The following is a 48,164-nucleotide window of genomic DNA, read 5'->3' as shown; positions in this document are numbered from 1 at the left end:
AGCCGTCCGATGGCGGCGGCGGTATCGCCCATTCGGTTGGAGAAGCCCCATTCGTTGTCGTACCAGGAGAGGATGCGGCACAGCCGGCCCTCCATCACCTTGGTCTGGTCCATGTGAAAGACCGAGGACCGGGGGTCGTGGTTGAAGTCGGAGGACACGTTCGCCTCCTCCGTGAAGCCGAGGATGCCTGTCAGACGCCCCTCCGCCGCCTTGCGGATCGCCGCGTTGATCTCCTCCACCGTCGTGTCCCGCGCAGCCTCGAACACCAGGTCCACCACCGAGACGTTCGGCGTCGGAACCCGGATCGCAACCCCGTCCAGCTTCCCCTTCAGCTCCGGCAGCACAAGGCCCACCGCCTTCGCCGCCCCCGTCGAGGTCGGGATCATCGACAGCGCCGCGGCCCGCGCCCGGTAAAGGTCCTTGTGCATCGTATCCAGCGTCGGCTGATCCCCGGTATAGCTGTGGATCGTCGTCATGAAGCCCCGCGTGATGCCGACCGCGTCGTTCAGGACCTGCGCCACCGGGCTCAGGCAGTTCGTCGTGCACGAGCCGTTCGAGATCACCAGATCCTCCGGCCGGAGCACCTTGTCGTTCACCCCGAACACGATCGTCTTGTCCGCCCCCGCAGAGGGCGCCGACACCAGAACCCGCTTCGAGCCGTTCTCCAGATGGATCGCCGCCTTGTCCCGGTCGGTGAACAGCCCCGTGCATTCCAGCGCGACATCCACCCCCTGCCACGGCAGCTCAGCAGGGTTGCGCAGCGCCGTCACCTCGATCGGGCCCCGGCCGACGTCGATCGTCGAACCCTTCACCCGCACCTCGCCCGGAAACCGGCCGTGCACGCTGTCGAACCGAAGCAGATGCGCGTTCGTCTCAACCGGGCCAAGATCGTTGATCGCCACAATCTCGACATCTTTCCGGCCAGACTCCACTATCGCCCGCAATATGTTCCGCCCGATCCGGCCAAATCCGTTGATCGCTACCGTCGTCGTCATGCGCCTCTCCCCGATAGACCAAGCATGGTTAGCGCTAACATATCGGAAAGGCGGGCAGGAGTCATCCACCCTCCGCGCGCCTTTCCTGCCATACGCGGCTTGCGAAGCGGCCCGCCATCGGCCAGAACCGCTGGCAACAGGAGCGAGCAAGCGAGAGACCCCGTGCTGTCCGATATCGACATCGCCCGAGCGGCGGAAAAGCTGCCCCCCGCAGAGATCGGCGCGCGGATCGGCATCCCGCCGGAGGCGCTGATCCCCTACGGCCGCGACAAGGCCAAGCTGGATCCCGCCTATCTGAAGACCCTGGACGGCAGGCCGGAGGGGCGGCTGATCCTCGTCACCGCCGTCAACCCCACCCCCGCGGGCGAGGGCAAGACGACGACTACCGTCGGCCTGGGCGACGGGTTGCAGCGCATCGGCGAGAAGGCGGCGATCTGCCTGCGCGAGGCAAGCCTCGGTCCCTCCTTCGGCATGAAGGGCGGGGCGGCGGGCGGCGGCTATGCACAGGTGATCCCGATGGAGGACATGAACCTCCATTTCACCGGGGATTTCCATGCCATCGGAGCGGCGCACAACCTGCTGTCTGCGATGATCGACAACCACATCTACTGGGGCAACGCGCTGGGGATCGACCAGCGGCGCGTGGCATGGAAGCGTGTGGTGGACATGAACGACCGCGCGCTGCGCGAGGTGGTCCTGGGCCTTGGCGGTGCGCCGAATGGTTATCCGCGCGAAGGGGGCTTCGACATCACCGTGGCGTCCGAGGTGATGGCCTGCCTCTGTCTGGCGGAGGACTTGGCGGATCTGGAGGAGCGGCTTGCCCGTATCGTCATCGGCTTCCGCAGTGACAGGTCGCCGGTCTATTGCCGCGACCTGAAGGCCGACGGCGCGATGGCGGTGCTGCTCAAGGATGCGATGCAGCCCAACCTTGTCCAGACGCTAGAACATACGCCGGCCTTCGTGCATGGCGGGCCGTTCGCGAATATCGCGCATGGCTGCAACTCCGTCGCCGCGACGCGGGCGGCGCTCCGTCTCGCCGATTTCGTGGTGACGGAGGCCGGTTTCGGGGCCGATCTCGGGGCGGAGAAGTTCTTCGACATCAAGTGCCGCTCGGCGGGGCTGAAGCCGGATGCGGTAGTGATCGTGGCCACGGTCAGGGCCATCAAGTTCCACGGCGGCGTGGCGCGCGAGGATCTGGGGCGGGAAGATGTGGAGGCCGTGCGCCGTGGCGCGGCCAACCTCGTGCGGCATATCGAGAACGTGCGGAAGTTCGGCGTGCCTGCGGTGGTCGCCATCAATCATTTCTCCTCCGACACGCCGCAGGAGACGCAGGCGCTGATCGAGGCGGCGGGGCAAGCGGGGGCGGAGGCCTATCCCTGCACCCACTGGGCCGATGGCTCGGCAGGGCTTCTGCCGCTCGCCCGCCGGGTGGCGGAGATCGCGCGGTCCGGCGAGGCGCGGTTCAGGCCGCTCTACCCTGCCGACCTGCCGCTGGAGGAGAAGATCGCCACCGTGGCCCGCCAGATCTACGGCGCCGCCGACGTGAACCTGCCCGAGCAGGCCCGCAGCCAGCTCCGCCGCTGGGAGGAGGAGGGCTATGGCCACCTGCCGGTCTGCATGGCCAAGACGCAGTATTCCTTCTCCGCCGACCCCGCGCTCCGCGGCGCGCCGACCGGTTTCACCCTGCCGGTGACGGAAGTGCGGCTGTCGGCGGGGGCGGGTTTCATCGTCGTCCTTTGCGGCGAGATCCGCACGATGCCCGGGCTGCCGCGCCACCCTGCCGCCGAAACCATCCGGCTGGATGGCAAGGGCAACATTCAGGGGCTGTTCTGAAGCCGCTTTCGGCACCGGGCCCGATTGCAAGGCGGTATTCCAGCGGCTAAGAGGCGCCATCGCCCACAGCGCGGGAGACCGCCTTGAAACAGCCACAGGACTGCCGGTCGATGGTCGAACTCCGGTCCGCCATCGACACGCTGGACCGTGAGATCGTAGCCCTTCTGGTGCGCCGCGCGACCTATATCGACCGTGCCGCGCAGCTGAAACCGGCGGAAGGCCTGCCCGCCCGTATCGAGGCGCGGGTGGAGGAGGTCGTGGCCAATGTGCGCCGCGCGGGCACGGAGCTCGGTCTGGACCCCGACCTGACGGAGGCGCTCTGGCGGCGTCTCATCGACTGGTCCATCGCGCGCGAGGAGCAGGTGCTCGGCCCATCGGCCAATGCCTCGGCTAACCCACCGACCCGCCCATTGGCCAGCCCATCGGAAGGACAGACGGAATGACGGCAAAGATCATCGACGGCAAGGTTTTCGCCGCCGGCATCCGGGAACGTGTGGCGGTGGAGGCCGCGCGGATCAGGGCGGAGGCGGATATCATCCCCGGTCTCGCCGTGGTTCTGGTGGGAGAGGATCCGGCCAGTCAGGTCTATGTGAAGAACAAGGGTGTCCAGACCCGTGCCGCGGGGATGGAGAGCTTCGAGTATCGCCTGCCGTCCGAAACGCCGGAGGCCGAGCTTCTCGCCCTCATCGACCGGCTGAACGCCGATCCCGCGGTGCATGGCATTCTCGTCCAGCTTCCCTTGCCGCGCCATATGGACGAGGCGCGGGTTATCAACGCCCTCGACCCGGCGAAGGATGTGGACGGGTTTCACGTCATCAACGTGGGGCGTCTCGCCACCGGGCAGAAGGCGATGGTCCCCTGCACGCCGCTCGGCTGCCTGATGCTGCTCCGCGACCAGCTGGGCGATCTGGCGGGGCGCAGGGCGGTGGTCGTCGGGCGCTCCAACATCGTCGGCAAGCCGATGGCGCAGCTTCTGCTGCGGGAAAGCTGCACGGTCACCGTTGCCCACAGCCGGACGCACGACCTTCCCGCGCTCTGCCGCGAGGCGGAGATCCTCGTGGCGGCGGTGGGCCGTCCCGGGATGATCCGGGGCGACTGGATCCGTCCGGGGGCTGTCGTCATCGATGTGGGCATCAACCGCATCGACGCGGGCGAGGGCCGGACACGGCTGGCGGGCGACGTGGCCTTTGACGAGGCGGCGGAGGTCGCGGGCGCGATCACTCCTGTGCCGGGCGGCGTCGGGCCGATGACCATTGCCTGCCTTCTGGCCAATACGCTCACGGCCTGTGCACGGGCGAACGGGCTGGCAGAGCCGGAGGGGCTGACGCTCTGAGGCCCGACGCGTAGCTTCCAATGTGTAAGGCGGTATCACAGGAGCCATCTTGATCTGGCAGGCTGCTGAAAAAGTTCAGAATCCTCATGCCTGTGCTCTGGAAATCGGCAAACCGCCCCCGGAGCGCCTCAAAACAGGTGGATTTCCGGCTGGATTTCTTCTGATTGCGAACGATTTCAGCTCCAACGCAGAGCTGGAAACCTTTCTCAGCAGCCTGCGAGGGCGCTGGCCTCGTCGGGGAGGAAGGCGACCGATGGCGGGGATCAGGCCCCCGCGGGCGGATCGACCGGGATCATCGTCCCTTGCACGATGGCGATGGTGCGGGTTCGGCCCGCCTCCTCTGCCACCACTTCGCCGCGCACGACGATGAGCCGCCGTCCGGCACGTACGACCTCCCCCGTCGCGATCAGCCGGTCGCCGATGGCGGGGGAGAGCAGGTTGATCTTCATTTCCGCCGTCATCACTTCGGTGCCCGGAGGGATGAGCGTCAGCGCCGCATAACCCGCCGCCGTATCGACCAGCGTGAAGGTGGCGCCCGCATGACCTGCGCCGTGCTGCTGGCGGGTTTCTGGCAGGAGGGGGGCGGAGATGACGCAGCGACCCTCCGCCACCTCATCCAGCGTCGCCTTCAGCGTCGCGAGCATGGATTGCCGCGCGAAACTTGCCCGAATACGGCTCTCCAGCGGCTCTGTCGCGGTGTCCATCGGTCCCTCCCTCTTTCTGTCAGACAATTGCGGGTTTTTCCCGCCGGGGGAAGCGGAAGTTCAGCCAACCGCCGCCATGGGCACGGCGCGCGCCGAAGGTCCGGTGAGCACGGCGAGCGCCCCGGGTGCCATGAGGGAGGCAAGCACCGCGCTCTTGCAGCCAAGCCCGCCGGTGTAGCTGCCGAAGGCAGGCATGATGACCCGCGTGCCGTCGATCAGGAAGCAGGGGCGGGAGACGCTGGCGCCCCCCAAGCCCAGACGGGCCTTGGGGTGATAATGGCCGGAAACCTCGCCGCTGGCTTCTTCCGCGATGTGGCGGAAGACCAGCGGCCCGACCGTCACCGCCGCCACATGCGCGCCGCCAAGCGCCACGGGACCGGGGTCGTGGTTGCCCTCCACCCAGAGCCAGCGACGCCCCGCCATCAGGCGAAGAAGGCGCAGCCGCTCCTCCTCCCCGATCTCATCCGCCGCCGCGGCATCGTCGAAACTGTCGCCAAGCGCGATCATCGTGGCGGGCCGGAGCGCATCTACCAGCGTCTCCAGACGGAACAGCGTCTCGGCCACCTCATAGGGCGGCAGAAGCTGGCCCCCCCGCCGGGCCGCGCGCCGCGCCTTGCCGAAATGCAGGTCCGACACGGTGAGCACTCCCCGCTCCGGCCACCACAGCGCACCGGAGGAGAGGGCCGTCAGCCGCGCGCCCTGAAGCTGAAACGTGAAACCGTTCATGCTCCGTTCTTGACCTGCGCATTCGGGATTCGCAAGTCGGCGATTTGCAGGCCGGCGGGTTGCAGGTCGGCTAGCCCGGCTTCCTCCAACAACCTCTCCGCCCTGTCGGCGAGCAGACGCTCCCGCCCCGCGCCGTCGATCGGGACCCGGCCATGCTCCAGCATCAGCGGCGCGGAAAGCGGGGTCACCCTGTCGAGCCGCACAAGGTCGATCCGGTCGCCCACGCGGTCCAGCATCGTCTCGATCCGGCCGAAATCGACCAACCCGCGCATCGCCTCCTCCCGCGTGGCGCGGAGCATCAGGTGATCGGGGTCATAGCGGCGGAGCGTGTCGTAGAGGATGTCGGAGGAAAAGGTTGCCTGCCGTCCCGATTTCCGCTGCCCGGGCAGGTTGCGGGTGATCAGCCCGGCGATGGTGGCGACCGCGCGGAAGGACCGTTTCATCACAGCATTGCCCTGCAGCCAGCCCTCCAGCCCCTCCCGGAGCCGTGACCGGTCGAACAGCGGGGCGGCGTCGGTCATCGGCTCCAGCCCCCAGATCAGCGTGGCATAATCGGTGGCGACGAAGCCCAGCGGGCCAAGCCCCTCCTCCTCCATCCGGCGCGTGAGCAGAAGGCCGAGCGTCTGCTGCGCATTCCGCCCCGCGAAACCGTAGATGCAATGATGGATGCGCCCGTCATGGGGGAAGCATTCGATCAGCAGCCGGTCGCGTTCCGGCAGGCGGGAGATGTCGCGTTGCAGCGCCAGCCAATCCGCGGTGTGGCGCGGAAGGCCGGGCCAGTCGCGCCGGGCGAAGATGTCGAGGATCCGGTCGGTCAGCAGGGTGGAAGTGGCGAACTTGGTGCCGTCGTACACCGCGATCTTGGGATCGGCGCCGGGGCTGCGGCTCACCTCCACCGTCAGGTCGCGCAGACCTTCGTAGCGCACCACCTGACCTCCGATCAGGAAGGTGTCGCCGGGTGTCAGCGTGGCGGCGAAGGCCTCCTCCACCTCTCCCAGCGGCTGACCCTGCCCGCGGAACCGGACGCGCAGCTTGTCGGTGTCGATGATCGTGCCGAGGTTCATGCGGATGGTCTGCGCGCTCCGCGGATCGCGAAGCTGCCACAGGCCGTCCGGCCCCTGCCGGAGCCGCTGCCAGCGGTCATAGGCCCGGAGCGCATAGCCGCCCGTCGCGGTGAAATCCAGACAGGCGTCGAAATCGCCCCGCTTCAGCATTGCATAAGGCCCGGCGGTCACCACCTCGGCGTAAAGCCGGTCCGGATCGAAGGGTCCGGCGGCGGCGGTGGCCGCGATATGCTGGCAGAGCACGTCGAGCGGGCCGGGGCCGCGCGGCTCCCCGTCCAGCGCATGATCGCGCATCGCGTCCAGCGCGGCCTGACATTCCACCACCTCGAACCGGTTCGCGGGCACCAGCAGCGCCTTGGACGGGGCATTGTAGCGGTGATTGGCCCGCCCGATCCGTTGAACGAGGCGCTTGACGTTCTTGGGCGCACCCACCTGAATGACCAGATCGACATCGCCCCAGTCGATACCGAGATCAAGGCTTCCCGTGCAGACGATGGCGCGGAGCGCGCCCGCCGTCATCGCCGCCTCCACCCGCTCCCGCGCCTCCCGTGCGAGGCTGCCATGGTGGATGGCGATGGGAAGATCATCCCCGTTCGCCAGCCAAAGATCGCGGAAGAACAGTTCCGCCTGCGCCCGCGTGTTGTGGAAGATCAGGGTGGTGCGATGGCGCTTCACCTCCTCCAGGATCGCAGGAATGGCATAGCGCCCGCCGCCGCCTGCCCAGGGCGGCGGGACTTCGGTCGCGAGCATGGCGATGTCCGGGTCCGGGCCGGGATCGGCAGCAAGGATCCGGCAGGGCGCCGGATGGCGGGCGAGAAAGCGGCCGAGCGCGGGCGGGTCCTCCACCGTCGCCGACAGGCCCACGCGCCGGAGACCGGGCGCCAGCATCTCCAGCCGTGCGAGCGACAGCATGAGCTGATCCCCGCGCTTCGAGTCCGCAAGTGCATGGATCTCATCGACGATCACCCGCTTCAGCCCGGCGAAAACCCGTGGCGCATCCTCATAGGACAGCATGAGTGCCAGACTTTCGGGTGTGGTGAGCAGGATATGGGGCGGGTCGGCGCGCTGACGCTTGCGGCGGGTCTGGCTGGTGTCGCCGGTTCTGTCGTCCACGCGGATCGGCAGCGCCATCTCCTCGATCGGACGGAGAAGGTTGCGCCGGATGTCGGCCGTCAACGCCTTGAGCGGCGAGACATAGAGCGTGTGGAGACCGGGTTTCGGCGCAGCGGCAATGTCGATGAGCGACGGCAGGAACCCCGCCAGTGTCTTGCCTCCGCCCGTCGGTGCGACGAGCAGCAGCGCCGGTTCCGCCGCATGGTCCAGCATCGCCCGCTGATGCGGATGGACAGACCAGCCACGTGCGGAGAACCAGTCGTGAAACGGGGGGGGAAGGGTGCTCATCCCCCTTATCTAGGAGCGCGCCTGCCCGGCTTCGAGTGGTCCGCGTTGTGGTTTGAGGGGCCGGCTTTCCGTTCCGCGCAGGGGACTGCTCCGCAGCGTTGCGGCTGTGCTCCCCGTCACCGGCTCACCGTCAGAAGGCCGACTGTCCCGTTCGCGCGGTGGAAGTACTGCTCCCGCGCCGTCGGGCCGACCATTCCGCTTGCGCGGCAGAAGCGCGTGCCCGGGCCCCATGCTGACTATCCCGCTTGCGAGGCGCAACCTCCCGCCTCGCCGTGCCCCGACCGCTGACGGAACGATGCAGGGAAAGGATGGAGCGACGAAGCCGCAGACTACGCAAGGCCTGACCTGTCATCCCCCGGAAGGTCAACGCAAAGGCATTGCTTGCTACAATTCCCAAGCCAGGCTCTTGATGCGCGATGGTATTCACCCAGCGATCCAGAAACGTCTCATGCAATCAGGAGCGTCGCCGGGCAACTATCCTTGCCCGCACAGCGTGCAGGGGCTCAGCCGCGGGCCGGAATATCTTGCAGCAAGCCGCGGGCATCCGTATCTCGAGGGCGTCGATAACGACCGCCGGGCGACAGTTCTCACTCGCACCCGCGCTGGGCGTCAGCCGTGCGGCGGAATATCTCGCGGCAGACTGCAGATATCCGTATTCTCATCCGCAGCATTCTGGACCGCCGCCGGACGACGGTCCCTGATCCCACTCCATGCAAGAATTCAGCAGTGGGCCGGGATATCTCGCGGCATGCCGCCGGCATCCGTATCTCGAGCGGGTCAATAACGACTGCCGGGCACCGGTTCTTACTCGCACCCGCGCGGGGCGTCAGCCGTGCGGCAGGCCGAGAGGGCATCAGTATTCTTACACGCGATCAGGAGCGCAGCCGGGCGACAGTTCTTAGTCTCACGCCGCGCGGGACTTCAGCCTCGCGGCGGAGTATCGCGCGGCAGGCCGCGAGTATGCAGGCACATAAGGACCGCCGCCGGAAGACGGTCCCTGATCTCACTCTGTACAAGGGCTCAGCCGCCGGTCGGGATATCTCGGGGCAGACCGGGTGGCATCCGCATTCTCATGCGAATGGCTCAGTCCTCGGCGAAGACGTCGGCCCATTCGGGATGGCGCTGCCGGAAAGCGATGACGAACGGGCAGGTGGGGTAGATCTTCACCCCCTCCTCCCGCGCGTCGCTCACCAGCCGTTCCACCAGTGCTTTGCCGATGCCCTCGCCCCGAAAGGCGGGGGGCACGCCGGTATGGTCCGCGATGATGAGGCGGGGCGAGGCGATGGAATAGGTCAGTTCCGCCTCCGATCCGTCCTTTTGCACCACGTAGCGGCCCTTGCTGCCCAAGACTTCTCTTTCGATTTTTGCTTCAGTCAACGATCGTAGCCTCCGTTAGGGACCGAAGCTCTGCCTCGGTCACGCCATCCGCAAGCTCCACGATCTTCAGGCCGCCCGGCACCACGTCAAGCACTCCGAGGTTGGTGACGATGCGGTCCACCACCGCCTTGCCGGTGAGCGGGAGCGTGCACTCCTTCAGAACTTTCGACTCACCCGCTTTGTTCGCGTGATCCATCACGACGACCACACGTTTCACCCCGGCGACAAGATCCATCGCCCCGCCCATGCCCTTCACCAGCTTGCCCGGGATCATCCAGTTGGCCAGATCACCCGTCTCCGACACCTCCATCGCGCCGAGGATGGCCATGGCGATCTTGCCGCCCCGGATCATGGCGAAGCTCTGCGCGCTGTCGAAGAAAGCAGTCTGCGGAAGCGCCGTCACCGTCTGCTTGCCCGCGTTGATCAGATCGGGATCCTCCTCGCCCTCATAGGGGAAGGGACCGATGCCGAGCATGCCGTTTTCCGATTGCAGCGTGACGTTCACGCCCTCGGGGATGTAGTTCGCGACCAGCGTCGGAATGCCGATGCCAAGGTTCACATACCAGCCGTCCTGCAGATCCTGCGCGGCGCGCGCGGCCATGCGGTTGCGGTCCCAGCCCTTCTTCACCTCGCCGGCCATCAGACTTCCTCCCCTGCCGCGGCGGAGGCCGGGCGCGCGCGCGTGGTGCGCTGTTCGATGCGGTTTTCGTGATGGCCCTGGATCAGCCGGTGGATATAGACGCCCGGCAGGTGGATTTCGTCCGGGTCGAGAGAGCCGACGGGCACGATCTCCTCCACCTCGCAGACGCAGATCTTGCCGCAGGTCGCGGCGGGCGGGTTGAAGTTGCGGGCGGTCTTGCGGAAAACGACATTGCCGGTCTCGTCGGCCTTCCACGCCTTGACGATGGAGAGATCGGCGACCAGACCGCGTTCGAGGATATAGGTCTCCCCGTCGAACTCCTTGTGTTCCTTGCCGTCCGCGATGATCGTGCCGACGCCGGTCCTGGTGTAGAACCCCGGAATGCCCGCCCCGCCCGCGCGCATCCGCTCGGCCAGCGTGCCCTGCGGGTTGAACTCCACCTCGATCTCGTTCGACAGGTATTGCCGCATGAATTCCGCGTTCTCGCCCACGTAGGAGGAGATCATCTTGCGGATCTGCTTGGTCTGGAGCAGCAGGCCCAGCCCGAATTCATCCACCCCGCAGTTGTTGGAGGCGATGACCAGTTCCTTGGTGCCTGCGTCCCGGATCGCAGAAATGCAGAGTTCCGGGATGCCGCAGAGGCCGAAACCGCCCGCGGCGATCAGCATTCCGTCGAACAGAAGGCCGTCGAGAGCCTCCTCAGCGCTGCCGTAGATCTTCCCCATCCGGTCCTCCCGTCCGTTTCCCTCGCGGAAGTTGTGGCAACGGGGGCAGGGCATGTCAATGCGCCCGCAGCAAGGGCCGCCCCTCACTCGCTGGAGGCGGCTTTCTTTGCGGCAGTCTTTGCCGCCGGCTTTTTCGCGGCAGCCGTCTTCGCAGGCGCCGTTTCTGCGGTGGCCGTTTTTGCGGTGGCCTTTTTCGCCGGCGCTTTCTTTGCCGGAGCCTTCTTGGCTGCCGCTTTCTTCGGTGCCGCCTTCTTGCCCCCCTTGGTGGCCTTCGCGGCGATCAGGGGCAGCGCTTCCTCCAGCGTGACGGTCTCCGGCTGCACTTCCTTGGGCAGGGTCGCATTGACCTTGCCCCATTTGACGTAGGGGCCATACCGCCCCGCCATCACCTGCACGGGACCGCCGTCGGGATGCTCCCCGAGTTCCTTCAGCGGCGCCGCCTTGGCCGCGCCGCGTCCGCGGGAGGCTTTCTGGGCCAGCACCTCCACCGCGCGGTTCATGCCGATGGTGAATACCTCTTCCACATCCGGCAGGTTGGCATAGGTGGTGCCGTGTTTGACATAGGGCCCGAAGCGCCCGATGCCCGCCTCCACCAGCACGCCGTCCTCCGGGTGGTCACCGATGGGCCGGGGCAGTTCCAGAAGCTGCAGCGCCTTCTCAAGCGTCATTTCGCCCGGCGCCCAGCCCTTGGGAAGCGAGGCGCGGGGCGGCTTGGGCACATCCTCCGACGCCTCCCCCCGCTGCACATAGGGGCCGAAGCGGCCGGTGCGGATGGTGATGGGCAGGCCCGCCTCGTCATTGCCGAGGATGCGGCCATCGGCGGACAACGCCTCCTCATCCCCGCCGGGAGCGGAGAGGGGGCGCGTGTAGCGGCATTCGGGATAGTTTGAGCAGCCGATGAACGCGCTGCCGGAGCGGGCGGTCTTCAGGTGCAGATCGCCCTTGCCGCAGAGCGGGCAGAGCCGCGGATCGGAGCCGTCGGCCTTTGGCGGGTAGAGGTGCGGGGACAGAACCTCGTCGATCTTGTCGAGCACCTCGGAGATCCGCAGATCCGACGTGCCCTCCAGCGCGGCGGAGAAATCCTTCCAGAACCGCGCCAGCACATCCTTGTAGTCCCGCTCCCCGGCGGAGATGTCGTCGAGCTGCCCCTCCAGATCGGCCGTGAAGTCGTATTCGACATACCGGCGGAAGTAGTTGGTCAGAAAGGCGGTGACGAGCCGGCCCTTGTCCTCCGGGATCAGGCGGTTCTTCTCCTTGCGGACGTATTCCCGGTCCTGGATCGTCGTGACGATGGAGGCATAGGTGGAGGGCCGGCCGATCCCCAGCTCCTCCATCCGCTTGACGAGGGTGGCCTCCGTGTAGCGGGGGGGCGGCTGGGTGAAGTGCTGCTCGGGCTGGATGTCGCGCTTTTCCGCGCCCTCGCCCTGCATGATCTGCGGCAGCCGGGCGCCGTCCTCATCGCCATCGTCGTCGCGGCCTTCCTCGTAAACCCTGAGGAACCCGTCGAACAGCACGACCTGCCCTGTGGCGCGCAGGCCCACCTGCCCGTCGGCGGAGGTCACGTCCACGGTCGTCCGCTCCATCCGGGCGCTGGCCATCTGGCTGGCGATGGTCCGCTTCCAGATCAACTCATAAAGCCGCCGCTGGTCGGTGTCGGAGACGCCGAGCTTCTCCGCCGACACCGACATGTCGGTCGGGCGGATGCACTCATGCGCCTCCTGCGCGTTCTTGGCCTTGTTCTTGTAGAGCCGCGGGCTGTCCGGCACGTAGTCCTTGCCGAAGCGCCGGCCGATCTCCGCCCGTGCGGCAGAGACCGCCTCCGGGGCCATGTCGATCCCGTCGGTCCGCATATAGGTGATGTGGCCCGCCTCGTAGAGCCGCTGGGCCGCCGTCATCGTGGCCCGCGCGCCCATGCCGAACTTGCGCGACGCCTCCTGCTGGAGGGTGGAGGTCATGAAGGGAGGGGAGGGGTTGCGGCTTGCGGGCTTCGATTCGACACCCTGCACCGTCAGGTCGCGGGAGCGGATCGCCTGCACCGCGATCTCCGCCGCCTCTGCCGTCGGAATGTCGTAGCGGTCGAGCTTCTTGCCGCCCAGAACGGTCAGCCGCGCCTGATACTCCTGCCCCCGCGGCGTGACCAGCACGGCCGTCACGGACCAGTATTCGCGTGCGCGGAACGCCTCGATCTCCATCTCCCGCTCGACGATGAGCCGCAGGCAGACGGACTGCACCCGGCCTGCCGACTTGGCCCCCGGCAGCTTGCGCCAGAGCACGGGCGAGAGGTTGAACCCCACCAGATAGTCGAGCGCGCGGCGGGCGAGGTAGGCTTCCACCAGCTCCATATCCACGTCGCGGGGGGCCTCCATGGCCTTGGTGACGGCATCCTTGGTGATGGCGTTGAAGGTCACGCGGGAGACCTTCTTCTTGGCGATCGACTTGGACAGCGCTTCCTTCAGGTGCCAGGAGATGGCCTCCCCCTCCCGGTCGGGGTCGGTGGCGAGGATCAGCGTGTCGTCATCCTTCAGCGCGTCGGTGATCGCCTTGACATGCTTCTTGCTGTCGGAGGCAACCTCCCACTTCATGGAGAAATCGTGCTCGGGATCGACGGAGCCATCCTTCGGCGGCAGGTCGCGGACATGGCCATAGGAGGCCAGAACGGTGAAACCGGGGCCAAGGTATTTGTTGATGGTCTTGGCTTTGGCGGGCGATTCGACGACGACGACGGCCATTCATCCTCCTGCCGCGGCGCAGGTGTGAGTGTCGGCCGCGCGGCGGCTTACATGTGACGGGACGCCCCGCTTGTCAACCGGGGGGCGGCGGCAGGGCAGCCGTCCCCCGCGCGCAAATCAGCGCAGAACGCCATCGCCGTTTTTGTCGGCGGAGGCGAAGTCGGCCATGATCTGATCGGTGAACTCCTTCTTCGAGAGCCAGCCGTTCCGGTCCTTGTCCATGATCTGGAACTGGGAGGCAGACAGGATCTGGCCTGTCTCCGACGGTTCAAGCCGCCCGTTGCCGTTGGTGTCGAGCTGGGTGAAGGCCCGTTCGGCATAGGCCTGCATCTCGGCCCGGGTGACGGTGCCGTCGCCGTTGGAATCCATGAGCTGGAGGACGCGTTCGTCAATCACGCCCACGCCTTCGGATTGCGCGAGCACAGGCGTCGCAAGAAGCGTCGCGGCGCAGGCGAGGATCAGTTTGCGGTTCATTCTTGTCTCTCCCCTCAGCCACAGGTCAGCTGGTTACCGGCCTGACCGCCGAGCGCCGCACCGGTCGCGGTGATGATCGTCCGGCCCGACCCGCCGCCGAAGGCATTGCCGAGCGCGGCGCCCAACACGGCACCCGTCACGCTGCCCGCGATACATCCGGCCTCATGCTGACGATAGGCGCGCTCCTCCGGTGTCGTGGGGCCGCAGGCCGCGAGGGCCAATGCCGCAGCGCAGCACAGCAATCCGGTTCGTTTCAACATACGATCCTCCGTTGAGTTTCGACGCGTCCGGGCGCGTCTGCCATGCCCTCAAGGTGACGCAGGCATGGAACGAGTCAAATATGCAGGCGGCATATCGCGCGCCGCATCCCGGTCGCGCGCGGACGCTGTTTTCGTCAGCAATGCCGGGCGTCGCTCGAAACCGGGCGGCCGAAAGCGGTCGCGTGCTGGTCGCTGTCGGACCCGTGTGCGCCGGAGGCGGAGCAAGGTGGTGGCCGAGGTTGCTGCCCGCGGGCAAGGTGGAGGCGGTAGGCGCGCTCCGCCCCCGGTCGGACCCGTTTTGCAGGACGCGGAGACCATAAGCGCGCGGGAGGGGCCGGAAAAGCTCCGATACTGACGGTCTGATCGGACGGGCCAAGCCGCTCGGACGGGCCATGCCGCGCCCGGGCGGGGACGTGTGCCCGTGGCCCGAGCATCCCTGCTTGTTGACGGCCACGCCGTGCGCGGGCGGGGACGTGGAAACGCCGGAAAACGTGGCAGTGAGCCGGCCTGGCCGCACGGGTGGGAGGGGCTGCACTGCCGCCCGTCCTGCATGGCGGGCGTATCCTTCAGGAAAGGGATGTCCTGATCGAACAGCATCCCCGTCTCATTGCGCGTCATGCCCGGCTCAGCAGGCCACCCGGATGGCGGAGCACGCGGCCCTCCAGCTCAAGGGAGAGCAGGGCCGGGGCGCCCTCTCCCACGCTGATGCCGAGATCGCGGAGCACCTGATCCTCCGGCACGGGGCTGCGACTCAGCCGATCCAGAATCAGATGAGGAAGCGGAGCATTGTCCCGGGCAGGGGCGGACAAGTCCCCGGCCGGCCGGGGACTGCGCGCCCCAAGGTCCGGGCGGGCGCGACAAATTGGCGCATCCGGGAGCCGTGGCACCCCTTTGCCGTGGCACGGGAGTTGGCCGGGAAGCGCCGCGATCACATCCTCCACCCCCCGCACCAGAAGCGCCCCCTCCCGGATGAGCAGATTGCATCCGCCCGCGCGTTCATCCAGCGGATGACCGGGAACGGCCATCACCTCCCGCCCCTGATCCAGCGCGTTCCGCGCGGTGATGAGGCTGCCGGAACGGGGAGCCGCCTCCACCACCACCACGGCGTGACTGAGGCCGGAAACGATCCTGTTGCGCTGCGGGAAATGCCTTGCCAGCGGCTGCATTCCCGGCGGCTGCTCGCTCAGGCGCAGGCCGGAGGCTCCGATCCGGGCCGCGAGATCGGTGTTTTCCCGGGGATAGATCACGTCGATGCCGCCCGCCTGAACGGCGATCGTGCCGTGGGGAAGCGCCGCCTCATGCGCCGCAGTGTCGATGCCGCGGGCAAGGCCGGAGACGACCGGAAACCCGGCCTCAGCAAGCGCGCCCGCGAGCCGTCGCGCCATGCGGATACCGAGGCTTGATGCATTGCGCGCGCCGACCAGCGCCACCAGCGGCTTCGTCAGCAGGGAAATGTCGCCGAGCGCCCAGAGAAGCGGCGGTGCATCCGGGATTTCGGCCAGCAGGCGCGGGTAATCCGGCTCTCCCTCGAACAGCAGGCGCGCGCCAGCCGCGCGGCCCGCCGCGATTTCCGCCCGCGCGAGCGCCGCGCCGGCGGGACGGTAATCACGCGCGCCCGACGCCGCCGCAAGGGCGGGAAGCGCCTCCAGCGCCCGCAGCGCGGAGCCATGTTCCGCGAGGAGACGCCGAAAGGTCAAAACCCCCACCCGCGCCGACCGGATCAGCCTGAGCCGCGCGAACCGTTCTTCCTCCGCCAGCAGAGGGGCGGGGAGAGGGCTGGGCATATCCTTCATCGTCCGGCTCCATCCTGCACCACGGAGCCACTGTCGCCGAAGAACGTTAATAGCAGGTGAATCCGACGTCCGCCCTTGCAGGTGAGCAATCAGCAGCATGCATGCCGGTCATCCCGGCAGCAACGCGCCGGAGCCGGTAACGCAGGCCATTGTCCGTGCAACGGGGCCAATCCGACCCCGCCGCGGACTCAGAGCTTGCTGCCCCCGACCGTCAGCCCACCGATGAGCAGGGTCGGCTGACCCACGCCGACGGGCACCCACTGACCCGCCTTGCCGCAGTTGCCGATGCCGGGGTCCAGCTTCAGGTCATTGCCGACCGCCTGCACATGGCGGAGCGAGGTCGGTCCGTCGCCGATCAGCGTCGCGCCCTTCACCGGCGCGCCGACCTTGCCGTTCGTGACACGGTAGGCCTCGGTGCAGGAAAAGACGAACTTGCCGCTGGTGATATCGACCTGTCCGCCGCCGAAACCCACGGCCCAGATGCCGTCTTTCACGCGGGACACGATTTCCTCCGGGTCGTCCGGCCCGGCCAGCATGTAGGTGTTGGTCATGCGGGGCATCGGCGCATGGACGTAGCTTTCCCGGCGGCCGTTCCCGGTGGGTTCCACGCCCATCAGGCGGGCGTTCTGGCGGTCCTGCATATAGCCGACGAGAATGCCGTCCTCGATCAGCACGTTCTTGCGGGAGGGGGTGCCCTCATCGTCGATGGTGATGGAGCCGCGGCGGTCCGGGATGGTGCCGTCATCCAGAACCGTCACACCCGGCGCGGCGACACGCTCCCCCAGAAGGCCTGCGAAGGCGGAGGTCTTCTTGCGGTTGAAGTCGCCCTCCAGCCCGTGTCCCACCGCCTCGTGCAGCAAGATGCCGGGCCAGCCGGGGCCGAGCGCCACATCCATGATGCCCGCAGGCGCCGCCTCCGCGCCGAGGTTCACGGCGGCGATGCGAAGGGCTTCCCGCGCGGCGGCCTGCCAGTTCTCCGGCGCGATCAGCCCGAGCAACCCCGCCCGTCCGCCGCCCCCCGCAGAGCCGGATTCGCGCCGCCCGTTCTCCTCGATCATCACGGAGATGTAGATCCGGGTCATCGGCCGCACATCGGCCAGCCGGAGGCCATCGGGGCGGAGGATCTCCACTTCCTGATGGCTCGCGGCGAGGCTGGCGGAAACCTGCACCACACGCGGATCGAGCGCGCGGACCCAGTCGTCGATCTCCCGCAGCAGATCGACCTTGGCCGGGAAGGAGACGCCGTCGATCGGGTTCTCGTCCGTGTAGAGCCGCCGGTTGGTGCCGGGCGGCGGCGGGGCCATGACGCCGCCGCCGTCGCCCACGGCCAGCCGCGCCGTCTCCGCCATGCGGCGGAGCGCGGCCTCGCTGATCTCGGAGGAATGGGCATAGCCCGTCACATCGCCCTTCACGGCACGAAGGCCGAAGCCTTCGGACGCATCGTAACTCGCCGAGCGGATTCGCTGATCGTCGAGCACGAGCGCCTCCGACCGGCGCCGTTCCAGGAAAATCTCGCCATCCTCCGCACCCGAGAGCGTCTCGCGCAGCAGCGCCAGCGCCCGCCCCTCGTCGATCATCGTCTCGAAAGGACGGAAGGAATCGGACATGGTCATTGAAGAACCGTACTTTTGTTCAGGAAGCGCCGCACACGTTTTGCTTGTCGCGCATGACCTAATATGGTTTCAGGGGACAGGGAAACAATGGGAAACTGCCGCAAGGCGGTTCAGGCACGGCTGACTGCTTTCCGGGGAAGTGCCGCGCCATATGGGACGGAGAACATGCGCCTTTCGACCACGCTCACGGGATTAGCCACGACTGTCGCCGCATCCCTCGCCAGCTTTGCCGCCAGCGCACAGACCGCTGAAACCCCGCCCGATGGAATCGGGGGTCTTCCGGTCGTGGGCCATCCGGTCGACGGTGCGATCGGCTTCCAGCCCGCCGCGACGGAACTCGCCCGCGATATCCACTGGCTCGACGGTCTGCTGCTGTGGATCATCGTGCCGATCGTGCTGCTCGTCACCCTGCTTCTCGTGTGGTGCATCCTGCGCTACAACGAGAAACGCAACCCGAAGCCCGCGCGCTTCACGCACAATTCACCGCTCGAGATCACCTGGACAATCGTGCCGATCCTGATCCTCGTGGTGATCGGTTCCTTCTCGCTGCCGATCCTGTTCAAGCAACAGGAGATGCCGGAGGCCGATATCCGCATCAAGACGACCGGCTACCAGTGGTACTGGGGCTACGAATATCCCGATGAAGGCATCGCCTTCGACAGCATCATGCTGCCGCGGGAGGATCTGGCCGAGAACGGATATGCCGATTCGGACTACCTCCTCGCCGTGGATAACGCCCTGGTCGTTCCGGTGGGCGCGACGGTCGTGATGCAGGTGACGGCGGCGGACGTGATCCACTCCTGGACGATCCCGGCCTTCGGGGTGAAGCAGGACGGCGTGCCCGGTCGCCTCGCCGAGCTCTGGTTCAAGGCGGAGCGGGAGGGTATCTACTTCGGCCAGTGCTCGGAATTGTGCGGAATCAACCACGCCTACATGCCGATCACGGTGAAGGTCGTGAGCCCGCAGGTCTATGCCGACTGGCTGACCCGGGCGAAGGAAGAGTTCTCCGCCGATGCCGGCCCGCTCCCCTCGGAGCGGCTCGTGCGGCTGGCGCAGGCCGAATGAGGCAGGCTGCCGACAGCCGGTAACCGGCTGACGCAGGCCCACTGACAAAAAGCGCGCCGCCCCGGCGACGTGCGGAGAGAAGGCAGGCATGAGCGACACGTTCCATCAACACGCGGACATCCAGGGCGGAGAGGGCAGCTTCGGCGATTATCTCGCCCTGCTGAAGCCGCGGGTGATGTCGCTCGTGGTGTTCACCGCGCTGGTCGGACTGCTGGTGGCGCCCGTGCCGGTGCATCCGTTCATCGCCTTCACCTCCATCCTGTTCATCGCGCTCGGGGGCGGCGCTTCGGGCGCGCTCAACATGTGGTGGGACAGCGACATCGACGCGGTGATGAAGCGGACCGCCAACCGTCCGGTGCCCTCGGGCCGCGTGGCGCGCGGCGAGGCGCTCGGTGTGGGGCTCGCGCTTTCCGGCCTGTCGGTGATGATGCTGGGGCTGGCGGCCAACTGGCTGGCGGCGGGGCTGCTGGCCTTCACCATCTTCTTCTATGCGGTGATCTACACCATCTGGCTGAAGCGGACGACGCCGCAGAACATCGTCATCGGCGGGGCTGCGGGGGCGTTTCCCCCCATGATCGGCTGGGCCGTGGCGACGGGGGGCATATCGGTCGAAAGCGTGCTGATGTTCCTCATCGTGTTCATGTGGACGCCGCCGCATTTCTGGGCGCTCGCCCTTTTCATGAACAGCGACTACGACCGTGCGGGTGTGCCGATGCTGACCGTCACCCACGGGCGGAAATCGACGCGGGCGCATATCCTCGTCTATACGCTGCTGCTCGCGCCGGTGGCGATCGGGGCAGGTTTCACCTCCATCGGCGGGCCGGTCTATCTGGCGGCGGCGGTCGTGCTGAACCTCCTGTTCGTGCTGGGTGCGGTCGATCTGTGGCGGCGCAACGAACAGGTGGCGGAAGCCGATGGCTACCGCGCGGAGAAGCGGTTCTTCTCCTTCTCGCTCCTCTATCTCTTCCTGCATTTCAGCGCTTTCCTTGCGGAAGCCGCGCTGCGCTCCTTCGGCATGGGAGGCTGGTGACCATGGCGATCACCAAGGATCACGAACTTCACCGCAGACGCTTCGGACGCAATCTCGGTCTGGGCCTGAGCCTTGGCGCATTTGTCGTCATCGTGTTCGGACTGACCATCGTGAAGATCGAGAAGGGCGAGAGCATGGAGGGTTTCGACCATGGCTACCGCCCCTCCATGGTACAGGAACAGGACGGGGGAGCGAGGCAGTGAAGGGCCCGCAGAATGACGCCGCGCGGAGCCGTCGCATCGCCTTGCGGCTTGTCGGTGTCGTCGTCCTCATGGGGGCCCTCTCCTATGCGGCGGTTCCCTTCTACAACTGGTTCTGCCGGGTGACGGGCTTTGGCGGCACGACCAGTGTCGCCGCCACGGCACCGGACACGGTACTGGACCGGACCGTGCGGATCCGCTTCGACGCCTCGCTCGAACGCGGGATGCCGTGGCAGTTCAAGCCGATGGTCAACGAGATGGAAATCAAGATCGGCGAGAGCGGTCTTGCCTTCTACGAGGCCTACAACCCGACCGACAAACCCATAGCCGGGCAGGCGAGCTACAACGTCACGCCCTATGCGGCTGGCGGGTATTTCACCAAGATCGAGTGTTTCTGCTTCACCGAGCAGGTGCTCCAGCCGGGTGAAAGGGTACAGATGCCGGTCACCTTCTTCGTCGATCCGGCCATCGTGAACGATCGCGAGGGCAAGTACGCCCATACGATCACCCTGTCCTATACATTCCACGTCCTGGATCTGCCCAAGGCTGTCCAGCAGACGTCAACGAACTGAACGAAGGCGCAGCGAGGGAAGAGCAATGGCGCATGTCAAAAATCACGACTATCACGTCCTCCCGCCGTCGATCTGGCCGTTTCTGGCCGCCGTCTCCGGTTTCATCATGCTGTTCGGGGCGGTGCTCTGGATGCATGCTTCGGGGCCGTGGGTCTTTCTGATCGGGGCAGTCGGCGTCGCCTATGTGATGGTCGGCTGGTGGGGCGACGTGATCCGCGAAAGCCGCGCGGGGGATCATACGGCGGTGGTCGATATCGGCCTGCGCTACGGTATCATCCTGTTCATCATCTCCGAGGTGATGTTCTTTGCTGCCTGGTTCTGGAACTTCTTCGCCCACGCGCTTTTCCCGATGGGAGTGATCGAGGGCACCGAAATCATTCCGGGCACCTGGCCGCCGGCGGGCATCGAAACCTTCGATCCCTGGCACCTGCCGCTCATCAACACGCTGATCCTGCTGCTGTCAGGCTGCGCGGTCACCTGGGCGCACCATGCGCTGGTGCATGAGAACAACCGCAAGGACGTGGTGACGGGCCTGACCATCGCGGTCATCCTGGGCCTCATCTTCACCGTGTTCCAGGCCTATGAATACAGCCACGCGGCCTTCGGCTTCTCCGGCAATATCTATGGCGCCACGTTCTTCATGGCGACGGGCTTCCACGGGGCGCATGTCATCATCGGGACGATTTTCCTCTTCGTCTGCCTGCTGCGCGCCCGCAGGGGAGATTTCACCCAGACCAAGCATGTGGGCTTCGAGGCGGCGGCGTGGTATTGGCACTTTGTCGATGTGGTCTGGCTGTTCCTCTTCGCTTCCGTCTATATCTGGGGCGGCTGAGGATACATCCGCCGTTGAAAAATCAGAGCGCGGGCCGAAAGGCGCGCGCTTTTCCGTTGGAAAGGTTCTGCATGCGTCGCCTCTTCTGGCCTCTGATCCTCGGTCTGGTCGGCTGCGGCATTCTGGTGGCGCTCGGCATCTGGCAGCTCCAGCGTCTCGCCTGGAAGGAGGAGATGCTGGCACAGATCGATGCCGCCATCCTCGCCCCGCCGGTTCCCGTGCCGCTGGACCCCACCGCCGAAGGGGATCGCTACCTTCCCGTGAGGGCGGTGGGCAGGTTCACTGACAAGGAAATCCTCGTACTGTCCGCCCGGCAGGGAGAGGGGCCGGGCTACCGTGTCATCACCGCCTTCGTCACCGCGGACGGGCGGCGGATACTGGTCGATCGGGGCTTCCTGCCGGAGATGGAGCGCGGCATTCCGCGGCCGGGGGTGGAGGCGGCCATCACCGGCAACCTGCAATGGCCGCGCGACAGCGACAGCTACACCCCGCCGCCCGACGCCAAGACCGGCATCTGGTTCGCCCGCGATGTGCCCGCCATGGCCGCGCAACTCGAAACGGAGCCGCTGCTCGTCGTGCTCCGCACCACCACCGAAATGACCCCGGCTGCGGAGCCTGTGCCCGTGGGGGCGGAGGGCATTCCGAACAACCATCTGCAATACGCGGTCACCTGGTTTCTGCTCGCCGTCGTCTGGGCGGGGATGACAGGCTACCTGCTCTGGCGTATCACGCGGGAAAACCACCCAAAGCCTGCCCAGCGAAAGCCTGCCCGATGACCTATATCTCAACCCGCGGGGCCGCGCCGGTCCTGTCCTTCGAAGCCGCGATGCTGACCGGCCTTGCCCGCGACGGGGGGCTCTACGTTCCGCAGACGATCCCGCAGATGACGCCGGTGGAAATCGCCGATCTGGCCGGCCAGAGCTATGAGGAAGCGGCCTTCCGCGTGATGCGCCCCTTCATCGGCGACACCTTCACCGATGAGGAGTTCCGCGCCATCATCGCGCGGGCCTATACCGGGTTCGATCATGCCGCGCGGGCGCCGCTCGTGCAGCTTCAGCCCAACCATTTCCTGCTCGAGCTGTTCCACGGGCCGACACTGGCCTTCAAGGACTTCGCGATGCAGCTCATCGGCCAGCTCTTTCAGGCCGCGCTCTCGCGGTCGGGCGAGCGGGTGACGATCGTCGGCGCGACCTCGGGCGACACCGGCTCCGCCGCCATCGAAGCCTTCCGCGGCCTGCCGAATGTCGATGTGTTCATTCTGTTCCCGAAGGGCCGCGTCTCGGAAGTCCAGCGGCGTCAGATGACCACCCCGGCGGAGGAGAATGTCCATGCCCTCGCGCTGGAGGGCGATTTCGACGATTGCCAGGCGCGCCTGAAGGACATGTTCAACGATTTCGCCTTCCGTGATTCGGTACGGCTGGCCGGGGTGAACTCCATCAACTGGGCGCGGGTTCTGGCGCAGGTCGTCTATTACTTCACCTCCGCCGTGTCGCTGGGCGCGCCGCACCGGCTGGTGGATTTCACCGTGCCGACGGGGAATTTCGGTGACATCTTTGCGGGCTATATCGCCAAGCGCATGGGCCTGCCCATCGGGCAGCTGGTGATCGCCACCAACCAGAACGATATTCTGGACCGCGCGCTCCGCACTGGCAGCTACCGCATGGAAGGGGTGCATCCCTCCATCTCGCCCTCCATGGACATTCAGGTTTCCTCCAATTTCGAGCGCGCGCTGTTCGAGGCGGCGGGTCGGGATGCAAAGGCCGTCACCCTGATGATGGAGGAGTTGAAATCGGGCGCCGGCTTTACCATTTCGCAAGGCATCCTTGAGACATTGCGCTCCACCTTCGCATCGGGGCGCGCGTCGGAGGAGGAGACCTCCGCCACGATTCGCCGCGTGAGGGAAACCACGGGGGAGCTGATCTGTCCGCATACGGCCGTCGGCGTGAAGGTGGCGGAGGAGCATCTCTCCGGCCCCGTGCCGATGGTCACGCTGGCCACCGCGCATCCCGCAAAATTTCCCGACGCGGTGGAAGCCGCGACGGGCATACGTCCGGCGCTGCCGCCCCGCATGGCCGACCTGTTCGACCGGCCGGAGCGTGTGACGGACGTGCCGAACGATCTCGGGGCGCTCGAAGCCCTCATAAGGAAAAGGATCCGCTAATTGACCCGCATCACCACTCTCTCCAACGGCTTCCGCATCGTGACAGAGACCATGCCGGCGCTGAAATCCGCCTCGCTCGGTGTCTGGATCACCGCAGGCGGCCGGCATGAGCGGGTGGAGGAGAACGGGATCGCCCATTTCCTCGAACACATGGCGTTCAAGGGCACGAAGAAGCGGACTGCCGTGCAGATCGCGGAGGCGATCGAGGATGTGGGCGGCTACATCAATGCCTATACCAGCCGCGAGATGACCGCCTATTACGCCCGCGTCCTGGGCGAGGATGTGGAACTGGCCTTCGACGTCATTTCCGACATCGTGCTGAACCCGGTTTTCGACCAGCGGGAGATCGACGTGGAGCGCCACGTCATCCTGCAGGAGATCGGGCAGGCGCTGGATACGCCCGATGACATCATCTTCGACTGGCTTCAGGAAGCCGCCTTCGCGGACCAGCCGCTCGGGCGGTCCATTCTCGGCCCGGCGGAACGGGTGAGCAGCTTCGGCCAGTCGGAGCTTCGGCGATTCGTGGCAGAGCACTATGGGCCGGACGAGATGATCCTCGCGGCTGCCGGGGCCGTCGATCACGATGCCATCGTGAAACTGGCGGAAGCCACCTTCGGTCATCTGTCGCCGCTGCGCGCGCTGCGCCCCAGCGCCGCGCACTTTACCGGCGGGGAGCGGCGGGAGGTGAAGGAACTGGAGCAGCTTCACTTCACGCTGGGGTTCGAGGGGCCGGGCTACCGGCACCCGGATTTCCACACCGCGCAGGTCTATGCGACGGCGATGGGCGGGGGCATGTCCTCCCGCCTGTTCCAGAAGATCCGGGAGGAGAAGGGGCTGTGTTATTCCATCTTCACCCAGGCGGGCGCCTATGACGAAACCGGGCTTATGACCATCTATGCCGGCACCTCGGCGGAGGAGATCGGCGCGCTGACCGAGCTCACCATCGCGGAACTGCGCCGCGCCGCCGACGACATGTCGGAGGCGGAGGTGGCGCGGGCGCGGGCGCAGATGAAGGCGGGTCTGGTCATGGGGCTGGAAAGTGCTTCCGCCCGTGCGGAGCGGCTGGCGCGGCTGCTCGCCATCTTCGGGCGTGTGCCCGATCTGGATGAAGCGGTCGCCCAGGTCGAAGACGTGACCCGGGAGAAGGTGCGGGACTATGCCGGACGGCTGGTCACTGCGCCCTCCGCGATGGCGATCTACGGGCCTGACTCCGCCGCGCCCGAGCTTCAGCAACTGCGCATGGACCTTGCTGCCTGATGTTCGGACGGCGGCGCGTGCAGATCGACACGGCGCGGCTTGTGCTGCGCCTGCCGGTCCACAGCGACTTCCGTGCCTGGTCCGCGCTCCGGCGGGACAGCGCCGCCTTCCTTGTGCCGTGGGAACCCGCTTGGGCGCCAGACCATCTGGCGCGCAAGGCTTTCACCAACCGCGTCTATTGGTCCGCCCGCGCCCATGCCAATGGCACGGCGCTGCCGCTGTTCCTGATCCGGCGGGAGGACGGGGTGCTTGTCGGAGCGATCACGCTCGACAATATCCGCCGGGGGCCTGCGCAATGCGGGGTTCTTGGCTACTGGGTCGGCCAGCCTTTCGCCCGGCAGGGCTACATGCGCGAGGCGATCGACGGGGTCGTGACCCATGCCTTCACCGACCTGAACCTGAGCCGGATCGAGGCCGCCTGCCTGCCCGAAAATGCCGCCTCCCGCGGGGTGCTGGAAAAGGCGGGGTTCAAGTATGAGGGCGTTGCGCAGAGCTATCTGCAGATCAACGGGCGCTGGCGGAACCACGTTCTCTACGCCAATCTCCGTCACGACCGGCGCGGGCGCACCGATGCCGGATAGCCCGCTCGCGGAAATGTCAGGACGGAAATCCCGCATCTCGCCCTAGGCTTTTCCCGTTCCGGGAGATTGCCGATGCGCCTCGCCTCCGCCCTTGCAACGACACTCGCGCTGATGCCCGCCCTTGCAGGTGCGCAAGAGAGCGGCCGCACGCCCAGCCATTGCGTCGCGCTGGCCGGGGGCACGCCGCTGCTCCACAAGGCATCTTGGCGCGACCCCGTGCCGGAGGAGACGGTCCGGCTGAGCTTCGTGAACCACGCGACCTATCTTCTCCAGACCGCGCGGGGGCTGAACCTTGCGACGGATTACACCGGGCGGCTCGGCGTTGATCTGGTGCCGGATGTGGTGACGATGAACAATGCGCATTCCACGCATTTCACCTGGAACCCCGATCCGCGCATCCCCCATGTTCTGCCCGGGTGGGAGGAGGATGGCTCCGCCGCCGACCGCTATCTGGACCTTGGCGAGATCCTCATCCGCAACGTGCCGACCACGACGCGCGACTTTCGCGGCGGGGAACGGGATTTCGGCAACTCGATTTTCATCTTCGAGGCTGCGGGTCTGTGCATCGGCCATCTCGGGCACCTGCATCATGAGCCCACGCCGGAGCAATATGCGATGATCGGGCGGCTTGACGTGGTGATGGTGCCGGTGGATGGCGGCTTGACGCTGGACCATCCGACGCTGATCCGGGCCTTGCAGCGGTTCCGCTCGTCGATCGTGCTGCCGATGCACTGGTTCGGGGAGGGGACGCTGCAACGCTTTCTGGACGGAATGTCGGGCTCCTTCCGCACGTCCCGCCCCGGAACCAGCGAATTGGAGGTGTCGCTGCGGTCACTGCCCGCAGAGCCGACTGTGATCGTTCTGGAACCCCGCTGGCTGCAATAGGAAGTCGGGGCTTGTCCGGGAGGCCGGGGTGTGCTGTCTCCGCGCATGGAGGTGCCCCCCATGTTCAATTCCCCGCGGCTCAACCCCGCAGATGCCGATTTCCTGACCACGCTCGCATCCCGGCTGCCGCCCGACACGCTCCGGGCCCCCGAGCCCCGTGATCTCGAGGAGCCGCGCGGCCGCTGGCAGGGCCACGCCGGCGCGGTTGCCCGCCCGCGGTCCACGGAGGAGGTGGCGGAGATCGTGCGCGCCGCGGCGGAGGCCCTTGTGCCCATCGTGCCGCTTGGCGGCGGCACGGGGCTGGTCGGCGGGCAGGTCATGGCGGAGGGGCTGCCGCTCCTGCTGTCGCTCGACCGGATGACCGCCGTTCGAGGCGTCTGGCCGGAGGAAAACGCCTTGGCGGTGGAGGCGGGCGCTACCATCGAAGCCATCCACCATGCGGCGGAGGCTGCCGGGCGGCTTTTCCCCCTCGCCCTCGCCTCACAGGGGACGGCGCAGATCGGGGGCTGCCTTTCCACTAATGCGGGGGGCGTCAACGTGCTCCGCTACGGCACGGCAAGGGAGCTGTGCTTGGGGATAGAGGCGGTGCTGCCAGACGGCTCGATCATGCATGGGCTGAAACGGCTCAGGAAGGATAACACCGGCTACGACCTGCGGGGTCTGCTGATCGGGGCGGAGGGGACGCTCGGCATCATCACCGGCGCCATGCTGAAACTCTTTCCCCGTCCCGCCGCGACGGGCGCGGCGATGGTGGTCGTGCCCGGCCCGGCGGAGGCCCTGTCGCTGCTCGCGCTTGCGCGCGACCGGATCGGGGAGGGGGTCTCGGCCTTTGAACTGATCGGGCGCAACGGCTATGCGTTCATGGCGGAGACGATGCCGGACGTGCGCCTGCCGCTCCCGCTTCCCGACTGGTCGGTGCTGATCGACCTCGGCCTGTCCTCCGGCGATCCGGCGGCGGTGCTGGAAGACCTGCTGGCGGAGGCGATGGAGCGCGAGCTGGTGACGGACGGTGTCATCGCCGCGTCGGAGGCCCAGCGGCAGGCTTTCTGGGCCTTCCGCGAAAGCATCCCGGAAGCCAATCGACGGATCGGCGCGATCTCCAGCCACGATATTTCCGTCCCGCTGTCCCGGCTGGCCGATTTCATCGCGGCGGCGGAGGCGGCGCTCACTCCGGCCGGGGTGCGGATCAATTGTTTCGGCCACGTGGGCGACGGCAACCTGCACTTCAACCTGTTCCCGGCGGAGGGCCGTGACCGTGCCGACTATGCCGAGCAGGCGGCGGGCCTAGCGCGCCTCGTCTATGATCTGGTGGCGGAACGGGGCGGCGCGTTCAGTGCGGAACATGGTGTGGGTCGGGCGCGGACGGACGATGTCGCGCATTATGGCGACCCTGCCCGGATTGCGGCGATGGCGGCGATCAAAAGGGCGCTTGATCCTTCGGGCATCCTGAATCCGGGCGTGATGATCCCGCCCGCAGCCCTGCGCCACGCAGCGCCGGGTCAGTCGGAGTAGCGTTCCTCCGCCCAGGGATCGCCGCGCATGTGATAGCCATTCCGCTCCCAGAACCCGGCGCGGTCACGGCCGATGAATTCGATCCGGGTGAGCCACTTGGCGCTTTTCCAGAAGTAGAGATGCGGCACAACCAGCCGCATCGGGCCGCCGTGCTCCCGCGTCAGCGGCGCACCGTTCCAGTGGGTGGCAAGCACCGCATCCTCCGCGGCGAAATCGTCGAGCGGCAGGTTGGTGGTGTAGCCATCCGCGCTTTCCAGCAGCACGAAGCCCGCCTCCGCCATCGGTTCCGCGAGGGCGAGGAGATCGCGCGTCAGCACCCCTTTCCAGGGGTTGTCATAGCGCGACCATGTGGTGACGCAATGAATGTCGGTGGTCAGGTCATGCTGCGGCAGCGCCGTGAATGCCGCCCAGTCCAGCGTGGTGCGGTTCCGGGCAAAGCCGGTGATCTCCAGCCGCCAGCGGTCGAGGGGCACTTCCGGCTCCACGCCGAGGTCGAGCACCGGCCAGTCCTTCACCAGGTGCTGGCCGGGGGGAAGGCGTTCCCCCCGCGCAATACGCCCGGTCGCAACATGCCCGGTAAGAAAGCGCCCCTCCTCCGCCCATTTCCGCTTGGTGCGGGTCAGCTTGGTCTCATCGCTTTCGGACATGGCGCCTCCGGCTCAGCCGCCGAAGGCCAGTTGCCCCGCGCGGAATGCCAGCCAGAACAACACGGTGAAATACACCATGGTTCCGAACATCATCACATAGCCGCCGATGACCACCAGCCCGTCCCGCTGGATCATGCCGAGCGCCAGCAGCAGCACTGCGATCCCCGGCAGCGTGTTGGAGAACGGCACGAAACCAAAGGGCGCCATCAGCAGCAGGCCCGACCACGCGATGGCGAGACCGTTGATCCGCGTGATGAGACCCCCTTCCGTCATCGCCTGAAACCGCGGCCTGATGAAGCGGTTGATCCGCTCCACGAGGTTTACCCCCCGCTCCAGCGCGGGTTTGAGCTTCTCTGTCGCGATCTCGCGGTCCAGCACCTTCCGGGGAAGCCACGGCATCCGGTTCAGCGTGACCGCGATGGCAATGAGGATGATCGCCGCGCCGAAGACGGTGGACACGCCAGGGATCGACACCGGGATCAGGAAGGGCAGGGAGGCCACGGCGCAGATCAGCAGCAGCCCCTGTTCCCCCATATCCTCCATCAGCGCACGGAGCGTGATCGTCTTGCCCTGGATGCGCCCGATCGTCGTGCGCAGCGTCGTGCCGAGATCCTGAGGGGTGTCGCTGAACTGCATGCCGTGTTCCTTGATCTGCTGCGGGGATCTCCTGCCTGAGTGCAGACTGCCTGTCCTGCCCCGTTTTTGCAATGCGTCGCTGCAGCGCAGAACCGCGTGCATCGGTACTGGAAACCCGCTGTGACGGGCGCTACCCCTGTGACCATCCCTCATCACGCGAGACAGACCATGCCCAGACCCGTGACACTTCAGCTTTCGCCCCTCACCGGCCAGCCGCAGGAGGATCTTGCCGTCGTCGCCGAGCTGGTGCGCGATACCGGCGCCGAGATGCCGGAGGTGGAGGCAGTGGTGACCTTTGCCGCAAAGGGGGTGCCGGAGGAGGTGCTGGCACGGCTTCCCAATGTGAAGATGATCTCTGTCTTCGGCGTGGGCGCCGACAAGATCGATCTGGAGGAATGCAGGCGCCGCGGCATCATCGTCGCCACCACGCGGGGCACGCTGAACGACGACGTGGCCGATTGCGCGCTCATGCTCACCCTCGCGCTGCACCGGGAGCTTCTGCCGCAGGACCGCTTTGCCCGCGACGGCGGCTGGGCGCGGGAGGGCAAGGTCTGGCTCACCCATACCATGGCGGGCAAGAAGCTCGGCATCTTCGGGATGGGCGACATCGGGGTGGAGATCGCCCGGCGGGCAGAGGCCTTCCGCATGGAGGTGGGCTATCACAACCGCAGCAGGCGGGGCGCGCCGCAGCGTTACTTCGACACGCTGGCGGGGCTGGCTGACTGGTGCGACACGCTGGTGCTGGCCGCGCCGGGCACGGCGGAAACCTTCCACGTCGTCGATGCCGCGATGCTTGACAGGATCGGCCCGGACGGGTTCCTCGTGAACATCGCGCGGGGGCAACTGGTGGATGAGGCAGCTCTGGTCGCGGCGCTGGACGCGGGCCGGATCGCCGGGGCGGGCCTTGACGTGTTCGAGGATGAGCCGCGCCCGCATCCGGGCCTTGTCGCCTCCCCCCGCACCGTGCTCACCCCCCATGCCGCCAGCGCCACGATGGAGACGCGGACCCGCATGGCGGGCAAGGTCGTCTCGAACCTTGAGGATTATATCGCGGGCCGCCCCATGGATGCGCGTATCGTCTGATCGTCTGATCGTGTGATTGGTGGGCGCGGGTTTTGGCCCGCGCCATGTCCTGTGACATTGCGGGTCGGGTTTCGTGAACATATCATGAACAAATGACGCGACTCACCCTGAACGAAAAGCTCGCGATCCTGTCGGACGCGGCGAAATACGATGCCTCCTGTGCTTCCAGCGGGTCGGACCGGTCGGGCGGCGGGGGCATGGGCATCTGCCATGCCTATGCGCCGGACGGGCGGTGCATCTCTCTGTTGAAGGTGCTGCTGACCAATTTCTGTATCTATGACTGTGTCTATTGCGTGAATTGCGCCTCCTCCAACGTGCGGCGCGCACGGTTCACGGTCGAGGAGATCGTGGGCCTCACGCTCGATTTCTACCGGCGGAACTATGTCGAGGGGCTGTTCCTGTCCTCCGGCATCATCCGCTCCCCCGACGAGACGATGGCAGAGATGGTGAGGGTGGCGCGGGAGCTGCGCCAGACCCATGGTTTCCGCGGCTATATCCATCTGAAAACCATCCCCGACGCAGCGCCGGAGCTGGTGCGGCAGGCGGGATTGTTCGCGGACCGGGTGTCCATCAACATCGAACTGCCGCGGGAGGAGAGTCTCCGCCAGCTCGCCCCGGAAAAGGATGCCGCCAGCATCCGCCGCGCCATGGGGGCGGTGCGTCTGGAACGGGAGGCGGCGCGGGATGTGAGCCATCGCGGCACCTCCGCCCCGCGATTCGCCCCGGCCGGACAATCCACGCAGATGATCGTCGGCGCGGACGGAACCGATGACGCGGCCATTCTGGGGCAGGCCGCCCGGCTTTATTCCTCCTATGACCTGTCGCGGGTGTATTACTCCGCCTTCTCGCCGATCCCGGATGCCTCGTCGCGGCTGCCGCTCGTCCGTCCCCCGCTGATGCGGGAGCACCGGCTGTATCAGGCGGACTGGCTGCTGCGCTTTTACGGGTTCGGGGTGGAGGAGGTGACGCCGGAAACGGGAATGCTCGATCTTGCCTGCGATCCGAAGCTGGCCTGGGCGCTTGCCAATCAGGATCGTTTCCCGGTGGATGTGAACCGGGCGGAGCGGGAATTGCTGCTCCGCGTGCCGGGGTTCGGCGTCAAGACGGTGGACCGCATCCTGTCCAGCAGGCGGGAGCGGCGGCTGCGCTACGAGCATCTGCTCCGGCTTGGCGCGGCGATGCGGAAGGCCGCGCCCTTCGTCACGGCGGAAGGCTGGAGGCCCACGCGCCGCCCGGAGGCGCCTCTGCCCGCCCCCCGCCAGCTGGAGCTGTTCTGATGCGGCAAGTGGTGCTGCCCGCCCTCGGCACCTTCACCGTCTGGCGGGAGGCTGCGCGCGCGCTTGCGGGGGCAGGAATTCCGGCGGAAGAGGTGAGCTTTACCCGCGATGCCGCGCCGGGATTGCTGGGGCAGGAGCATCCGCTTCCACCGCCGCAACGGCAACTCCGCGTCCCGCGCGCGTTTCTCGATCTGGCGGAGGCGGTCTCCTGTCACCGGGACGGCACGGCGCATGACCGGCTTTATGCCCTGCTTCTCCGCCTTCAGGACGCGCCGGGGCTGCTGGGTGATCGTGCCGATCCGCTGGTGGACGGGGCGCGGCGCATGGAGAAGGCGGTCCGGCGCGACATCCACAAGATGCACGCGTTCCTCCGGTTCAGCGCCCTGCCGCCGGGGGAGGGCGGGCGTCTCCGTTTCGCCGCGTGGTTCGAGCCGCACAACTTCATCACCGAGCGGGCGGTGCCCTTCTTTGCCGAGCGGCACAGGGAGATGGATTTCCTGATCGCCACGCCGGAGACGACCGCGCTCTGGCAGGGGCAACGGCTGACATTCGGCCCCCCCTCGCCACGACCTGACCTGCCCGCCGATGGGGCGGAGGCGCTGTGGCACACCTATTTCGTCTCCATCTTCAACCCCGCGCGGCTGAAGGTGAAGGCGATGACCGCGGAAATGCCCCGCCGTTACTGGAAGAACCTGCCGGAGACATCGCTGATTCCCGGCATGATCGCCGATGCGCCCCGCCGTGCGGCACAGATGCGGGCCGCGCTGCCGACGATCCCCCCTGCCCACGCGGTCCGGCTCGCGGCGGCGCGCCGCCTGCCGCAGCCTGCCGCTTCTGGCGAACTGCCGCTGCCCGATACATCGGGCGGTCTGCCTCTCCCCGAAACTCCGGGCGAACTGCCGCCGCTGGCCGAGGCGCGGCGACAGGCGGCGGTCTGCACGCGCTGCGACCTGTGCCATCATGCGACGCAGACCGTCTTCGGCGAGGGACCGGCGGATGCCGAACTGATGATCGTGGGCGAGCAACCCGGCGATCAGGAGGATCTCGCGGGGCGCCCCTTCGTCGGCCCCGCGGGCCAGCTCTTTGACCGGGTGGCGGAGGAGGTCGGCCTGTCGCGGGAGCGGGCATGGATCACCAACGCGGTGAAGCACTTCAAATTCCTGCCGCGCGGCAAGCGGCGCCTGCACCAGCGCCCCAATGGCGGAGAGGTCATGGCCTGCCGGTGGTGGCTCGACATAGAGCGTGCCAGGCTCCGCCCGCGGCTGATTGTCGGGATGGGCACCACGGCGGCGGAAGCACTGACCGGAAACGGCAAGGGGCTGACGCAGCGGCGTGGAAAGCTTGAACGGGATACGACGGGCGCGCCGCTCCTGCTGACCTGGCACCCCTCCTATCTCCTGCGTGTGCCGGAGCCGGCGGCGCGGCTGGCGGCCGAGCGGGAATTCCGCAGCGATCTTGTCGCAGCGCTCGACTTCCTGCGGAACGCGGCGTGAGCGGGGGCATTCGCGCTTGTGTCCCGTGTCCGCACGCCCTATCCCTGACCGGCGATCCGGGCACGGGCCGAGCCCTCCGGCAAGCCATGTTCTTCAGGGAGAAGCCCGTGATCCGCCAGACCGCCAAGAGCGTAGCCGCCCTTGCCCTTCTTACGGCACTTGTCGCCGGCTGCGGCCCCGCCCCGATTCCCTCCGGTATTAGTGACCCGCATGAAGACGGCAACCGTCGTCGCCACTCCTTCAACGTCGGTGTGGACAAGGTGCTCTACCGCCCCGCGTCAGAGGTTTACGGCACGATCGTTCCGCCGCCGATCCGCGACGGTGTGGCCAACGTGTCCTCCAACCTCGGCCTGCCGAGCGAGGCGATCAACGGCGCGCTTCAGGGGCGCCCGCAGACATTTGCCCAGAACGGCCTGCGGTTCGTGGTGAACTCCACCATCGGTGTGCTCGGCCTTCTCGATCCGGCGACGTCGATGGGTCTGCCGCGGATCGAGACCGACTTCGGCGAGACGCTGCACGTCTGGGGCATGCGGGAGGGCAACTATGTCGAACTGCCGTTCCTCGGCCCGTCCACCAACCGCGACGTGGCCGGTATGGTCGTCGATGTGGTCAGCAACCCGCTCGGCCTTTTCGCGGAAAGCCCGGTGCCCGAGATCGCGACGGTGTCGCGTGTGGGGCGCCTGCTCGGAACACGATATGCTTACTCGGATTTCGTGGACTCCATCCTATATGACAGCGCCGACAGCTATGCGCAGGCCCGACTGCTTTACCTGCAGTCGCGGCGCGCCAAGCTGCGGGGAGACCAATCATCGGAGGCTGATGCCTATGACCCTTACGACGACCTCTACGGCACTTCGTCCCAGACGAGCGGCACGAACGACATCTATTCCGACACCTACGACCCCTATGCCGCTCTTGGCCGCTGAGGGGCCGTCGCGCCGGAGCGTGCTGACGATGATCGGTGCCGGTCTGCTGGTCGCCACGCTGCCCGCCGGCCGCGCCCTCGCGCTCACGACGGGAGAGGCCCGCGCGCTGATCGACCGGCTGGTGGCCGACATCAACCGCATCATTTCCTCCGGCATGCCGGAGCAGGCGATGTACAAGGAGTTCGAGCGCGTCTTTTCCCAGTATGCCGACGTGCCCACCATCGCGGCAAGCTGCCTCGGCCCGGCGGCGCGGCAGACGTCTGCCGCCCAGATGCGCGCCTATACCCAGGCTTTCCAGGGCTATATCGCGCGCAAATATGGCAAGCGCTTCCGCGACTTCATCGGCGGGCAGATCGAGGTGACGGGCTCCCGGCAGGTCAACAGCTTCTTCGAGGTGACCTCGGTTGCCCGCCTGCGCGGGCAGCAGCCGTTCGACGTGCGCTGGCAGGTGTCCGATCGCAGCGGGGCCAACAAGTTCTTCAACCTCATCATCGAGGGGGTGAACATGCTGGCGACGGAGCGGACGGAAATTCAGGCGATGCTCGACCAGAACGGCGGGGATGTCGCGCGTCTGACGGCGGCGCTGCAACGCGCGGGCTGAAGCCCGGCGTAAGACGATATATGCCAAAACCAAGGGCCGGGGGCGATGACCCCCGGCCTTTTGCGTTCTGCTCCGGCGGAGCGGAGGAGCGATGGCCTCATCGCATCAACAGGCTGCTGAACAAGCCTTGGAGTGTCAGGATCTGGGGCAATCCGCCCGGAACTGGCAGACATGCGTGGATTTCGGGCTGGATTTCCCGGATTGCAGGCGATTTCCGCTCCTGCTCCAACCCAGAGGGCTTCCTCAACCAAAGGTTGATTGCCCTTGGGCCGGATGGCGGGAGCAGCCCTTCAGTTGCCGAGAATCGACTGGAGGATGTTGCCGATGAAATCGTCCACCCGGTTGCCGGGCCGCTGCTGCTCCCGCCGTTCCTCGGCGACCTGCGGGGGCGGTTCCGGCGCGGGCACGATCATCGGAAGCTGGCGGGCGGGAAGCCCCTCGTGCACGCGGAGCATCACCTCGCGCCAGATTTCCGCCGGGAGTCCGCCGCCCGTCACGCCCGAAAGCGGACGGTTGTCGTCATAGCCCATCCAGACGCCCGCGACGTAATCCGCGGTGAAGCCGATGAACCACGCATCCCGCGCGGCGGAGGTGGTGCCCGTCTTGCCCGCGGCCTCCCGCCCCGGCAGGCGGGCGCGGGTGCCCGTGCCGCTCTCGATCACCTGGTTCATCATGTAGATCAGCTCCCGCGACGCCTGCTCCGAGATCACCCGGTTGCCGATCCCGCCGGTCTGCCCGATCAGCGGCGACGAATCGCCCCGGAGCGTGAGATCGACCAGGCCATACGGCGTCACGTGGCTTCCCCCGTTCAGCAGTCCGGCATAGGCGCCCGTCATCTCCAGCAGCGTGGCTTCGGACGTGCCGAGCGCCATGGCCGGACCGGCGGCGATGTCCGATCGGATGCCGAAGGCTTCCGCCGTGCGGCGCACGTTGTCCCGCCCCATGCCTTCGGAGATTTTCACCGCCGGGATGTTGAGCGACAGTTTCAACGCCTGGGTCAGCGTGACCCGCCCCTTGTATTCGCCGCGGGTATAGTTCTGCGGCGACCAGGGGCCGGAGCCGGGAACATTGATCGTCAGCGGCTCGTCCACCACGTAATCGTTGTAATGCGCCCCCTGATTGAGTGCGGTGGCATAGATGAACGGCTTGAAGGAGGAGCCGGTCTGGCGGAGCGCCTGCGTCGCCCGGTTGAACGCGCCGGAGACCTGGCTCTTGCGTCCGCCGACCATGGCCCGCACCGCCCCATCCGCCGACATGACGACGATGGCGGCCTGCGCCGTGGAGCCTTCCTTCACCTTTGTCCCGAACACGTCGGTCAGCGCCGATTCGGCCGCGCGTTGCAGCCGGGGATCAAGCGTGGTGCGGATGACCACGTCCTCCATCGTCTGCGTGGTCAGGAACGAGGGACCGGATTCCATCACCCAGTCGGCGAAGTAGCCGCCCGCCTGCTGGGCCGCGCTGTCGGAGAGGCGCGCGGGCTGCGCCTGCGCCTGCTGCGCCTGCTTGGCCGTCAGATAGCCCTGCTCCGCCATCAGCCCGATGATGACATTCGCCCGTTCCTGCGAGCGGGACAGGTTGTTGGTCGGTGCGTAATAGGACGGTGCCTTCAGCAGTCCGGCCAGCATCGCCGCCTCCGCCGGAGTGACCTCGGCGGCGGATTTGCCGAAATACCGCTGGGCGGCGGCCTCGAAGCCCCGCGTGCCCGCGCCGAGATAGGCGCGCGAGATGTAGATCGTGAGGATTTCGTCCTTGGTATACTTGGCCTCCATGGCCATGGAGTAGGGGACTTCCTTGATCTTCCGCACGAGGGAGGAGACGCGGCAGTCCGCCTCGTATTCCGCCTCGTTCTTCCATGTCTTCGGATCGTAGGGCACGCCGAGGCAGAGCAGTTTCGCGACCTGTTGCGTGATGGTGGAGCCGCCGTTGCCCTCGAACGGCCCGCGTCCGGCCTGTATGTTGATCGCTACCGCGGAAAGGATGCCGCGAGGAGAGATGCCGAAGTGGCTGTAGAACCGCTTGTCCTCCGTCGCGATCACCGCGTTGCGCAGGTTGGGCGAGATGTGCTCGGCGCTGATCTCCCCCCCGAAGGTTTCCCCCCGCCAGGCGAAGGGGCGGCCGTCCTTGTCCAGCATGGTGACGGAACCGCGGTTGCGGCCGTCCAGCAGGGCGGTGACATCGGGAAGCTGGGAATAGAAATAGAAGATTGCGCCGCCCAGAATCAGGGCGCCAACCATGCCGAGCCGCCAGGCAGCGCCCCAGACCACCCGAAGCGACAGCCGGAACAACCCGGAAAACAGCGCCACGAAGAAGCCGATCACTGGAATGCGGCGGAGGGCCGAGCCCCCGGTGCCGCGCCGCCGGCTGCTAGTCTTCCGCCGCGCCTTGGCAGGCGGTTTCGCGGGGGCGGCCTTGCGGGGCTGCGGTTTTCCGGCTGCTTTTCCGGTTGGGTATCGACGATCCGCCACCAGGGGGGGGCGGGTCCGGCCGTTATTGCTCATCCTCAGCTCGCCTGTCGCCGTCCTCGCGCCTGAGCTGGATGCCTGAAGCGGGCCGGTCTGATGATTTGATGCCGCAGCATAGCGCAATTTAAGCGGAAGGGGAGAGTCAGACGATCACAGTCGAGTTTTTAAACTGCCTTAATAATATGCGACCTGCCCCAAATGTGCAAAAATCAGGCATCTTGTCCTCACGCGAATGACGCTTTTGTGAGCTAATGCCTTGTCAGCACGGGGGCTTATGCGCCTGCTAGCGCCGTGGGCTCGCAAGAAGCCTCCCTTAACGGAAGGGTATGGACGTGAAACTCATCATCGCAGCAATCAAGCCGTTCAAGCTGGAGGAGGTGCGCGAAGCGCTCACGTCCATTGGCGTTCGCGGCATGATGGTGACCGAGATCAAGGGCTTCGGGTCGCAATCGGGTCATACCGAGATCTACCGGGGCGCCGAATATGCCGTGAACTTCGTCCCGAAGATCAAGCTGGAGATCGTCGTAAGCGACATGCTGGCCGATCAGGTGGTCGAGACTATTCAGAGAACCGCGCGAACCGACAAGATCGGCGACGGCAAGATCTTCGTTCTCGACGTGGCCCAGGCTGTCCGGGTGCGGACGGGCGAAATCAACGACGACGCGCTGTAACGCGGACGGGACAGAAAGGTATTCGCAAATGAAATCGAGGAACATTCTCTGGGGGGGAGCGGCGACCGCGCTGACGGCGCTCGCGCCGGTTCTCGCCTGGGCGCAGGATGCCACGGCACCCGCCGTAGAGACGGTGGTGGAGGCAGCCGGTCCGACGATGGACAAGGGCGACGTGGCGTGGATGCTCGTTTCGACCATCCTCGTGCTGTTCATGATCCTGCCCGGTCTCGCACTGTTCTACGGCGGTCTCGTGCGCACGAAGAACATGCTCTCCGTGCTCATGCAATGTACGCTCATCACCGCGATGGTGATCGTGGTCTGGGTCGTTTACGGCTATTCCATGGCCTTCGGCGGCTCCACCAGCCCCTACTGGGGCGGTCTGGCGAAGATGTTCCTGTCCGGCGTGAACATGGACAGCATGGCCGCGACCTTCTCGGATGACTATGTGATCCCGGAATACGTGTTCATCTGCTTCCAGATGACGTTCGCCTGCATCACGCCCGCGCTGATCATCGGCTCCTTCGCCGAGCGGATTAAGTTCTCCGCGCTCATGCTCTTCATCCTGCTCTGGGTCACGATCGTCTATTTCCCGATCGCCCATATGGTCTGGGATTCGGCGGGCATGATCTTCAACTGGGGCGCGCTCGACTTCGCGGGCGGCACGGTCGTGCACATCAACGCCGGTATCGCGGCTCTCGTCGGGGCGCTGGTGATCGGTCCGCGCATCGGCTACGGCAAGGACATGATGGCGCCGCATTCGATGACGCTCACCATGGTCGGCGCCTCCATCCTGTGGGTCGGCTGGTTCGGTTTCAACGCCGGCTCCAACCTCGAGGCGAACGGCGGCGCGGCGCTGGCGATGATCAACACCTTCACGGCAACGGCCGGGGCGATCCTTGCCTGGTGCATCGTCGAAGGGCTCGCCCGCGGCAAGGCGTCCATGCTGGGTGCGGCTTCCGGCCTGGTGGCGGGTCTGGTCGCCGTCACCCCGGCGGCGGGCATCATCGGCCCGATCGGCGCGATCGTTCTCGGTGCGGTCGCCTCCGTGATCTGCTACTTCTTCGTCGCGGTGGTGAAGATCAAGTTCGGCTATGACGACAGCCTTGATGTCTTCGGCATCCATGGCGTGGGCGGCATCGTGGGCGCCATCGGCACCGGCATCTTCGCCTCCTCCTCGCTCGGCGGTATCGGCTATGCGGAAGGAGTGACGATGGGGGCGCAGGTCTGGGTTCAGATCAAGGCGGTTCTCGTGACCATCGTGTGGTGCGGCGTGGCCTCCTTCATCCTCTTCAAGATCGTGGACATGATCGTCGGCCTGCGCGTCACGGCGGATGCGGAACGTCAGGGCCTCGACCTGACCTCGCACGGCGAAAGCGCGTACCACTACTGATCGGCATCTGCCGCGACATCATGCAGACGGGCGGGGGAAACCCCGCCCGTTCGGCTTTTGGCGGATCGGGCGCAGGCGGCCTTCGCCAAGCCCCTTGCCAGAGACACCCGCCTCGGGCTAGAGCGGGCCTGTCAGGATCGGGAGAACCGGTGAAATCCCGGTGCCGAAGGAGCAACCGCCCCGGTAAACTCTCAGGCGAACGGACCGTTCTGGCAAAAGACTCTGGAGAGAGGCGCAGCTGCGTCCGCCGAAGGGATAACGATCTCAGGCGCAAGGGACAGAGGGGGCACCTACGGGCGGGGGTAATCCGTTCCAGGGTGCCGGGTCTTTCCGGCGAGACGGGGAGACTGCGATGACCGGGCTGAAGCAAACGGTCCTTCACGATCTGCATCTGCGCCTCGGCGCAAAGATGGTGCCCTTCGCGGGCTACGACATGCCCGTGCAGTATCCTGCCGGCGTGATGAAGGAACACCTCCATACGCGCGAAGCCGCGGGCCTGTTCGACGTCAGCCACATGGGGCAGGTGATTCTGCGCGGTGACGGCGCGGCGGAGGCGCTGGAGACGCTGGTTCCCGTCGATATCCTCGGGCTGAAGGAAGGGCGCCAGCGCTACGCGCTTTTCACGAACGATGACGGCGGGATTCTGGACGATCTGATGGTAGCGAACCGGGGCGACCATCTGTTCGTCGTGGTGAACGCCGCCTGCAAGGACGACGATATCGCCCATATGCAGCGCGCCCTCCGTGGCCGCCTGACGGTGGAGCCGCTGACCGACCGCGCGCTGCTCGCCCTGCAGGGGCCGCAGGCGGAGGCCGCGCTCGCCCGGCTGGTCCCCGGTGTGACGGACATGCGCTTCATGGATGTCGCCACCCATGCGTGGGAGGGGGCGGATCTGTGGATCTCCCGCTCCGGCTATACGGGTGAGGACGGGTTCGAGATCTCCGTGCCGGAGGCGAAGGCCGTGGCACTGGCGGAGGCCCTCCTCGCCATGGAGGAGGTGCTGCCCATCGGTCTCGGTGCGCGCGACAGCCTGCGGCTGGAGGCGGGCCTGTGCCTTTACGGGCATGACATCGACACCACGACGACGCCCGTGGAGGGCGCGCTGGAATGGGCGACGCAAAAGGTGCGCCGCACGGGAGGCGCCCGCGCGGGCGGCTTCCCCGGCGCGCCGCGTATTCTGGGAGAGCTGGAAACCGGCGCCGCCCGGCGGCGCGTGGGCCTGCTGCCGGAGGGGCGCGCCCCCATGCGGGAGGGCACGGCCCTTTACGCCGTCGAAACGGGCGGTGATCCCGTGGGAGAAGTCACGTCGGGCGGTTTCGGGCCGAGTATCGCGCGACCGATGTCGATGGGCTATCTTCCCATGGAACTCTCCGCCTCCGGCACGACTGTCTGGGGCGAGGTGCGGGGGCGGCGTCTGGCCGCCACCGTCACCGACATGCCTTTCCGTCCCGCCACTTACAAACGCTAGCGAGGGAAAATGAGCGTCGCCAACGGAACGATCCGGTTTACGGAAGAACATGAATGGCTCCGCGTCGAGGGTGACCTCGTCGTGGTCGGAATCACGGACTATGCCGCCGAGCAGTTGGGCGACGTGGTCTTCGTGGAACTGCCGGAGCCCGGCACCATGGTCGCCCAGAGCGACGAGGTTGTGGTGATCGAGAGCGTGAAGGCCGCCTCCGACATCCTCGCCCCCCTAGAGGGCGAGATCGTGGAGGTGAACACCGTGCTGTCCGAGAATCCCGCCCTCGTCAACGACGACGCGCAGGGGGCGGCATGGTTCTTCAAGATGAAGCTCGATTCGATCGACCTGATCGAAGACTTCATGGATGAGGACGCCTACAAGGACTTCATCTCGTGACCGTCCTGCGGATCGTGCCGAATTTGCCTTCGGCGGATCCGCAGCGCCTTGCCGCCTTCTATCAGGCGGTGTTCGGGCTTCAGCCGGTGATGGATCACGGTTTCATCGTCACCCTTGCGGGGGACGCATCCACCACCCAGATGAGCCTCGCCTCCGAGGGCGGCAGCGGCACCCCGCTCCCCGCCCTCTCCATCGAGGTCGATGATCTCGACAGCGTGCTGGACCGTGCGACATCGCAGGGCGCAGCCATCGAATACGGTCCCATGGTCGAGCCATGGGGCGTCCGCCGGTTCTTTCTTCGCGATCCGGCGGGCAATCTCGTCAACGTTCTGAGCCATGCCTGACGCCCGGGAGTGGGAGCCATGACCTACAAGCGCACCGATTACGACCCCTACGACTTTGCCAACCGCCGCCATATCGGGCCTTCGCCCGCCGAGATGGAGGAGATGCTGGCCGCTGTCGGTGTCGCGTCGCTGGACGAGCTGATCGACCAGACGATACCCGCCTCCATCCGGCAGCCGGAGCCGCTCGACTGGGCGCCGCTGGCGGAGCACAAGCTGCTCCAGAAGCTCACCGATGTCGCCGCGAAGAACCGGGTGATGGTCAGCCTGATCGGGCAGGGCTACTACGGCACGGTGACGCCGCCCGCGATCCAGCGGAATATCCTCGAAAACCCGGCGTGGTACACCGCCTACACCCCCTACCAGCCGGAGATCGCGCAGGGGCGGCTGGAGGCGCTGCTGAATTTCCAGACGATGGTGTCGGACCTGACCGGGCTGCCGGTGGCCAATGCCTCGCTGCTCGACGAGGCAACTGCCGCCGCCGAAGCCATGACGATGGCCCAGCGGAGCGCGAAGTCCAAGGCCACGGCGTTCTTCGTCGATGAGAACCTGCACCCGCAGACCCTCGCGGTCATCGAGACGCGGGCCGCCCCCCTCGGTATCGAGATCGTCAGGGGCGCGCCGGAGACGCTGGATCCGGCATCGGTGTTCGGCGCGATCTTCCAGTATCCCGGCACCCATGGCGACGTGCGGGATTTCACCGACCTGATCGCCGCGCTGCACGGCGCCAAGGCGCTGGCGGTGGTGGCGACCGACCTGCTTGCGCTGACCATGCTGAAGGAGCCGGGGGCGATGGGAGCGGATATCGCCGTCGGCTCCGCCCAGCGGTTCGGCGTGCCGATGGGCTATGGCGGCCCGCATGCCGCGTTCATGTCCTGCCGGGACGAGTTCAAGCGCAACATGCCGGGCCGGATCGTCGGTGTCTCCGTCGATGCGCGCGGCAACCGGGCCTACCGGCTCGCGCTGCAGACGCGTGAGCAGCATATCCGGCGGGAGAAGGCGACCTCCAACGTCTGCACGGCGCAGGCGCTGCTGGCGGTGATGGCGTCTTTCTACGCGGTGTTCCACGGGCCGAAGGGCCTACGCGCCATTGCCGAACGCATCCACTTCCGCACCGTGCGGCTGGCCGCGGCGCTGAAGGCGGCGGGGCTTCCCGTGCGGCCCGAGGCGTTTTTCGACACGATCACCGTGGAGGTGGGCGTGGGGCAGGCCGGCATTCTGGCCGCAGCGGTTCAGCAGGGCATCAACCTGCGCAAGGTGGGCACCGACCGCGTCGGCATCTCCATGGACGAGATTGCGGATGAGGAGGTGCTGGGCCGGCTGCTGAAGGCCTTCGGGATCGAGGGCGAGGCGCCGGAGGCGGACAGCACCGGCTTCCCCGACGCGCTGATCCGGCAGTCCGACTATCTGACCCACCCGGTGTTCCAGATGAACCGGGCGGAATCCGAGATGATGCGCTACATGCGCCGTCTGTCGGACCGTGATCTGGCGCTGGACCGGGCGATGATCCCGCTTGGCTCCTGCACGATGAAGCTGAACGCGGCGGCCGAGATGATGCCGATCACCTGGCCCGCCTTCAACACGCTGCATCCCTTTGCACCGCTGGATCAGGCGCAGGGCTATGCGGAAGTGGTTGCCGACCTGTCGCAGAAACTCTGCACGATCACCGGCTATGACGCCTTCTCCATGCAGCCGAACTCCGGCGCGCAGGGGGAATATGCCGGGCTGCTGACCATCGCCGCCTATCACCGGTCGCGGGGGGAGGGGCATCGCAACATCTGCCTGATCCCGGTCTCCGCCCATGGCACCAACCCGGCCTCGGCGCAGATGGTGGGCATGAAGGTCGTGCCGGTGAAGGCAATGCCGGACGGCGACATCGACGTGGAGGATTTCCGCGCGAAAGCCGCCGCGGCGGGCGGGAACCTTGCCGCGGTCATGATCACCTACCCCTCCACCCACGGCGTTTTCGAGGAGACGGTGCGCGAGATCTGCGCCATCACCCATGAGCACGGCGGGCAGGTCTATATCGACGGCGCCAACATGAACGCGATGGTGGGCCTCGTGAAGCCGGGCGAGATCGGCGGCGACGTGAGCCACCTGAACCTGCACAAGACCTTTGCGATCCCGCATGGCGGCGGTGGACCGGGCATGGGGCCGATCGGCGTGAAGGCGCATCTCGCGCCCTTCCTGCCCACCGATCCGCAGACGGGAGAGGAGGGGGCAGTCTCCGCCGCGCCCTTCGGCTCGGCCTCCATCCTGCTCATCTCCTGGGCCTACTGCCTGCTGATGGGCGGGGCCGGGCTGACGCAGGCGACCCGCGTGGCGATCCTGAACGCCAACTACATCGCCGCGCGGCTGAAAGGGGCCTATGAGGTTCTCTACAAGGGGCGCGCGGGCCGGGTGGCGCATGAGTGCATCCTCGATACCCGCCCGTTCGCGGAAGCGGGCGTCACGGTGGACGACATTGCCAAGCGGCTGGTCGACAACGGCTTCCACGCCCCGACGATGTCGTTCCCGGTGCCCGGAACGCTCATGGTGGAGCCGACCGAATCGGAGACGCAGGCGGAGCTGGACCGGTTCATCGCTGCGCTGCTGGCCATCCGCGAGGAGATCGCCGCAGTGGAGCGTGGAGAGCTTCTGGCTTCCGAAAGCCCACTCCGCTTCGCGCCGCATACGGTGAATGACCTCGTGGCCGACTGGGATCGGAAATACGCGCGGGAGCAAGGCTGTTTCCCGCCCGGCTCCTTCCGCGAAGACAAATACTGGCCGCCCGTGGGACGGGTGGACAACGTCTGGGGCGACCGCAACCTGATCTGCATATGCCCGCCGATGGAGGCCTATGCCGAAGCGGCCGAATGACGGAGCCCGTTTGAAGGAGTCGGACTGACGGGGGCAGCGAGCCCCCGCCAGTCCGGCTGCCGCGGCGAACGTCGATCGGCGCGGAAAATCCGCAGCGCTCGCTTGACACTCTCTCTCACATGGTCCAAAAGCCCACCACGGTGAGGGGCAGTAGCTCAGTTGGGAGAGCGCGTCGTTCGCAATGACGAGGTCAGGGGTTCGATCCCCCTCTGCTCCACCAAAACTCTTATATAGTCGTTTGATAATGCTGGCATTTTTAGGCACCGCATTCGACGCATCCCACACCTTACCCCACATCGCGCGCGAGATGCTCTGACATTTCACGATACCGTGTGAGACTTCTGCCGGGGCCATAACTTAGTCCCGGCTGGCACGAAGCTCCGTAGACCGCAATTTCAATCAGACGAAAAAACCTGTGGTGCGAGAGGCACGGGTATGGCGCTGGGTATCGGTCGCCTGGGGGAGATTCCCAGCGCCCTCGCCAAGTGTAGCGTTCTGCGTCACGAAATACCTCCTTGCCCTCATCGACCCCTTGCCGCGCCTATGAGGGCCTCGAAGCAGTGCCCCGAAAGCGGAGAAGTCGCGGCTAGGATAGGAGTGGCGCTGACGGGGGAAGTATGCGGTCGCCTTGCTAGTCAAGCAAAGTTACCCATCTTGCCGTCAACCCCCCTATAATCAAGTAATAGTTGATTATGGAGCTTGATTCGAGGCTGTGATTCCGTAAGCTTGATCAAGAAAAGGCATATCCCTTTGTGAGGCTCTACATCTTGGATCGAACCGGAACCTACATACAACAGATTGAGGGATACCGGGCATTTATACCCAATAATCTTCCGCCATCCCCACCTGTCGTCTTCGACGATGAGCTTCGCACGCTGCTCTCCAAAGCGGATCGGGCGCTGGGTAGACTGGACGGGTCGATTGAAGCCCTGCCGAACTCCGAGCTTTTCGTGTTCATGTACGTACGGAAGGAGGCGGTCCTATCGTCCCAGATAGAGGGTACCCAAGCCTCTCTGAGTGATGTCTTGGAGGTTGAGGCGCAGATATTTGACCCCCTCCGGCCGGATGATACGGAAGAAATCCTGAATTACGTGGCCGCCATCAACTTCGGCCTAGAAAGGTTGGGCCAGCTACCGCTCTCACTTCGACTTATCCGCGAGATCCACACCCACCTGATGACAGGGGTGCGCGGGCAGCACGCGATGCCGGGCGAGTTTAGAAGGTCGCAAAACTGGATAGGACATGCGGGCGCGACTCTGAACAGTGCGACATTCATCCCACCGCCACCATCAGAGCTTCCGACCCTTCTCGGGGCTTTCGAAACCTACCTACACGCGTCTGATGATTTACCTCTTTTGATCCGCCTAGGGCTGATACACGCTCACTTCGAAACCTTGCACCCGTTTCTGGATGGCAACGGTCGGATGGGTCGCTTGCTCATCACGTTTTGCCTTTGTGAACGAGAAGCCCTAATCAAACCCGTCCTCTACCTGTCTCATTATCTCAAACGACATAGGGCGCAGTATTACGACCTTTTGCAGGCGGTACGGGATAAGGGTGCCTGGGAAGAATGGCTGAAGTTCTTCCTCGCTGGTGTGGCAGAAGTAGCGAACGAAGCAAGTGACACCGCGCGCAAGATTGTTCAGATGCGCGAGGCGCACCGCCAAACGCTGATCGACAACTTAGGTAAAGGCGCAGCTAACGGCCTCAAAATGTTGGAATCCATGTATAGACGGCCGATTTTCAACGTTGCAACGGTCCAGCAACTCCTTGGCCTTTCATCGCAGGCGGCGAATACGCTAACGGAAAAGCTGATGGACCTTGGCTTGGTCAATGAAATTACGGGGAACAAGCGAAACCGCATCTTTCGGTATGACCCATATGTGCTTTTGTTCAGCGACTAGAATAAATCATGTAATCCGACGGCCAACCACGCCGGGATTGCCCCCTGCAACCTTCAGATGGTCGACAGTACCGTGATACGCGCCCATCATCATGCGGCGGGTGCAAAAGGGGGACTCCGAAAGAGGCTCTTGGCCGTTCAAGAGGTGGGTTCTCGACCAAGATCCAACTCCGCGTCAACGGCGTTGGCCTCCCGATGAGGACCGAGATCACCTCCGGGCAAGATTCCGATTACACGGGCTATGATATGGTGATGGCCGACAACCTGCCGCAGCCAGCAGTTCTGGTCGCCGACAGGGGCTATGACTCTGATAAAATTCGGGAAGACATCGAGAGCCGCAACGCCCTGCCCATGATACCGATGCGAAAGAACCGAAGGGTGCGCAAGGCTGTCGACATGACCATCTACACCCTGCGCAACATGGTCGAGCGCTGCTTCAACAAACTGAAAAACAGCCGCCGGCTGGCAACCCGCTACGACAAAACCGCAGACAGTTTCCTCGGCTTCATCGACATCGCCTGCATCAGGCTCTGGCTCCGCCATTTGTCAACACGACCTAAACACCTAAGGTCAGGTCTCCCCGTGGTTAGCAAAAAATCCGGCATTTGGGTGAGATAATCAAACCTCGGGGACTTCAGTCGGAAAAGCGTTTCACCACGATGCGGCACCGACTTGCCAAGTATCGCCGAAGATCAACGATAGGGGATGGAAAATGCGCGTTGAAGGCGGAAAGTCCCTCTTTCCTCAAGAATCCGGATTATCAACCACGCATCCTATGCCGTGGCACCCGATATAATTACCTTGGGTATCGAAGTTCGGATTACCATCGGAATCGAATTGCGGGCGAGTGTCAATGGCATCGCCTCTGCCGCGATCCCGATCCCGATCCCGATCCGAGCGGCGGTAGGAGCGATCATCGACACCTGAGAGCTGCCGCTCCCTCTGCCGGTCCATGCGCATCATACACTCGGCAAATGCATTGGTTCCCTGAACAAATCCATAGGAATTGCACTGCGACCTGTCCGAATCTTTGTTTATCCTGTCGATTTCGTCCACGGCACCGCAGCCGTTCAATAGTCCCAGACAGACACCCAAGGGAATGAATTTCCAGGCAAGCATGCTGTTTCCTTTTTCTCGATCATGAAATTCATCAAATCGCAGGTGATATGAACGAAAATACAACACGTCGTTGCATACTTTCCTCCAGGTAACAGTCTCAATGCTGTATGTGCAGCTGGCGATACTTTATCTGAAGCAACTATGCCGATCTTCAATCACGTCAATGCGAAAAGCGGATTTCCCGGACTTTATCACGTATTCTGCGAACGCGAACCTTGAGTGGTACTTGGCCTCCCAGGTCATGGCGGGATCGAACCAGATCGTCAGAGAGCCTGGGCGCTTCAGCGCTTTGTTGTAGGCCGGCCAGTTCTTGGTCTTGTAGGTAGGGGGTGTCGGTCTGCTCATCACCTCCAGCTACCACGCTGGATTCTCACGGTGAATCCCTCGCAGGATTTGTGCAACAGAGTCAGCAGCCTGCCAAAGGTCAAATGGTTGCTCGGGGATCGCGGCTATGACGCGGACTGGTTCCGGGAAGTGTTGCAGGACAAGGGGATACGCGCCTGCATCCCCGGCCGAAATCAGCGCAGGACGCCAGTCAAGTATGACAAGCGCCGCTACAAGCGGCGCAACCGGATCGAGAGCATGTTCGGCAGGCTCAAGGAAAGGCGACCGGCCGCAATGGGCTGAGGCTGCGTCAAAACGCGGTTCCGGCACCGCACCGGGGATTTCAGTTTCCTACAATAGCACTTTTATCCGCATCTACTGTGCTGGTCGCGACCAGCAGTTCGGAAATTTCGCCGTCCAGCTTGATGACCCAGACTGACCAAGCCTGATTGCGGCTAATCCTACCACCTCGTCCAAGAAAACGGCGCATTTTGCCTGACGATCAGGGGGTAGGGATGACGGGGCTAGGTTTCATACGAAGCCTCGATTGCTGACCGGAGTCAGGTTACGGTTTGGAAGACAACCCCCAGGTCGAGCATGGCGATTTGCTCGGGGAATTTCAACGGCGATGTGGGTGACGGTGGAGCCTAGCCCTGCCGCCGTCTTTCCCTGGAACGGGCATTGTTGCACTTATCGGTGAGGCGGATTCACGTCGTGAATCCTGAGTGTTAGGTTCGGGCCATGCCGAAGCCTTCCTCTCCCCGCTATCGCACGACGAACTGGCCCGACTACAATGCTGCCCTGCGCCGCCG

General features: G+C 65.8%; 42 protein-coding genes, 1 tRNA gene, 3 pseudogenes and 2 riboswitches. Of the genes and pseudogenes, 29 read left to right on the top strand and 17 right to left on the bottom strand.

The window, feature by feature from the left end; all coding sequences use genetic code 11:
- A partial coding sequence (gap, locus tag CDV49_RS16920) for a type I glyceraldehyde-3-phosphate dehydrogenase (RefSeq protein WP_088216575.1) occupies positions 1 to 995 on the bottom strand: 995 nt, incomplete at its 3' end.
- A 162-nt stretch (positions 996 to 1,157) separates the two neighbouring features.
- Between gap and CDV49_RS16915 the strand changes: the two genes are divergently transcribed.
- The 3 genes from CDV49_RS16915 to folD all read left to right on the top strand — a co-directional run bounded on the left by CDV49_RS16915 (position 1,158) and on the right by folD (position 4,161).
- Positions 1,158 to 2,828 (top strand): formate--tetrahydrofolate ligase, encoded by a 1,671-nt coding sequence (locus tag CDV49_RS16915; RefSeq protein ID WP_256947385.1) that lies wholly within the window; start codon positions 1,158 to 1,160, stop codon positions 2,826 to 2,828.
- 83 nt (positions 2,829 to 2,911) lie between these two features.
- On the top strand, positions 2,912 to 3,271 hold the full coding sequence (locus tag CDV49_RS16910) for a chorismate mutase (RefSeq protein ID WP_179209247.1): 360 nt from the start codon (positions 2,912 to 2,914) through the stop codon (positions 3,269 to 3,271).
- Positions 3,268 to 4,161 carry a bifunctional methylenetetrahydrofolate dehydrogenase/methenyltetrahydrofolate cyclohydrolase FolD gene (gene folD / locus CDV49_RS16905; protein WP_088216572.1) on the top strand — a complete coding sequence of 298 codons (894 nt, stop codon included), beginning with the start codon at positions 3,268 to 3,270 and terminating at the stop codon, positions 4,159 to 4,161. Before CDV49_RS16910 ends, folD begins: the two co-directional genes overlap by 4 nt.
- 263 nt (positions 4,162 to 4,424) lie before the next feature.
- On the opposite strand, the gene CDV49_RS16900 is transcribed toward folD, so the two are convergent.
- From CDV49_RS16900 to tldD, 11 genes are all read right to left on the bottom strand, one after another.
- Complete coding sequence (locus CDV49_RS16900) at positions 4,425 to 4,865, bottom strand: PaaI family thioesterase (protein ID WP_088216571.1); 441 nt, start codon at positions 4,863 to 4,865, stop codon at positions 4,425 to 4,427.
- Between the two features lie 60 nt (positions 4,866 to 4,925).
- Positions 4,926 to 5,591 carry a ligase-associated DNA damage response endonuclease PdeM gene (pdeM, locus tag CDV49_RS16895; RefSeq protein ID WP_088216570.1) on the bottom strand — a complete coding sequence of 222 codons (666 nt, stop codon included), beginning with the start codon at positions 5,589 to 5,591 and terminating at the stop codon, positions 4,926 to 4,928.
- On the bottom strand, positions 5,588 to 8,056 hold the full coding sequence (locus CDV49_RS16890; protein ID WP_088216569.1) for a ligase-associated DNA damage response DEXH box helicase: 2,469 nt from the start codon (positions 8,054 to 8,056) through the stop codon (positions 5,588 to 5,590). Before CDV49_RS16890 ends, pdeM begins: the two co-directional genes overlap by 4 nt.
- Before the next feature lie 1,083 nt (positions 8,057 to 9,139).
- Positions 9,140 to 9,433 (bottom strand): GNAT family N-acetyltransferase, encoded by a 294-nt coding sequence (locus CDV49_RS16885; RefSeq protein ID WP_088216568.1) that lies wholly within the window; start codon positions 9,431 to 9,433, stop codon positions 9,140 to 9,142.
- Positions 9,426 to 10,073 (bottom strand): 3-oxoacid CoA-transferase subunit B, encoded by a 648-nt coding sequence (locus CDV49_RS16880; RefSeq protein ID WP_035709430.1) that lies wholly within the window; start codon positions 10,071 to 10,073, stop codon positions 9,426 to 9,428. The genes CDV49_RS16885 and CDV49_RS16880 overlap by 8 nt, the downstream gene beginning before the upstream one ends.
- The gene (locus CDV49_RS16875) at positions 10,073 to 10,798 is read right to left on the bottom strand and encodes a CoA transferase subunit A (protein WP_088216567.1); all 726 of its coding nucleotides are present in this window, start codon (positions 10,796 to 10,798) and stop codon (positions 10,073 to 10,075) included. The genes CDV49_RS16880 and CDV49_RS16875 overlap by 1 nt, the downstream gene beginning before the upstream one ends.
- A gap of 83 nt (positions 10,799 to 10,881) precedes the next feature.
- Entirely contained in the window at positions 10,882 to 13,527 is a 2,646-nt protein-coding gene (gene topA / locus CDV49_RS16870) for a type I DNA topoisomerase (protein WP_088216566.1), read from the bottom strand.
- A gap of 117 nt (positions 13,528 to 13,644) precedes the next feature.
- Complete coding sequence (locus CDV49_RS16865; protein WP_088216565.1) at positions 13,645 to 14,001, bottom strand: EF-hand domain-containing protein; 357 nt, start codon at positions 13,999 to 14,001, stop codon at positions 13,645 to 13,647.
- 14 nt (positions 14,002 to 14,015) lie between these two features.
- A complete protein-coding gene (locus CDV49_RS16860) occupies positions 14,016 to 14,261 on the bottom strand; it encodes a glycine zipper 2TM domain-containing protein (protein WP_088216564.1) in 246 nt (81 codons plus the stop codon).
- A gap of 614 nt (positions 14,262 to 14,875) precedes the next feature.
- Positions 14,876 to 16,045 carry a DNA-processing protein DprA gene (gene dprA, locus CDV49_RS16855; protein ID WP_088216582.1) on the bottom strand — a complete coding sequence of 390 codons (1,170 nt, stop codon included), beginning with the start codon at positions 16,043 to 16,045 and terminating at the stop codon, positions 14,876 to 14,878.
- A 197-nt stretch (positions 16,046 to 16,242) separates the two neighbouring features.
- Positions 16,243 to 17,661: a metalloprotease TldD gene (tldD, locus tag CDV49_RS16850; protein ID WP_088216581.1), complete on the bottom strand. Its 1,419-nt coding sequence runs from the start codon at positions 17,659 to 17,661 to the stop codon at positions 16,243 to 16,245.
- A gap of 171 nt (positions 17,662 to 17,832) precedes the next feature.
- On the opposite strand from tldD, the gene coxB reads away from it, so the two are divergent.
- The 11 genes from coxB (at position 17,833) to CDV49_RS16795 (ending at position 27,762) form a co-directional block, all read left to right on the top strand.
- Positions 17,833 to 18,732: a cytochrome c oxidase subunit II gene (coxB, locus tag CDV49_RS16845; protein WP_088216580.1), complete on the top strand. Its 900-nt coding sequence runs from the start codon at positions 17,833 to 17,835 to the stop codon at positions 18,730 to 18,732.
- 88 nt (positions 18,733 to 18,820) lie between these two features.
- Positions 18,821 to 19,762, top strand: coding sequence for a heme o synthase (gene cyoE / locus CDV49_RS16840; RefSeq protein WP_088216563.1), 942 nt, complete (start codon positions 18,821 to 18,823; stop codon positions 19,760 to 19,762).
- 2 nt (positions 19,763 to 19,764) lie between these two features.
- Positions 19,765 to 19,965 (top strand): hypothetical protein, encoded by a 201-nt coding sequence (locus CDV49_RS16835; protein ID WP_088216562.1) that lies wholly within the window; start codon positions 19,765 to 19,767, stop codon positions 19,963 to 19,965.
- Complete coding sequence (locus CDV49_RS16830; RefSeq protein WP_088216561.1) at positions 19,962 to 20,534, top strand: cytochrome c oxidase assembly protein; 573 nt, start codon at positions 19,962 to 19,964, stop codon at positions 20,532 to 20,534. Before CDV49_RS16835 ends, CDV49_RS16830 begins: the two co-directional genes overlap by 4 nt.
- Positions 20,535 to 20,559: 25 nt before the next feature.
- The gene (locus CDV49_RS16825) at positions 20,560 to 21,366 is read left to right on the top strand and encodes a cytochrome c oxidase subunit 3 (RefSeq protein ID WP_088216560.1); all 807 of its coding nucleotides are present in this window, start codon (positions 20,560 to 20,562) and stop codon (positions 21,364 to 21,366) included.
- A 71-nt stretch (positions 21,367 to 21,437) separates the two neighbouring features.
- Positions 21,438 to 22,142, top strand: a complete 705-nt coding sequence (locus CDV49_RS16820) for an SURF1 family protein (protein WP_088216559.1) — start codon at positions 21,438 to 21,440, stop codon at positions 22,140 to 22,142.
- Positions 22,139 to 23,527 carry a threonine synthase gene (thrC, locus tag CDV49_RS16815; protein WP_088216558.1) on the top strand — a complete coding sequence of 463 codons (1,389 nt, stop codon included), beginning with the start codon at positions 22,139 to 22,141 and terminating at the stop codon, positions 23,525 to 23,527. The genes CDV49_RS16820 and thrC overlap by 4 nt, the downstream gene beginning before the upstream one ends.
- A gap of 51 nt (positions 23,528 to 23,578) precedes the next feature.
- Positions 23,579 to 24,784, top strand: coding sequence for a M16 family metallopeptidase (locus CDV49_RS16810; protein ID WP_373447811.1), 1,206 nt, complete (start codon positions 23,579 to 23,581; stop codon positions 24,782 to 24,784).
- Positions 24,784 to 25,365: a GNAT family N-acetyltransferase gene (locus CDV49_RS16805; protein ID WP_088216556.1), complete on the top strand. Its 582-nt coding sequence runs from the start codon at positions 24,784 to 24,786 to the stop codon at positions 25,363 to 25,365. Before CDV49_RS16810 ends, CDV49_RS16805 begins: the two co-directional genes overlap by 1 nt.
- 72 nt (positions 25,366 to 25,437) lie before the next feature.
- Positions 25,438 to 26,250, top strand: coding sequence for an MBL fold metallo-hydrolase (locus tag CDV49_RS16800; RefSeq protein WP_088216555.1), 813 nt, complete (start codon positions 25,438 to 25,440; stop codon positions 26,248 to 26,250).
- Between the two features lie 60 nt (positions 26,251 to 26,310).
- Positions 26,311 to 27,762, top strand: coding sequence for an FAD-binding oxidoreductase (locus CDV49_RS16795; protein ID WP_088216554.1), 1,452 nt, complete (start codon positions 26,311 to 26,313; stop codon positions 27,760 to 27,762).
- Here the strand turns inward: CDV49_RS16795 and CDV49_RS16790 are convergent.
- Both CDV49_RS16790 and CDV49_RS16785 read right to left on the bottom strand, forming a co-directional pair.
- Positions 27,750 to 28,409, bottom strand: coding sequence for a sulfite oxidase-like oxidoreductase (locus tag CDV49_RS16790; RefSeq protein WP_088216553.1), 660 nt, complete (start codon positions 28,407 to 28,409; stop codon positions 27,750 to 27,752). The two genes, CDV49_RS16795 and CDV49_RS16790, sit on opposite strands and share 13 nt — an antisense overlap.
- 12 nt (positions 28,410 to 28,421) lie before the next feature.
- Entirely contained in the window at positions 28,422 to 29,045 is a 624-nt protein-coding gene (locus CDV49_RS16785) for an exopolysaccharide biosynthesis protein (protein WP_088216552.1), read from the bottom strand.
- A gap of 168 nt (positions 29,046 to 29,213) precedes the next feature.
- On the opposite strand from CDV49_RS16785, the gene CDV49_RS16780 reads away from it, so the two are divergent.
- The 5 genes from CDV49_RS16780 to CDV49_RS16760 all read left to right on the top strand — a co-directional run bounded on the left by CDV49_RS16780 (position 29,214) and on the right by CDV49_RS16760 (position 34,425).
- Positions 29,214 to 30,128: a 2-hydroxyacid dehydrogenase gene (locus tag CDV49_RS16780; RefSeq protein ID WP_088216551.1), complete on the top strand. Its 915-nt coding sequence runs from the start codon at positions 29,214 to 29,216 to the stop codon at positions 30,126 to 30,128.
- A 92-nt stretch (positions 30,129 to 30,220) separates the two neighbouring features.
- Entirely contained in the window at positions 30,221 to 31,405 is a 1,185-nt protein-coding gene (locus tag CDV49_RS16775; RefSeq protein ID WP_088216550.1) for a putative DNA modification/repair radical SAM protein, read from the top strand.
- Entirely contained in the window at positions 31,405 to 32,898 is a 1,494-nt protein-coding gene (locus CDV49_RS16770) for a UdgX family uracil-DNA binding protein (RefSeq protein WP_088216549.1), read from the top strand. Before CDV49_RS16775 ends, CDV49_RS16770 begins: the two co-directional genes overlap by 1 nt.
- Before the next feature lie 107 nt (positions 32,899 to 33,005).
- Positions 33,006 to 33,824 (top strand): MlaA family lipoprotein, encoded by an 819-nt coding sequence (locus CDV49_RS16765; protein WP_256947384.1) that lies wholly within the window; start codon positions 33,006 to 33,008, stop codon positions 33,822 to 33,824.
- A 28-nt stretch (positions 33,825 to 33,852) separates the two neighbouring features.
- Positions 33,853 to 34,425, top strand: a complete 573-nt coding sequence (locus tag CDV49_RS16760; RefSeq protein WP_256947383.1) for an MlaC/ttg2D family ABC transporter substrate-binding protein — start codon at positions 33,853 to 33,855, stop codon at positions 34,423 to 34,425.
- A 290-nt stretch (positions 34,426 to 34,715) separates the two neighbouring features.
- Here the strand turns inward: CDV49_RS16760 and CDV49_RS16755 are convergent, their stop codons facing one another.
- Positions 34,716 to 36,923 carry a transglycosylase domain-containing protein gene (locus CDV49_RS16755; RefSeq protein WP_088216547.1) on the bottom strand — a complete coding sequence of 736 codons (2,208 nt, stop codon included), beginning with the start codon at positions 36,921 to 36,923 and terminating at the stop codon, positions 34,716 to 34,718.
- Positions 36,924 to 37,219: 296 nt separating this feature from the next.
- On the opposite strand from CDV49_RS16755, the gene CDV49_RS16750 reads away from it, so the two are divergent.
- The 9 genes and pseudogenes from CDV49_RS16750 to CDV49_RS16710 all read left to right on the top strand — a co-directional run.
- A complete protein-coding gene (locus tag CDV49_RS16750; RefSeq protein WP_088216578.1) occupies positions 37,220 to 37,558 on the top strand; it encodes a P-II family nitrogen regulator in 339 nt (112 codons plus the stop codon).
- Positions 37,559 to 37,586: 28 nt separating this feature from the next.
- Positions 37,587 to 38,948 carry an ammonium transporter gene (locus tag CDV49_RS16745; RefSeq protein ID WP_088216546.1) on the top strand — a complete coding sequence of 454 codons (1,362 nt, stop codon included), beginning with the start codon at positions 37,587 to 37,589 and terminating at the stop codon, positions 38,946 to 38,948.
- A 128-nt stretch (positions 38,949 to 39,076) separates the two neighbouring features.
- Positions 39,077 to 39,165, top strand: a riboswitch (glycine riboswitch).
- Between the two features lie 3 nt (positions 39,166 to 39,168).
- A riboswitch (glycine riboswitch) is annotated at positions 39,169 to 39,231 on the top strand.
- Positions 39,232 to 39,300: 69 nt separating this feature from the next.
- Complete coding sequence (gcvT, locus tag CDV49_RS16740; protein ID WP_088216545.1) at positions 39,301 to 40,416, top strand: glycine cleavage system aminomethyltransferase GcvT; 1,116 nt, start codon at positions 39,301 to 39,303, stop codon at positions 40,414 to 40,416.
- Positions 40,417 to 40,446: 30 nt separating this feature from the next.
- Positions 40,447 to 40,806, top strand: coding sequence for a glycine cleavage system protein GcvH (gene gcvH, locus CDV49_RS16735; protein WP_088216577.1), 360 nt, complete (start codon positions 40,447 to 40,449; stop codon positions 40,804 to 40,806).
- A complete protein-coding gene (locus tag CDV49_RS16730) occupies positions 40,803 to 41,150 on the top strand; it encodes a VOC family protein (RefSeq protein ID WP_088216544.1) in 348 nt (115 codons plus the stop codon). The genes gcvH and CDV49_RS16730 overlap by 4 nt, the downstream gene beginning before the upstream one ends.
- Before the next feature lie 18 nt (positions 41,151 to 41,168).
- On the top strand, positions 41,169 to 44,006 hold the full coding sequence (gcvP, locus tag CDV49_RS16725) for an aminomethyl-transferring glycine dehydrogenase (protein WP_088216543.1): 2,838 nt from the start codon (positions 41,169 to 41,171) through the stop codon (positions 44,004 to 44,006).
- A gap of 144 nt (positions 44,007 to 44,150) precedes the next feature.
- A tRNA-Ala gene (locus tag CDV49_RS16720) sits at positions 44,151 to 44,226 on the top strand.
- A 532-nt stretch (positions 44,227 to 44,758) separates the two neighbouring features.
- A complete protein-coding gene (locus CDV49_RS16715; protein ID WP_218821998.1) occupies positions 44,759 to 45,910 on the top strand; it encodes a Fic family protein in 1,152 nt (383 codons plus the stop codon).
- A gap of 24 nt (positions 45,911 to 45,934) precedes the next feature.
- Positions 45,935 to 46,461 (top strand): annotated as a pseudogene (locus CDV49_RS16710) (IS5 family transposase); the annotation flags it as partial.
- 192 nt (positions 46,462 to 46,653) lie between these two features.
- Here the strand turns inward: CDV49_RS16710 and CDV49_RS16705 are convergent.
- Both CDV49_RS16705 and CDV49_RS20300 read right to left on the bottom strand, forming a co-directional pair.
- On the bottom strand, positions 46,654 to 47,094 hold the full coding sequence (locus CDV49_RS16705) for a hypothetical protein (protein ID WP_218821997.1): 441 nt from the start codon (positions 47,092 to 47,094) through the stop codon (positions 46,654 to 46,656).
- 162 nt (positions 47,095 to 47,256) lie between these two features.
- A pseudogene (locus tag CDV49_RS20300) lies at positions 47,257 to 47,373 on the bottom strand (IS5/IS1182 family transposase); the annotation flags it as partial.
- Positions 47,374 to 47,433: 60 nt separating this feature from the next.
- Here CDV49_RS20300 and CDV49_RS16695 point away from each other — a divergent pair.
- Positions 47,434 to 47,646, top strand: a pseudogene (locus CDV49_RS16695) (transposase); the annotation flags it as partial.
- Positions 47,647 to 48,164 lie beyond the last annotated feature (518 nt).

The sequence above is a fragment of the Haematobacter genomosp. 1 genome (assembly GCF_002196855.1).
GTDB lineage: Bacteria > Pseudomonadota > Alphaproteobacteria > Rhodobacterales > Rhodobacteraceae > Haematobacter.
This window is presented reverse-complemented; position numbering and strand designations above follow the sequence as displayed.

Excerpts from the sequence above, each read along its gene's own strand:
- folD (WP_088216572.1), top strand. The coding sequence starts at position 3,268 with ATGACGGCAAAGATCATCGACGGCAAGGTTTTCGCCGCCGGCATCCGG.
- CDV49_RS16900 (WP_088216571.1), bottom strand. The coding sequence starts at position 4,865 with ATGGACACCGCGACAGAGCCGCTGGAGAGCCGTATTCGGGCAAGTTTC.
- pdeM (WP_088216570.1), bottom strand. The coding sequence starts at position 5,591 with ATGAACGGTTTCACGTTTCAGCTTCAGGGCGCGCGGCTGACGGCCCTC.
- CDV49_RS16890 (WP_088216569.1), bottom strand. The coding sequence starts at position 8,056 with ATGAGCACCCTTCCCCCCCCGTTTCACGACTGGTTCTCCGCACGTGGC.
- CDV49_RS16880 (WP_035709430.1), bottom strand. The coding sequence starts at position 10,073 with ATGGCCGGCGAGGTGAAGAAGGGCTGGGACCGCAACCGCATGGCCGCG.
- CDV49_RS16875 (WP_088216567.1), bottom strand. The coding sequence starts at position 10,798 with ATGGGGAAGATCTACGGCAGCGCTGAGGAGGCTCTCGACGGCCTTCTG.
- topA (WP_088216566.1), bottom strand. The coding sequence starts at position 13,527 with ATGGCCGTCGTCGTCGTCGAATCGCCCGCCAAAGCCAAGACCATCAAC.
- CDV49_RS16865 (WP_088216565.1), bottom strand. The coding sequence starts at position 14,001 with ATGAACCGCAAACTGATCCTCGCCTGCGCCGCGACGCTTCTTGCGACG.
- CDV49_RS16860 (WP_088216564.1), bottom strand. The coding sequence starts at position 14,261 with ATGTTGAAACGAACCGGATTGCTGTGCTGCGCTGCGGCATTGGCCCTC.
- dprA (WP_088216582.1), bottom strand. The coding sequence starts at position 16,045 with ATGCCCAGCCCTCTCCCCGCCCCTCTGCTGGCGGAGGAAGAACGGTTC.
- tldD (WP_088216581.1), bottom strand. The coding sequence starts at position 17,661 with ATGTCCGATTCCTTCCGTCCTTTCGAGACGATGATCGACGAGGGGCGG.
- coxB (WP_088216580.1), top strand. The coding sequence starts at position 17,833 with ATGCGCCTTTCGACCACGCTCACGGGATTAGCCACGACTGTCGCCGCA.
- cyoE (WP_088216563.1), top strand. The coding sequence starts at position 18,821 with ATGAGCGACACGTTCCATCAACACGCGGACATCCAGGGCGGAGAGGGC.
- CDV49_RS16835 (WP_088216562.1), top strand. The coding sequence starts at position 19,765 with ATGGCGATCACCAAGGATCACGAACTTCACCGCAGACGCTTCGGACGC.
- CDV49_RS16825 (WP_088216560.1), top strand. The coding sequence starts at position 20,560 with ATGGCGCATGTCAAAAATCACGACTATCACGTCCTCCCGCCGTCGATC.
- CDV49_RS16820 (WP_088216559.1), top strand. The coding sequence starts at position 21,438 with ATGCGTCGCCTCTTCTGGCCTCTGATCCTCGGTCTGGTCGGCTGCGGC.
- thrC (WP_088216558.1), top strand. The coding sequence starts at position 22,139 with ATGACCTATATCTCAACCCGCGGGGCCGCGCCGGTCCTGTCCTTCGAA.
- CDV49_RS16810 (WP_373447811.1), top strand. The coding sequence starts at position 23,579 with ATGCCGGCGCTGAAATCCGCCTCGCTCGGTGTCTGGATCACCGCAGGC.
- CDV49_RS16805 (WP_088216556.1), top strand. The coding sequence starts at position 24,784 with ATGTTCGGACGGCGGCGCGTGCAGATCGACACGGCGCGGCTTGTGCTG.
- CDV49_RS16800 (WP_088216555.1), top strand. The coding sequence starts at position 25,438 with ATGCGCCTCGCCTCCGCCCTTGCAACGACACTCGCGCTGATGCCCGCC.
- CDV49_RS16795 (WP_088216554.1), top strand. The coding sequence starts at position 26,311 with ATGTTCAATTCCCCGCGGCTCAACCCCGCAGATGCCGATTTCCTGACC.
- CDV49_RS16790 (WP_088216553.1), bottom strand. The coding sequence starts at position 28,409 with ATGTCCGAAAGCGATGAGACCAAGCTGACCCGCACCAAGCGGAAATGG.
- CDV49_RS16785 (WP_088216552.1), bottom strand. The coding sequence starts at position 29,045 with ATGCAGTTCAGCGACACCCCTCAGGATCTCGGCACGACGCTGCGCACG.
- CDV49_RS16780 (WP_088216551.1), top strand. The coding sequence starts at position 29,214 with ATGCCCAGACCCGTGACACTTCAGCTTTCGCCCCTCACCGGCCAGCCG.
- CDV49_RS16775 (WP_088216550.1), top strand. The coding sequence starts at position 30,221 with ATGACGCGACTCACCCTGAACGAAAAGCTCGCGATCCTGTCGGACGCG.
- CDV49_RS16770 (WP_088216549.1), top strand. The coding sequence starts at position 31,405 with ATGCGGCAAGTGGTGCTGCCCGCCCTCGGCACCTTCACCGTCTGGCGG.
- CDV49_RS16760 (WP_256947383.1), top strand. The coding sequence starts at position 33,853 with ATGATCGGTGCCGGTCTGCTGGTCGCCACGCTGCCCGCCGGCCGCGCC.
- CDV49_RS16755 (WP_088216547.1), bottom strand. The coding sequence starts at position 36,923 with ATGAGCAATAACGGCCGGACCCGCCCCCCCCTGGTGGCGGATCGTCGA.
- CDV49_RS16745 (WP_088216546.1), top strand. The coding sequence starts at position 37,587 with ATGAAATCGAGGAACATTCTCTGGGGGGGAGCGGCGACCGCGCTGACG.
- gcvT (WP_088216545.1), top strand. The coding sequence starts at position 39,301 with ATGACCGGGCTGAAGCAAACGGTCCTTCACGATCTGCATCTGCGCCTC.
- gcvP (WP_088216543.1), top strand. The coding sequence starts at position 41,169 with ATGACCTACAAGCGCACCGATTACGACCCCTACGACTTTGCCAACCGC.